This is a genomic window from Thalassospira sp. CA1 (assembly GCF_059052855.1).
Map to the genome: position 1 here is coordinate 55,378 of NZ_JBZCIA010000009.1, position 57,532 is coordinate 112,909.

51 protein-coding genes (1 of these 51 cut by a window edge) are annotated in these 57,532 nt (G+C 55.4%); 28 read left to right on the forward strand and 23 right to left on the reverse strand.

Annotated elements, in window-relative coordinates; genetic code table 11:
- From AC5Q5A_RS15025 to pcaQ, 5 genes are all read right to left on the reverse strand, one after another.
- Positions 1–59, reverse strand: partial view of a helix-turn-helix domain-containing protein gene (locus tag AC5Q5A_RS15025; RefSeq protein ID WP_493895777.1) — the beginning only. The gene continues 886 nt to the left of window position 1, outside the view; only the first 59 of its 945 coding nucleotides appear in the window; it begins with the start codon at positions 57–59; its stop codon lies off the left edge, out of view.
- Positions 60–183: 124 nt separating this feature from the next.
- Entirely contained in the window at positions 184–1,575 is a 1,392-nt protein-coding gene (locus tag AC5Q5A_RS15030; RefSeq protein WP_493895778.1) for a TRAP transporter large permease, read from the reverse strand.
- Complete coding sequence (locus AC5Q5A_RS15035) at positions 1,568–2,065, reverse strand: TRAP transporter small permease (RefSeq protein ID WP_493895779.1); 498 nt, start codon at positions 2,063–2,065, stop codon at positions 1,568–1,570. Before AC5Q5A_RS15035 ends, AC5Q5A_RS15030 begins: the two co-directional genes overlap by 8 nt.
- Positions 2,066–2,148: 83 nt before the next feature.
- Positions 2,149–3,180 carry a TRAP transporter substrate-binding protein gene (locus tag AC5Q5A_RS15040; protein ID WP_338188543.1) on the reverse strand — a complete coding sequence of 344 codons (1,032 nt, stop codon included), beginning with the start codon at positions 3,178–3,180 and terminating at the stop codon, positions 2,149–2,151.
- Positions 3,181–3,419: 239 nt separating this feature from the next.
- Entirely contained in the window at positions 3,420–4,361 is a 942-nt protein-coding gene (gene pcaQ, locus AC5Q5A_RS15045) for a pca operon transcription factor PcaQ (protein ID WP_008891899.1), read from the reverse strand.
- A 145-nt stretch (positions 4,362–4,506) separates the two neighbouring features.
- Between pcaQ and pcaD the strand changes: the two genes are divergently transcribed.
- The 8 genes from pcaD (at position 4,507) to pcaB (ending at position 11,493) form a co-directional block, all read left to right on the forward strand.
- Positions 4,507–5,307, forward strand: coding sequence for a 3-oxoadipate enol-lactonase (gene pcaD / locus AC5Q5A_RS15050; protein ID WP_493895780.1), 801 nt, complete (start codon positions 4,507–4,509; stop codon positions 5,305–5,307).
- Entirely contained in the window at positions 5,300–5,704 is a 405-nt protein-coding gene (pcaC, locus tag AC5Q5A_RS15055; protein ID WP_008891897.1) for a 4-carboxymuconolactone decarboxylase, read from the forward strand. Before pcaD ends, pcaC begins: the two co-directional genes overlap by 8 nt.
- Positions 5,705–5,709: 5 nt before the next feature.
- Entirely contained in the window at positions 5,710–6,411 is a 702-nt protein-coding gene (gene pcaH, locus AC5Q5A_RS15060; protein WP_008891896.1) for a protocatechuate 3,4-dioxygenase subunit beta, read from the forward strand.
- A gap of 3 nt (positions 6,412–6,414) precedes the next feature.
- Complete coding sequence (gene pcaG, locus AC5Q5A_RS15065) at positions 6,415–7,002, forward strand: protocatechuate 3,4-dioxygenase subunit alpha (protein ID WP_493895781.1); 588 nt, start codon at positions 6,415–6,417, stop codon at positions 7,000–7,002.
- A 137-nt stretch (positions 7,003–7,139) separates the two neighbouring features.
- Positions 7,140–7,994, forward strand: coding sequence for a CoA transferase subunit A (locus tag AC5Q5A_RS15070; protein WP_008891894.1), 855 nt, complete (start codon positions 7,140–7,142; stop codon positions 7,992–7,994).
- 14 nt (positions 7,995–8,008) lie between these two features.
- A complete protein-coding gene (locus AC5Q5A_RS15075) occupies positions 8,009–8,782 on the forward strand; it encodes a CoA-transferase subunit beta (protein ID WP_008891893.1) in 774 nt (257 codons plus the stop codon).
- A 23-nt stretch (positions 8,783–8,805) separates the two neighbouring features.
- Positions 8,806–10,011, forward strand: coding sequence for a 3-oxoadipyl-CoA thiolase (pcaF, locus tag AC5Q5A_RS15080; protein ID WP_287445072.1), 1,206 nt, complete (start codon positions 8,806–8,808; stop codon positions 10,009–10,011).
- A gap of 144 nt (positions 10,012–10,155) precedes the next feature.
- Complete coding sequence (gene pcaB / locus AC5Q5A_RS15085) at positions 10,156–11,493, forward strand: 3-carboxy-cis,cis-muconate cycloisomerase (RefSeq protein WP_493895782.1); 1,338 nt, start codon at positions 10,156–10,158, stop codon at positions 11,491–11,493.
- A gap of 53 nt (positions 11,494–11,546) precedes the next feature.
- Here pcaB and AC5Q5A_RS15090 read toward each other — a convergent pair whose 3' ends face one another.
- Both AC5Q5A_RS15090 and AC5Q5A_RS15095 read right to left on the reverse strand, forming a co-directional pair.
- Complete coding sequence (locus AC5Q5A_RS15090; RefSeq protein ID WP_493895783.1) at positions 11,547–12,029, reverse strand: GNAT family N-acetyltransferase; 483 nt, start codon at positions 12,027–12,029, stop codon at positions 11,547–11,549.
- Complete coding sequence (locus AC5Q5A_RS15095; protein WP_493895784.1) at positions 12,026–12,748, reverse strand: TenA family protein; 723 nt, start codon at positions 12,746–12,748, stop codon at positions 12,026–12,028. The genes AC5Q5A_RS15090 and AC5Q5A_RS15095 overlap by 4 nt, the downstream gene beginning before the upstream one ends.
- Positions 12,749–12,945: 197 nt before the next feature.
- Between AC5Q5A_RS15095 and AC5Q5A_RS15100 the strand changes: the two genes are divergently transcribed.
- The 3 genes from AC5Q5A_RS15100 (at position 12,946) to AC5Q5A_RS15110 (ending at position 15,294) form a co-directional block, all read left to right on the forward strand.
- Positions 12,946–13,170 carry a YgaP family membrane protein gene (locus AC5Q5A_RS15100; RefSeq protein ID WP_120225922.1) on the forward strand — a complete coding sequence of 75 codons (225 nt, stop codon included), beginning with the start codon at positions 12,946–12,948 and terminating at the stop codon, positions 13,168–13,170.
- Positions 13,171–13,591: 421 nt separating this feature from the next.
- The gene (locus AC5Q5A_RS15105) at positions 13,592–14,005 is read left to right on the forward strand and encodes a protein tyrosine phosphatase family protein (protein ID WP_493895785.1); all 414 of its coding nucleotides are present in this window, start codon (positions 13,592–13,594) and stop codon (positions 14,003–14,005) included.
- Positions 14,006–14,151: 146 nt separating this feature from the next.
- Positions 14,152–15,294 carry a peptidase C39 family protein gene (locus AC5Q5A_RS15110; RefSeq protein WP_493895786.1) on the forward strand — a complete coding sequence of 381 codons (1,143 nt, stop codon included), beginning with the start codon at positions 14,152–14,154 and terminating at the stop codon, positions 15,292–15,294.
- A gap of 40 nt (positions 15,295–15,334) precedes the next feature.
- On the opposite strand, the gene AC5Q5A_RS15115 is transcribed toward AC5Q5A_RS15110, so the two are convergent.
- Positions 15,335–17,305: a GNAT family N-acetyltransferase gene (locus tag AC5Q5A_RS15115; RefSeq protein WP_336232821.1), complete on the reverse strand. Its 1,971-nt coding sequence runs from the start codon at positions 17,303–17,305 to the stop codon at positions 15,335–15,337.
- A 367-nt stretch (positions 17,306–17,672) separates the two neighbouring features.
- Between AC5Q5A_RS15115 and AC5Q5A_RS15120 the strand changes: the two genes are divergently transcribed.
- Together AC5Q5A_RS15120 and AC5Q5A_RS15125 are read left to right on the forward strand one after the other, a co-directional pair.
- On the forward strand, positions 17,673–19,601 hold the full coding sequence (locus AC5Q5A_RS15120; protein WP_493895787.1) for an autotransporter assembly complex protein TamA: 1,929 nt from the start codon (positions 17,673–17,675) through the stop codon (positions 19,599–19,601).
- Positions 19,598–24,034 carry a translocation/assembly module TamB domain-containing protein gene (locus AC5Q5A_RS15125; protein ID WP_493895788.1) on the forward strand — a complete coding sequence of 1,479 codons (4,437 nt, stop codon included), beginning with the start codon at positions 19,598–19,600 and terminating at the stop codon, positions 24,032–24,034. Before AC5Q5A_RS15120 ends, AC5Q5A_RS15125 begins: the two co-directional genes overlap by 4 nt.
- A 13-nt stretch (positions 24,035–24,047) precedes the next feature.
- On the opposite strand, the gene AC5Q5A_RS15130 is transcribed toward AC5Q5A_RS15125, so the two are convergent.
- On the reverse strand, positions 24,048–24,932 hold the full coding sequence (locus AC5Q5A_RS15130; RefSeq protein WP_008891882.1) for a MurR/RpiR family transcriptional regulator: 885 nt from the start codon (positions 24,930–24,932) through the stop codon (positions 24,048–24,050).
- Positions 24,933–25,413: 481 nt separating this feature from the next.
- Here AC5Q5A_RS15130 and AC5Q5A_RS15135 point away from each other — a divergent pair, with 481 nt between their 5' ends.
- From AC5Q5A_RS15135 to AC5Q5A_RS15165, 7 genes are all read left to right on the forward strand, one after another.
- Positions 25,414–25,935, forward strand: a complete 522-nt coding sequence (locus tag AC5Q5A_RS15135) for a TRAP transporter small permease (RefSeq protein ID WP_008891881.1) — start codon at positions 25,414–25,416, stop codon at positions 25,933–25,935.
- Positions 25,932–27,212 (forward strand): TRAP transporter large permease, encoded by a 1,281-nt coding sequence (locus tag AC5Q5A_RS15140; RefSeq protein ID WP_008891880.1) that lies wholly within the window; start codon positions 25,932–25,934, stop codon positions 27,210–27,212. The genes AC5Q5A_RS15135 and AC5Q5A_RS15140 overlap by 4 nt, the downstream gene beginning before the upstream one ends.
- Positions 27,213–27,309: 97 nt before the next feature.
- Positions 27,310–28,365 carry a TRAP transporter substrate-binding protein gene (locus tag AC5Q5A_RS15145; RefSeq protein WP_063086912.1) on the forward strand — a complete coding sequence of 352 codons (1,056 nt, stop codon included), beginning with the start codon at positions 27,310–27,312 and terminating at the stop codon, positions 28,363–28,365.
- An 87-nt stretch (positions 28,366–28,452) separates the two neighbouring features.
- Positions 28,453–29,922 carry a M81 family metallopeptidase gene (locus tag AC5Q5A_RS15150; RefSeq protein WP_338188561.1) on the forward strand — a complete coding sequence of 490 codons (1,470 nt, stop codon included), beginning with the start codon at positions 28,453–28,455 and terminating at the stop codon, positions 29,920–29,922.
- A gap of 264 nt (positions 29,923–30,186) precedes the next feature.
- Positions 30,187–31,038, forward strand: coding sequence for an alpha/beta hydrolase (locus AC5Q5A_RS15155; protein ID WP_493895789.1), 852 nt, complete (start codon positions 30,187–30,189; stop codon positions 31,036–31,038).
- Between the two features lie 127 nt (positions 31,039–31,165).
- A complete protein-coding gene (gene lhpI, locus AC5Q5A_RS15160; protein WP_493895790.1) occupies positions 31,166–32,107 on the forward strand; it encodes a bifunctional Delta(1)-pyrroline-2-carboxylate/Delta(1)-piperideine-2-carboxylate reductase in 942 nt (313 codons plus the stop codon).
- Positions 32,104–32,601 (forward strand): thioesterase family protein, encoded by a 498-nt coding sequence (locus tag AC5Q5A_RS15165; protein WP_493895791.1) that lies wholly within the window; start codon positions 32,104–32,106, stop codon positions 32,599–32,601. Before lhpI ends, AC5Q5A_RS15165 begins: the two co-directional genes overlap by 4 nt.
- 57 nt (positions 32,602–32,658) lie before the next feature.
- Here the strand turns inward: AC5Q5A_RS15165 and AC5Q5A_RS15170 are convergent, their stop codons facing one another.
- Positions 32,659–33,168 carry a GNAT family N-acetyltransferase gene (locus AC5Q5A_RS15170; protein ID WP_493895792.1) on the reverse strand — a complete coding sequence of 170 codons (510 nt, stop codon included), beginning with the start codon at positions 33,166–33,168 and terminating at the stop codon, positions 32,659–32,661.
- Between the two features lie 100 nt (positions 33,169–33,268).
- On the opposite strand from AC5Q5A_RS15170, the gene AC5Q5A_RS15175 reads away from it, so the two are divergent.
- On the forward strand, positions 33,269–34,501 hold the full coding sequence (locus AC5Q5A_RS15175) for a bifunctional alpha/beta hydrolase/OsmC family protein (RefSeq protein WP_493895793.1): 1,233 nt from the start codon (positions 33,269–33,271) through the stop codon (positions 34,499–34,501).
- A gap of 79 nt (positions 34,502–34,580) precedes the next feature.
- On the opposite strand, the gene AC5Q5A_RS15180 is transcribed toward AC5Q5A_RS15175, so the two are convergent.
- From AC5Q5A_RS15180 to AC5Q5A_RS15225, 10 genes are all read right to left on the reverse strand, one after another.
- Positions 34,581–34,928: a RidA family protein gene (locus AC5Q5A_RS15180; RefSeq protein WP_008891872.1), complete on the reverse strand. Its 348-nt coding sequence runs from the start codon at positions 34,926–34,928 to the stop codon at positions 34,581–34,583.
- A gap of 46 nt (positions 34,929–34,974) precedes the next feature.
- Positions 34,975–36,261 (reverse strand): M20 family metallopeptidase, encoded by a 1,287-nt coding sequence (locus AC5Q5A_RS15185; RefSeq protein WP_493895794.1) that lies wholly within the window; start codon positions 36,259–36,261, stop codon positions 34,975–34,977.
- A 33-nt stretch (positions 36,262–36,294) separates the two neighbouring features.
- Positions 36,295–37,440 carry an NAD(P)/FAD-dependent oxidoreductase gene (locus AC5Q5A_RS15190; RefSeq protein ID WP_493895795.1) on the reverse strand — a complete coding sequence of 382 codons (1,146 nt, stop codon included), beginning with the start codon at positions 37,438–37,440 and terminating at the stop codon, positions 36,295–36,297.
- An 11-nt stretch (positions 37,441–37,451) separates the two neighbouring features.
- Complete coding sequence (locus tag AC5Q5A_RS15195) at positions 37,452–38,495, reverse strand: histone deacetylase family protein (protein ID WP_493895796.1); 1,044 nt, start codon at positions 38,493–38,495, stop codon at positions 37,452–37,454.
- 68 nt (positions 38,496–38,563) lie between these two features.
- Positions 38,564–39,493 (reverse strand): 3,5-dioxohexanoate:acetyl-CoA acetone transferase, encoded by a 930-nt coding sequence (gene kce / locus AC5Q5A_RS15200; protein ID WP_493895797.1) that lies wholly within the window; start codon positions 39,491–39,493, stop codon positions 38,564–38,566.
- Positions 39,490–40,866 (reverse strand): aminotransferase family protein, encoded by a 1,377-nt coding sequence (locus tag AC5Q5A_RS15205; protein WP_493895798.1) that lies wholly within the window; start codon positions 40,864–40,866, stop codon positions 39,490–39,492. The genes kce and AC5Q5A_RS15205 overlap by 4 nt, the downstream gene beginning before the upstream one ends.
- Positions 40,867–40,895: 29 nt before the next feature.
- Positions 40,896–41,993, reverse strand: a complete 1,098-nt coding sequence (locus AC5Q5A_RS15210) for an ABC transporter ATP-binding protein (RefSeq protein ID WP_493895799.1) — start codon at positions 41,991–41,993, stop codon at positions 40,896–40,898.
- 105 nt (positions 41,994–42,098) lie between these two features.
- Complete coding sequence (locus AC5Q5A_RS15215; RefSeq protein WP_493895800.1) at positions 42,099–43,253, reverse strand: extracellular solute-binding protein; 1,155 nt, start codon at positions 43,251–43,253, stop codon at positions 42,099–42,101.
- A 107-nt stretch (positions 43,254–43,360) separates the two neighbouring features.
- Entirely contained in the window at positions 43,361–44,161 is an 801-nt protein-coding gene (locus tag AC5Q5A_RS15220; protein WP_083952803.1) for an ABC transporter permease, read from the reverse strand.
- A gap of 11 nt (positions 44,162–44,172) precedes the next feature.
- Positions 44,173–45,045 carry an ABC transporter permease gene (locus tag AC5Q5A_RS15225; protein WP_008891863.1) on the reverse strand — a complete coding sequence of 291 codons (873 nt, stop codon included), beginning with the start codon at positions 45,043–45,045 and terminating at the stop codon, positions 44,173–44,175.
- 172 nt (positions 45,046–45,217) lie between these two features.
- On the opposite strand from AC5Q5A_RS15225, the gene AC5Q5A_RS15230 reads away from it, so the two are divergent.
- Together AC5Q5A_RS15230 and moaD are read left to right on the forward strand one after the other, a co-directional pair.
- A complete protein-coding gene (locus tag AC5Q5A_RS15230) occupies positions 45,218–46,162 on the forward strand; it encodes a LysR family transcriptional regulator (RefSeq protein WP_129542731.1) in 945 nt (314 codons plus the stop codon).
- 96 nt (positions 46,163–46,258) lie between these two features.
- Positions 46,259–46,510 carry a molybdopterin converting factor subunit 1 gene (moaD, locus tag AC5Q5A_RS15235; RefSeq protein ID WP_063086927.1) on the forward strand — a complete coding sequence of 84 codons (252 nt, stop codon included), beginning with the start codon at positions 46,259–46,261 and terminating at the stop codon, positions 46,508–46,510.
- A 69-nt stretch (positions 46,511–46,579) separates the two neighbouring features.
- On the opposite strand, the gene choV is transcribed toward moaD, so the two are convergent.
- The 3 genes from choV to AC5Q5A_RS15250 all read right to left on the reverse strand — a co-directional run bounded on the left by choV (position 46,580) and on the right by AC5Q5A_RS15250 (position 49,701).
- Positions 46,580–47,776, reverse strand: coding sequence for a choline ABC transporter ATP-binding protein (gene choV, locus AC5Q5A_RS15240; RefSeq protein ID WP_493895801.1), 1,197 nt, complete (start codon positions 47,774–47,776; stop codon positions 46,580–46,582).
- A gap of 2 nt (positions 47,777–47,778) precedes the next feature.
- Positions 47,779–48,627, reverse strand: coding sequence for a choline ABC transporter permease subunit (gene choW / locus AC5Q5A_RS15245; RefSeq protein ID WP_008891859.1), 849 nt, complete (start codon positions 48,625–48,627; stop codon positions 47,779–47,781).
- A 114-nt stretch (positions 48,628–48,741) separates the two neighbouring features.
- Positions 48,742–49,701 carry a choline ABC transporter substrate-binding protein gene (locus AC5Q5A_RS15250; RefSeq protein WP_493895802.1) on the reverse strand — a complete coding sequence of 320 codons (960 nt, stop codon included), beginning with the start codon at positions 49,699–49,701 and terminating at the stop codon, positions 48,742–48,744.
- 643 nt (positions 49,702–50,344) lie between these two features.
- Here AC5Q5A_RS15250 and betI point away from each other — a divergent pair.
- From betI to AC5Q5A_RS15275, 5 genes are all read left to right on the forward strand, one after another.
- Positions 50,345–50,953, forward strand: coding sequence for a choline-binding transcriptional repressor BetI (betI, locus tag AC5Q5A_RS15255; RefSeq protein ID WP_493895803.1), 609 nt, complete (start codon positions 50,345–50,347; stop codon positions 50,951–50,953).
- A gap of 60 nt (positions 50,954–51,013) precedes the next feature.
- Positions 51,014–52,471, forward strand: a complete 1,458-nt coding sequence (gene betB / locus AC5Q5A_RS15260) for a betaine-aldehyde dehydrogenase (RefSeq protein ID WP_336232796.1) — start codon at positions 51,014–51,016, stop codon at positions 52,469–52,471.
- 73 nt (positions 52,472–52,544) lie between these two features.
- Positions 52,545–54,230 (forward strand): choline dehydrogenase, encoded by a 1,686-nt coding sequence (betA, locus tag AC5Q5A_RS15265; protein ID WP_493895804.1) that lies wholly within the window; start codon positions 52,545–52,547, stop codon positions 54,228–54,230.
- Positions 54,231–54,391: 161 nt separating this feature from the next.
- Positions 54,392–55,984: an L-serine ammonia-lyase, iron-sulfur-dependent, subunit alpha gene (locus tag AC5Q5A_RS15270; protein ID WP_493895805.1), complete on the forward strand. Its 1,593-nt coding sequence runs from the start codon at positions 54,392–54,394 to the stop codon at positions 55,982–55,984.
- Between the two features lie 225 nt (positions 55,985–56,209).
- Entirely contained in the window at positions 56,210–57,526 is a 1,317-nt protein-coding gene (locus AC5Q5A_RS15275) for an NAD(P)/FAD-dependent oxidoreductase (RefSeq protein ID WP_493895806.1), read from the forward strand.
- The last annotated feature ends 6 nt before the right edge of the window (positions 57,527–57,532 follow it).

Sequence of the window (57,532 nt, forward strand, 5' to 3'; positions counted from 1 at the left end):
GGGCCGGTTGCCGCATCGCGTTCGCCGTAAAGCTTGTAGATCGGGATGGTGTTGCGCATGGATGCCTTGATCCTGGATCGCCAGATTGGTGTTGGTTGGTGTCAGTTTAGCGTGTTTTCGAACCGACCAAAAGAAAAGCCCGCCAATATGATGGGCGGGCTTTTCCGAGTTCTGTTAGCGTCGCTAATTGCCAAGCAGCGTTGGCACAAACAACGTTAATATCGGCGCAAAGATCAGAAGCAGAATTCGAATGATCTCAGCCCCGAAGAACGGCATCACACCGCGGAAGGTCTGGCTCATCGGGACCCCCTTGGCGAGTGCGTTGATGATAAACACGTTAAGCCCCACGGGTGGCGTAATCAGCCCCAATTCCACGACAATGAGTGCGAGGATCCCGAACCAGATCTTCAGATCCTCGGTCCCCATGCCATAGGCCGCGGTTGCCGCCGTCGCCCAGTCGCCGCCATTGATATCAACAAGGGCCGGCCAGAAGAACGGGATGACCACGACAATCATCGACAGGCTTTCCATGAAGCAGCCCAGAAGGATCAGGGCAAGCAGCATGAGGACCATCACAAGCCACGGATCAAAGCCGCTGGTGGCGGCGGCTTCGGCCATATAGGCCGGAAGGTTGGCACGGCTAAAGAAGCCCTTGAGGATTTCCGCACCCAGCAGAATGAAGAAAATCATCGAGGATGTGATGGCGGTGTCTTTAAGCGACTGGCGCAGACCTTTCCAAGTCAAACCGCCTTTACCGCGAATGCGCATATAGACGCCGTACACCAGAATGGCGAACACGCCCACGCCAGCCGCCGGTGTCGGGGTGAACAGACCGGCACCAAGCCCCAGAATGATCGAGCCAAAGATCAGCATTACCGGGATCAGGCGAAGCAGTGCTTCTTTGCGCTCAGCGGCCGGCATCGGTTCCGGTTTCGGGGCCAGTGACGGGTTCAGGCGCACCTGAATGGCAATCACCGCCATAAAGAACAGAACCGCAATCAGGCCCGGAATGATGGCCGCCTGAAACATCTGAATGATCGATGCTTCGACCGTGACCGCGTAAATCACAAGGGCGACGGACGGCGGGATCAGAATGCCAAGCGTACCACCCGCAGCCAGCGTACCGGTTGCCAGACGCGGCGAGTATTTCAGGCGGTCAAGCTCGGGCAGGGCGACCTTGCCCATGGTTGATGCAGTGGCAAGGGATGATCCACACACCGCGCCAAAACCGGCACAGGCCCCGATGGCAGCCATGGCAACGCCACCGCGGAAACGACCGAGGATGGCATTCACACCCTGAAACAGATCGCGTGACAGGTTGGCCTGACTTGCGAGATAGCCCATCAGAACAAACAGCGGCACGACCGACAGTTCGTAGTTCGACACAATCCCGTAAAGCAGGGATTTGAACTGCTGCAGATAGGGATCAAAGCGCAGGAACGGGAAAAACAGGCTGAGCACATAGTTGCCGCCAATGCCGACACCGACCATGGCAAGGCCGACGGGCACGCGCAGTGCCAGGATCACAAAGAGAAGGGCAAGGCCACCAAGGCCGATCAATTCACGTTCAGACATGGGCCTCTCTCTCGAAAATCTGGTTTCCGGCAATTGCCGCCCACAGGAACATCGCAATGATGCCCGGGACATAGAACGGCCAGATCGGCCAGCCCAAAATTGCCGAAAGGGTATTGTCGCTGCGCACTTCGATCAGGCCATTGACCATCATATACCCCAGGAACAGGGCGAGTGCGGTCATCAAAATGGCAGACAAGGTATCGACCACCCGCGCAAACCAGTCGGGAAACATCTTGATGAAAACGTCCACCGCGACATGGCCGCGATGTGCCTGACAATAAGGGAAAAACATCAACGCCGCCGAACTGACGATCATGCTGACAAAGTCCTCATAGCCGATAATGGCCGGGACGTTGGCATCAAAAAGCCGGGCGATCTTGTCGAGACCAAAGGCGGTCACGTTTATGATCGTAACAATCGAGATCAGCAGGGCAAGCATGCCACCGGCAACAGCAAGCCACGAAGCGGCCTTGTAGAGCACGTTTTTCATATCTCTAACATTCTTGCGGGAACAGAGGGTCACGTATCGACATGATACGTGACCCCACAAGATTTACCAGCAACGTCGGGATGTTACTTGGTGTGGCTCTGAACAGCGGCCTTGGCATCTTCGACAAGTTTCGCGCCATCGATGCCGTTGGATTTCGCTTCTTCGATCCAGCGATCAATGACCGATGCGGACGCATCGTCAAAGGTTGCCTTTTCAGCAGCGGTGATCTGAACGACCTGGCCTTTGCCTTCGTTGACCATGCGCTTGCCGACTTCTTCAACGCCGTTAAACACGTCACCGATTTCAGCAGCAAAATCACGGCCGGAGTTACGGTCGATGATTTCTTTCAGGTCATCTGGCAGGCTCTCATACCGGTCCTTGTTCATCGCAAACAGGAAGGTCGAGGTGCCAAAGCGTGAATTTACGCCTTCGCCTTCAACAGAATAGGAAATCAGTTCAGCCAATTTCAGCGGCGGCACAACTTCGAACGGCACCAGGCCGCCATCAACTACGCCAAGCGACATCGCCTGCGGCAGGGCCGGAACCGGCATGCCAACGGGTTCTGCGCCCCAGGATTCAATCACCCAGGAACCGGTACGGGTCGGGGTACGCAGCTTCAGGCCCTTGACGTCATCAACCGTGCGGACTTCCTTGCTGGTCAGGTGGATTGCCTGACCGGCATGCACGTGAACGGCAAGCGGGTGAATGTCGGTAAGGTCTTCGGCATATTCATCACGAAGATCCCACATCGCAAGGTTGGTTGCGCGTGCATCGCCAAGGTGAACACCCGGAAGTTCAAACACTTCAAGGCGCGGGAACACGCCCGGGGTGTAACCCGGAAGGGTCCAGACGATGTCGGCAACGCCGTCACGGACCTGACGATACAGTTCCGGCGGATTGCCGCCCAGCGACATGGACGGGAAGATTTCAAACTTGATACGGCCGTTTGATTCTTCTTCGATTTTCTTGGCCCACGGTTCAATCATTTTCGACTGGGCCGGTGCTTTCGGACCCAGGAAATGGTGGACGGTCAGGGTGACTTCCTGTGCGTGTGCGCCGAACGACACCATCGTCGCGACAGCTGCACCGGCAAGCAATTTGGTGATCTGTTTCATTCTCTTCCTCCTTTGAACGTCTTGTCGCGTTCATTGCGCTGACAAACGTTCAGCCACGATGCGCATCTAGCGTGCGAAGTTTTCCAAGAGTTCTTTTTGTTATTGTTTTTGTTCTTCTTCTTCTTTTTATCACATGACTTGCGTTTGGCGCATTTCAGCCATGTCGAATTAAAGGCAATCTAATCGGTACGTGATGGTTATGTATAATGATATGTAAGCACATATCCATAACCAAATGATTATCCTTTCGCCCCTGCCTGTGCGCTGTGATGACGTTGTGCTTCTTCGCGCACAGCATTGATTAGCATTTCAACCGGCGGCGAAATTGGCGAATCAATTCTGGTCGTCAACCCAACGGGACCAAAGGTATCGCTGGTATCGATCGGCAGTTCGACCAGATGCCCTTCGGCAATGTCGGATGCCACAGCCCCGTTCGAAATGATCCAGATCGCATCGGTTTCACGCGTAAAAGCACGCCCGAAAGATGTCGAAACGGTTTCGATACGGTCGGGGATCGCACCAATGCCATGCGCAATCAGCATCTTGTCCACCGTGGGGTGAATGATCGCGTGTTTCGGCGGCACCAGAACGGTGAATTCGCGAATGCGGGTAATGTCCGGGTTCTTGTCGGCCAGCAATGGATGGCCGGGTCTGGCGACCAGCGAAATGTGCTCGGAATATAAATGTATGAACGACAATCCCGACATCTGATCGGGTTCGGCCAGTCGTCCAACGACAAGATCAAGTTCACCCACGCGCAATTGCCCCATCAACATCACATTCGGACCGGCCACGACCTTGACCGTGGTATCGGGGCTCAGCGTTTTGAAATGCCGGATGGCATTGGGCATCACACTGGCGGCAACTGTTGGCAGAACCCCAAGATTGATCGAAAGCCCGCCTTGCATGCGCACCTGGCTGATGCTGTCAACACCCTGACGCAGGGCCGTAACACTTGCCCCGGCATAGCGCAGGAAAACCTTGCCGAAATCGGTCAGGGTGACACCGCGCTTTGATCGGTCAAATAGCCGCGCATCAAGATGTTCTTCAAGCTCGCGAATGGTTTTGGAAACAGCGGGTTGGGTAATCGAAAGCGTATCGGCGGCCTTGACGACACTGCGTTGGCGCGCGACCTCAAGAAAGCAGGTCAGATGGCGGAATTTAATGCGTTGATCAAGCATGGGTGCCCTATACATCAACAGTTTAGAATGTTCTTATGGCTGGTTCATGCATAATTATATAGTTATGCAAATTACGCAATTCCTCATTTTACATAACCAAAACCATCTGCGAATGTGATGACAAACAAGCAGGGTGGAAACGATAATGAGTCTGCAAGTCGCCCCGGTCAACGGGACACACATTCATTACAGCCAGTCAGGCCCGAAAAACGGCCCGGCACTGGTCTTTGCAAATTCTCTGGGGACGGATCTTCGCATCTGGGATGATGTCGTTGATGCGCTTTCATCAAAGTTCAACATCATTACCTATGACAAACGCGGGCATGGCCTGTCGGGGATTGGTGATGCGCCCTATGACGTCGCGCTGCATGCCAATGATCTGATCGGGTTACTTGATTACCTTGGCCTTGATCAGGTGATCATTTGCGGTCTGTCTGTTGGTGGCCTGATCGCCCAGAAAGTGACCGAACTGGTGCCAAACCGTGTGCGGGGTCTGATCCTGTGTGATACCGCCGCCAAGCTTGGCGATTATGACAGCTGGAACACCCGGATCGAGGCCATCAAGGCGGACGGGATTGCATCCATGGGCGATGCGATCATGGAACGCTGGCTGTCGCCAACCTTCCGCAAGGAACGGGTTCTCGAAACCGCGATGTATCGTGACATGCTGGTGCGCACGACGATTGAGGGTTACGTCGGGACCTGTATTGCGCTGCGCGATGGTGATCTGCGCGATGCGGCGGGAAAAATTGCTGTGCCGACATTATGTATCTGTGGATCGGAAGATCTGGCAACGCCGCCCGATGTGGTGCGCGCCATGGCATCAATGATTCCCAATGCCGAATTCGAATTGATTGACGGGGTCGGGCATCTGCCATGCATCGAAACCCCGGAATTGCTGACCCGGTTGATCGACCGATTTACCAAGGAGAAGAACCTTGTCTGAGAGCCGGTATGACGTTGGCATGAAAACCCGCCGTTCCGTCCTGGGCGATGCACATGTGGATCGCGCCACCCAAAAAATTACGGAAATCGACGAAGGTTTTCAGCGCTATATCACCGAGAATGTCTGGAATGGTGTCTGGACAAGCGACGCCTTCACCAAGCGTGAACGCTCCATCGTGACCATCGCTCTGCTTGCGGGGCTTGGCCACGAAGAAGAACTTGCGATGCATATTCGCGCCACACTCAACACCGGGGCAACGCGCGACGATATCCGTGAAACCCTGATGCATGTTGCGGTTTATGCCGGCGTTCCCGCCGCCAATACGGCCTTCCGCATTGCCAAACAAACCTATGCCGAGATCGACGCGGCATCAGACGCGTCACCCAAGGGAGAGTAAGCCTCATGTCCACCTTTAAACCGCGTGACTGGGGCTCCCACGCCCCCTATATCGCACCCGGTTACAAATCGACCCTTTTGCGTGGTCCGACCCAGGCACCGCTTGCCATCAAGTCGGGACTGACCGAGGGCACCGGCCCGCGCTTTGCTCCCGCATCTGTGCGTGAGCTTGATTTCGATCTGACCAAAAACGGTGTCGTCAATGGCGAGCCGCTTGGCGAACGCATTGTTGTGCATGGTCGGGTGATGGATACCGATGGTCGTCCGCAGCCCAATATCCTGGTCGAGGTCTGGCAGGCGAACGCAGCAGGTCGCTATGTGCACAAGGTCGATCAGCATGATGCGCCGCTGGACCCGAACTTCCGCGGGTCGGGGCGTTGCTTTACCGATGATCAGGGCAACTACAAATTCTATACCATCAAGCCGGGCGCCTATCCGTGGGGCAACCACTTCAATGCCTGGCGTCCGAACCATATCCACCTGTCGTTGTTTGGTCCGGGTTTTGCCACCCGTCTTGTGACCCAGATGTATTTCCCGGGTGATCCACTGCTTGATCTTGATCCGATTTTCCTTGGCACCGAGGACGCAGCGGCCCGTGAACGCCTGATTGCCAAATTCTCGATCGACAAGACCGAGGAAGGCTTTGCCCTTGGTTATCAGTTCGACATTGTCCTGCGTGGACGCAACGGCACCCCGATGGAGAATTAAGTCATGGCTTATGGTGAAACCCCCTCACAGACGGTTGGTCCGTATTTCGCCTATGGCTTGACCGCAGGCCAGTACGCATACGACTTTACCGACATTGCTGATCCGACCGTTGCCGGCCCGGATACCAAGGGTGAACATATCCGCATCACCGGCACCGTCTTTGATGGCGACGGCAACCCGGTCAACGATGCGATGATCGAAATCTGGCAGGCCGATGCCGACGGTCATTACAACGAAAAGCCGATTGATGTAGCTGATACCGGTTTCCGCGGGCTTGGCCGTTGCGGCACCGGCACCGATGCCAAGCTGCGTTTCTGGTTTGATACGGTAAAGCCGGGTGTTGTTGCCGACGCCGAGGCGCCGTTTGTCAACGTCATCGTTTTCATGCGTGGCATGCTGGTTCACGCCTTTACCCGTTTTTACTTCGATGACGAGGCAGATCTGAATGCCAAGGACCCTGTTTTGCAGTCGGTGCCAGCGGATCGTCGCGACACCCTGATTGCCAAACGTGTCGAAACCCCGACGGGGATTGAATACCGGATCGATATTCACATGCAGGGGAATGCTGAAACCGTGTTCTTCGACGTGTAAGTCGATCTGGTCCGATGGCTGCGTCCGCTGCTTTGGGGAAAGCCGGCGGTCGCAGCCATCGACCTGAATTTCCTGCACTACCGGGGCAGTTGCCCCGCGTTTCTAATGTTTTGGATTGATGCCACAGGAGTTTTGCCGTGGTTGCACGTTTCATGTCGCTTAAAGAAGCAGTCGCATCCTGCGTTAAGGATGGCGACACCATCTCGATGGAAGGCTTTACCCATCTGATCCCGCACGCCGCAGGGCACGAGATTATCCGTCAGGGCATCAAGAACCTGACCTTGGTCCGCATGACGCCTGATGTGATTTATGATCAGTTGATCGGGGCCGGTTGTGCCAAGAAACTGATCTTTTCCTGGGGCGGGAACCCCGGTGTTGGCTCGTTGCACCGTCTGCGCGATGCCTATGAAAAAAGCTGGCCGACCAAGCTTGAGATCGAAGAACACAGCCACGCGGCGATGGCCAATGCCTATGACGCCGGTGCGGCTGGCCTGCCTTGCGCAGTATTCAAGGGCTATCGCGGGGCGGAACTGCCGCGCGTAAACCCGAACATCAAATTCATCGAGTGCCCGTTCACTGGCGAAAGCCTGGCGGCTGTTCCGGCGATCCGCCCGGATGTCACCGTCGTGCATGCCCAGAAAGCCAACAAAAAGGGCGACGTCCTGTTTGAAGGCATTGTCGGTGTGCAGAAAGAAGCCGTTCTGGCCGCGAAGAAATCCATCATCACCGTCGAAGAGATCGTTGATGATTTCGGCGATATTTCGCCAAATGCCGTCATGCTGCCGAACTGGGCGGTGACCGCGATTGTTGAAGTGCCGGGTGGGGCGCATCCGTCTTACGCCCAAGGATATTATAAGCGCGACAACGCGTTCTATAAGGCATGGGATCCGATTGCACGTGATCGCGAAACGTTCCAGGCCTGGCTCGAAGAGCATGTCATTAATGGCGGTCCCGAAGATTTCGCGGCCAAGCGTGAAGCGAACAAAGGCTAAGCGGAGGAAAAATCATGGTTGAATATACCCCGACTGAAATGATGACGGTATCCGCTGCACGCGCGCTTAAAAACGACGATGTGTGCTTTGTTGGCATCGGGATGCCGTCGGCTGCGTGTAACTTGGCACGCCTGACCCATGCGCCCGACATCACCCTGATTTATGAAAGTGGCACGATTGGCACCAAGCCCGATGTCCTGCCGCTGTCGATCGGTGATGGCGAGCTGTGCGAAACCGCTGTGAACACCGTCGCCGTGCCTGAAATGTTCCGTTACTGGTTGCAGGGCGGCAAGATTTCGGTTGGCTTCCTTGGTGCGGCCCAGCTTGACAAGTATGGCAACATCAACACCACCGTGATCGGCGATTACGACAACCCCAAAGTCCGCCTGCCGGGCGGCGGTGGTGCGCCGGAAATCGCGACCAGCTGTGGCGAAGTCTTTTTGGTCATGAAGCAAAGCAAGCGTGGCTTTGTCGAAAAGATCGATTTCGTGACATCGCTTGGTCACGGCAAGGGTGGCAATGATCGTGCATCTTACGGTGTTGATACCAAGGGTCCTTCGCGTCTGATCACGGATCTTTGCATCATGGAACCGCATCCGGTGGGCAAGCAATTCGTTGTGACCTCGATCCATCCGGGCGTAACCCGCGAAGAAATCATCGAAAATACCGGTTGGGATGTTGAGTTTGCCGACGAAGTCGCCGAAACTGCGATCCCGTCCGAGAAAGAATTGCAGGTTCTGCGTGAACTGCATGCTCGTACCGCCAAGGCCCACGGGGACCAGCAGTAAGAGCAATAATAAGGATCTTAGAAATGGCTGACGCATATATTTGCGATTATATCCGCACCCCGATTGGCCGCTTTGGCGGCAGCCTGTCGCAGGTGCGCGCCGACGATCTTGGCGCTGTTCCGCTTAAGGCGCTGATCGACCGTAATCCGGATCTGGATTTTGCCGCTGTTGATGATGTCATCTTTGGCTGTGCCAACCAGGCTGGTGAAGACAACCGCAACGTTGCGCGTATGTCGTCGCTTTTGGCAGGGCTGCCGGAAACAGTGACCGGAACCACGGTCAACCGTCTGTGCGGTTCGGGCATGGATGCAATCATTATGGCCGCCCGTGCCATCAAATCGGGCGAAGCCGATCTGATGATTGCCGGCGGCGTTGAAAGCATGTCGCGTGCGCCGTTTGTCATGCCAAAAGCAACGTCGGCATTTTCGCGCAATGCAGAGATTTATGACACCACCATCGGCTGGCGGTTCGTAAACCCGGTGATGAAGAAACAGTACGGCGTGGATTCCATGCCCGAAACCGGCGAAAACGTTGCCGAGGACTTCAAGATTTCCCGCGAAGATCAGGATACCTTTGCCGCCCGTTCGCAGGACAAGGCGGTTGCCGCACAGGAAAATGGTAATCTGGGCGAGGAAATCACCCCGGTCACCATTCCGCAGCGCAAAGGCGATGCCATTGTCGTGGACAAGGATGAACATCCGCGTCCGGGCACCACGGCCGAAAAGCTTGCCAAACTGCCGACCCCGTTCCGCGAAGGCGGCTCGGTTACGGCCGGCAACGCATCGGGTGTTAATGACGGGGCTGCTGCCCTGATCATCGCATCCGAGGCAGCGGTCAAAAAATACGGCCTGACCCCGATTGCACGGGTTGTTGGTGGCGCGACTGCGGGTGTTGCACCGCGCATCATGGGCTTTGGCCCGGCACCGGCATCGAAAAAACTTCTCGCACGTCTTGGCTGGTCGACAGAGCAGCTTGACGTGATCGAACTCAACGAAGCCTTTGCTTCACAGGGGCTTGCAACGCTTCGTGATCTTGGCATTGCTGATGACGATGTGCGTGTGAACCCGAATGGTGGTGCGATTGCCCTTGGTCATCCGCTGGGTATGTCGGGTGCGCGTATCACCGGCACGGCTGCGCTTCAGATGAAACGTGCTGGTGGCAAACGTGCACTGGCGACCATGTGCATTGGTGTCGGTCAGGGGATCGCGATTGCGCTTGAAGCTGTTTAAGGCTGATGGCTGACTGATCTTGAAAAAGGTGCCCCTGTGCCGGTTGTCGGGCAGGGGCTTCTTTTTGCGTTATTGACCAATATGGTTGCTGGCGCGACACTATCGACTTGATTTCACACCTGTTTGAACGGTGGATGAACCCTGATGAGCGTTTCGCCCTTTGACTCTGCCCTGCTTGGAAATCTGTTCTCCGATCCGGAGATCGCGGCCCTGTTTGATGACCGGGCACAGATTGCATCCATGCTGCTTTTTGAATCGGCCCTTGCCGCGGCCGAGGCGCGCGCAGGTGTGATCCCCGAAAAAAGTGCCACCCGCATTGCCGAAGTCTGCCGTGATTTTACGCCCGATCCGGCAAGCCTTGCGGCGGGAACTGCGAGTGCCGGTGTGCCAGTGCCGGCCCTTGTTAAGGCGCTCAAGGCGGAAATTGGCGGTGACGACGCACGCTATGTCCATTTTGGCGCCACCAGCCAGGATGTGGTTGATAGTGCACTTGTCCTGCAGCTGCGTGATGCGGTTGCGATTATCCGTCGCCGCATTCGCAAAGTGGCCAAGGCGCTGTCAGCCCATGCTGATACCCATCGCACAACGGTGATGATCGGGCGGACGCGTTCCCAACAGGCTGTCCCGACGACCTTTGGCCTCAAGGCTGCCGGATGGCTCGCACCGCTTGTGCGGATTGATCACCGGATTGATAGCTTGTCATCGGATTTGTTGCGGATTTCGTTTGGCGGGGCTGCGGGTACATTGGCCTCGATCGGGGTGAAGGCCGCAGACGTCGAAAGCAATCTTTCCGAAGAACTTGATCTTCCGCTTGCCGATATGCCCTGGCATGCGCAGCGTGACGTCCTTGTTGATTTCGCAAGCCAGTTAACGGCGTTAACCGGCGCGCTTGGCAAGATGGGGCAGGACTTGGTTCTGCTGGCACAGTCCGAAATTGCCGAGGTTCAACCGGGCAAGGGTGGCGGGTCATCGACCATGCCGCATAAATCCAATCCGGTGCAGGCTGAAATGCTGGTGACACTGGCACGTTTCAATGCCGGGCTACTAGGTACCTTTGCCCAGGCGCAATTGCACGATCATGAACGAAGCGGGGTAAGCTGGCTTCTGGAATGGTTGACCTTGCCACAGATCATTACCGCAACCGGTGCGGCACTTGCGCAGGCGGTTGATATGGTGCCGGATCTTAAAATCAATGCAGACCGGATGGCCGAAAACCTTGAACTGTCGCGCGGGGCGATGCTGGCAGAGGCCGCAACATTTGCGCTTGCCGATCACCTTGGCCGCGATGCTGCGGACAAACTGGTCAAAGATGCCATCGCCAAGTCGGCAGAAAACGCATCGAACCTGTTTGATGAATTGCCAAAACTGACCGACGCCCCGGTGGATTGGAATCATGTCCGTAACCCGGCAAACTATGTCGGGCAGTCGGATGTGTTTATCGATCGTGTTTTGGGGGCCGCCAAGCGTGGCTTGCGCGACTAGAGAAAAAGGCTGCCGGATGGCAGCCTTTTTTGTGTGTGGTGCGGTGATTTGGTTCAGCGTGGTGCCCGCAGGCGCTTTTCAACCGCGTAATTGTGGATGGGTACGCCGGCGACTTCGAAATCGCGGCGTTCCACAACGCTAAAGCCCTGTTTAAGCAGAAAGGATTTGGCAAATTCACTGGCCTCGGAATAAAGCTTGCCGATATCCTGTTTGCGCGCGTGCGCTTCAAGCGCGTCGTAAAGCTTTGTCACAATGCCTTTGCCCGCAAAGTCGGGCAGGGCATACAGAAACCCGATATGGCCATCGGCCTCGACATCGCCAAATGCGACAACCTGATCATTGCCATCAACCGCGACAAGACTGAACCGTCCATCTGTCATGATTTCGATAAACCGTTCCGGTGTCGGCAGCAGCTTTGCCCACACAGCAACCTGTTCGGGATTATAGGCGTTGGGGCCGATTTCCGTAACGGAGTGGCGATAAATCTCGACCAAGGCCTTGGCATCACTGTTCGCAAACGGACGAATTGTGATCATTCTTGTGGTCCCCATGCCGTATCAAAGAACTGACATTCAAGATCAGTTGCACGTTTGAAATAGGACAGGCATTCGGCGCGGTCTTTATCTGAAAGTGACGGTCCAACCTGATCCAGTTGGGTATTCAGATAGGCAACCACACTTTCAAAATACACCCCGACATGCAGATCAATCCATTCGGCGTACCAGAAATCATCGGGGCGTTTGGCGATGGCCTTGTTAACCCGATCCGCCCAGCCAAGATAGGTGCCCTCGGCAACGGCCAGAACGGCCAGCATATTGGCGTAACTGTTACTGTCTGTGGCGTCTTTCATAAGTTGCTTGAATGCCGCTGTTGCCGGCCAGTCCGGCATGTTTTCACGTGCATCATCAGATACGCCAAGGGCGGCAAAGGATCGTTCGAAATAGGTGTTTTCTTCGCCCGTGACCAGGGCAAGGAACTGACACCCCGGAATGCGATCCTTCAGGCTTGGTGCACGCGAAACAGCCGCGGCCAGCAGGGCAACAAACCGATCAATAAACCGGTGATCCTGAATAAGGTAGTTTTCAAGATTGGCCTTGGGAAGCGCGGCATCACCCCAGGCATCGGTAAAGACATGGTGGGTTACCGCACGCCATTGATCCGCACAGGATGCCTTCAGCCAATCTGAAAACAAACCGTTCGGATTGGTTTGACGCCATGACGGAAAATTCGGAACGGCCTTTGCGGTGTTACTCATATGTGCGCGTTTCCTGAGGAGCTTGATATCATTTGGGTTTTGAACTTTTGGCATGGTCGCAACCATTGGGCAAGCCACGAAATAGGGCATCCGCCAAAGTACCGATCCGCATGGAGGCGATTGATAAGTATCAAAGTAATCGATTGGATTATAATGTTATAAATCACGCCATCAGAGCTTTTCCCAAGGAGGAAGTTATGGCGAATGTTGGAACCCTGGACCGTGTTGTCCGTGCGATTGCCGGTGTTGTTTTGCTGGCCATTCCGTTTGTTTCGGCCGCGCCCGAAGGTGGCGGCATGGCATATGGCGTTTATGGCTGGGTGATGATTGCTGCCGGTGTTGTCATGTTGGCGACTGCGGCACTGCGTTTCTGCCCGCTTTACATGCTGTTTGGCCTGCGGACCTGTCCGCTTTCCAAATAAGGTAATAGACGGCGTTTGAAACCGGAATATTCCGTTCGATCTGTTGTTGTTTGAACGTTATGCTGGCGTCCGTAGATCTCTGCGGTATGTTCAGGGTCAGGGCTTGTTGATTTTGTTGCAATGGTCTCTCGGGTTTGCGCGGATACGCGAAGCAGAACTGTAGGAAGATTTTTATCTTTCAAAGTTTTGCGACAAAGTAGCCCGTGCAAACCCGAGTGATCCGAAGGACAACCGTTAAGCTTGTGCTACCCAGCGTCAAATCCCTTGCCCGGGGTGCCGCCCCGCGCTTCGGGTTTTTCCTTGTGTTTCACAAGCTTAACGGTTGCCATTACAGTAAAATCAACAAGCCCTGCCCCTGGAACGTGCTGTTGATGCCCGACGTGTGGGCACGGCGACCAGCAACGACGAACGGAATATAAAAATGAAACGCCTGAGTGATGAACTGACTGTATCCCCGCAAATGCCGCTTGCTGCGATTGACGAAATTGCTGCTGCCGGTTTCAAGACCATCATTTGCAACCGCCCGGATGGCGAAGATCCCGCGCAGCCGTCATTTTCCGAAGTCGCCGCCAAGGCCGAGGCTGCCGGTATGAAGGCGATCTTCCAGCCCGTCGCAAGCGGCAATGTGTCGGACGCGGATGCAGATGCTTTTGCAGCCAATTTGGCGGCCGCCGAAAAGCCCATCTTTGCCTATTGCCGCAGTGGTACACGTTGCACCATCCTGTGGTCGCTGGCCAATGCCGGGCAGATGCAGGTCGGCGATATCGTTAAGGTCGCGGCTGAGGCCGGATATGATATGGCGCCGCTGGCACCGCGGATTGCAGCACGCGGCTAAGCCATTTGAATGTGCAGGTTATGCGGTGCGTTGCTGTGCAAAAAACGCAGTGAGCATCGCATAAATTGCACTATTCCTTTTGTGCGTTTCATGACGATATGTCCGCGCATGCTGTATCTGGCATGGTTTTATCAAGTGGCACCGGTATGACGTCAAACGCAGACCAACTTTCCAACATCAGATTTCGACTGGCCAGGAACGAAGATCTCGACGCCCTGTGCGAGATTGAAAACCGGTCCTTTGAAGTCGACCGACTGACCCGGCGTGCCTTCAAACGTTTCGTCGGCAGTGAAACCGCGCGTTTGACCGTGGCGGAAACCACCAAGGACGGGGGCGTTGTTGTTGGCTACGCGCTGGTGATTTTTCGCAGCAACGTCGCACTTGCGCGCCTGTATTCGATGGCGGTGTCACCTGATCAGCGCGGGCAGGGGATTGGCCATGCCCTGATTGAACGGGCCGAAGAACTCAGCCTTGATTTTGGCACACCGATCCTGCGCCTTGAAGTCAGCCAGAAAAACAAGGATGCGATCCGGCTTTTCAAGGCAGTCGGATATCGCGAATTTGCACTTTATCCGGATTATTATCCCGATCATTCGAATGCGCTTCGCATGGAAAAGGTATTGGTCCCCAATGCCATGCATTTGCCATCGCCAATCCATTTCTATCACCAGACCCTGCCATTTACCTGTGGTCCGGCGGCCTTGATGATGGCGATGAATGCGCTGGATCAGGATATCGAACTTGATCGTAATCTTGAGATCGCATTGTGGCGCGAAGCCACCACGATTTTCATGACGTCCGGGCATGGCGGTTGTGGCCCGCTGGGTTTGGCGTTGGCGGCGCACAAGCGCGGCTTTGATGTCGAAGTGCTGAGCAGCCGGGACGGGCCGTTATTTGTTGATACGGTGCGAAAGCCGAAAAACCGCGAAGTGGTCGAACTGGTCCATTACGACTTTGCCCGTCAGGCACTTGATGCCGGTATTTCGGTCACGACCGGCCCGTTTGGCATTGCCGAGATCGAAGAACGCACCAAACAGGGCAAAATGGCCCTGGTCCTGATCAGCCAATACCGCATTTATGGCGATAAAATCCCGCATTGGGTGGTGGTTTCGGGCTTTGATGACCGGTTTGTCTATGTCAGCGATCCCGACATTGGCGAAGACCATGAACCCTATACCGGCAGTGACTGTCTGTCCGTGCCGATCCTGCGTCACGAGTTTGATCTGATGGCACGCTATGGCCGCGATAAACTGCAAGCCGCTGTCTTCATTGACAAAAAGGCCGGGTAAAAACCCGGCCTTTTGCTTTGGTGGAATGCTGCAGAGGCCCTTATGGGCGTGCGATCTTGCCCAGCAAGTGCGCAATGATCCGGCGATACAAATCCATGCCCAGAACCACGTCCTCAACCCCGGCATCGATATTCGGGTTGTCATTGACCTCGATCACCATCGGGCCATGCGGCGTTTCCTTGACATCGACACCATAAAGGCCATCGCCCATCAAACGCGCAGAGGCAAGGGCCGTGGCAACGATGTCCGCAGGGGCGTCTTCGACCGCAAGGGTTTCAAACCCGCCTTCCTCATAGCTTTTGCCATCATCTTCGTGTTTGACGATCTGCCAGTGGCCCGGCGCCATGAAATAGCGGCTGGCAAAGATGGCCTCGCCACCCAGAACGCCAATACGCCAGTCAAAGGTGGTTTCGACATATTCCTGAATGACCAGAAGTTCGGAGTTTTTGAACATTTCGGTCGCGACTTCGTTCAGGTGTTCTGGTGATTTTACCTTGCGCACCCCGCGCGAGAAGCAGCCATCCGGCACCTTCAAAACCGACGGGAAGCTGAATTGCTTTGCGATGTCGGGAATGCGGCGCTTATCGAAAATCGCACTTTTGGGTGCCGGGATACGGTGTGTGCGCAGCAACTCGGCCAAATAGACCTTGTTGGTACAACGCAGCATCGAGTCCGGATCATCAATCACCGGAATGCCTTCCTTTACCGCCCGCTTGGCAAAGCGATAGGTATGGTGATCAAGCGCCGTGGTCTCGCGGATCAAAAGGGCATCAAATTCCGAAAGATGATGGAAATCCTTGGCCGTAATCAGTTCGGCCTTGGCCCCCAGATCGGATGCGGCCTGCACGAAATTGGCAAGGGCCTCCTTGTCTGACGGGGGCAGGACTTCATCCGGGTCATGCAGGATGGCGACAAGGGCGGTCGGCGGGGTGACGTTGCCCTGTTTGCGCACACGCCCGCGCAAATAGGCGCGCAATGCTGCCTCGAACTCGACAAGTTTGTCGTCATCAAGCTGGCTGATCGACGGGGCTTCGATTTCGCGCAAAATTCTACGGTCTTGCTTGTTCAGATGCAGGCGCAGGATCGGGCAGCGGAACTGATCAAAGGCGCGTTCACCAATCTGACGAAACTTCTTGTTGGCGGTCCGCCCGAAATAGACATCGATATGATCCGGCGCCTGATCAGGTGTCTGGCCGGATTTTTCCAGTGCCTCGATGATTTGCGGGCTGAGTTCTGCACGTGCGGTTTTCTGAAGGCGCTTCCAGTTCAGATCCAAAAGAACATCGGCCTCGGGAATGACGCGCTCTGCGCGGGCTGCCGCCAGAAGGCTGCAATAATAACCGCGCGACAGATATTCATAGGACTGGCACAGGTTGATCACACGCCGGTTGCGCACACCGTGATCAAGTGCGAGATAATCGCGCACGCGCATCACGCGTGCCCCCGATACGGCAAAGCGTTGATCCGACAGACGGTCGACCAAAATCAGCGGCGCACCGGTGGCAACAGCCGGGCTGACAGCACTTTCGCCATCATAAAGCGCGTGTTCAAGGCGGATGCCATCACTGCCATCCTCGTAATATCCCGGAAGGTCGGCAATCCGGACATAGCCATGGCGTTCATAAAGGTTGCGTGCGGTTTCGTTGGTGACGCGCACTTCAAGGCGCATGCGCGTGCATCCAGCATCCATCGCCAGATTTTCAAGGCCAGCCAAAAGCTGTGTGCCTAAACCCTTACCGCGCCAGTCTTTTGCAATCGCCAGCGAGTAAATCCGCGCTGTAACCGTATTGGCGCGCAGCAACAACAAGCCATACCCGACAATTTCAGGATGATCGGCATCACCAGCGTCGGCGACAAGAAGGCGCGCGCTGGCCTGACGCAGGAACCGCGAAAAAGAAGCCCGCGAAATCAGGTCGCTTTCGAAATTGCCGCTTTCAAGCGCGCAAAGACCATCAAGGTCGTCGCGCACGGCTGCACGGATGATGACAGTATTGGTCTGGGGCAAAGTCACTGTGCAGCTCTCCTACGATGAGGGTAAATATGTTGCGCTCAACTTCCGGTACGCCCAAAGATCGTTCGTCGCAAGCGCATTTATTGTTCATAGCCATGCCTTTTTTTCATGGATCATGGCACAGGTCACACTCGACCAGCAGGTCCAATAAAAATAAGGTGTTTTCATTGGGCCTGCTGTGAAACATTTAATCATCCTGATCGTTTGCACTTATATAAACAAGAGATCAGAAACAAACAGGTTGGCGTACGTTGCACTGCGTCCGCAAAGCTTTCAAGGGCAAGATGGTTTGAATAAACGCATCCTAGACACATCTCCGATCCTCAGGCGCAGGTTTGCAATCGTTCCGCTTTTACTGGCAGGCTCGATGCTTTCGGCGTGCACCTCGGACGAGGGGCTAAGTGGTGTGCTCGGATTTGGCGACGGTACTGACAGCGAGATTGCGCAAAATGATCTGCAACAAACCATCCCCTATGAAGTCGAAATTGCCGGCATCGATCCCCAGGAAGAAAATCTGATTTCTGCGTTGGATGGGGTCAGTACGGCGCGCCGTTTGCAGTCGCGCCCGACCGCTTCGCGCGCGGGTCTGCAACGCCGTGCCGAAGACGACGTCGAACGGTTTCAGGCTGTTCTGCGATCCAAGGGATTTTACGACGGGCAGATCACATTTGAGATTAATGAAAAGGCCGCCGCAGATACATCTAGCGCGCCAGCCCAAGACGCACCTGAAGCTGGTTCTGAACAAGACCCGGCGGATGGCCAGTCCGGGGATGATGCATTGGCATCAACATCCGAACAGCCGAAACCACTGGTTCTGACCTATAATATCGATGTCGGCACACCCTATCTGATTTCGGCGGTGAACCTTGTGATCACATACCCCGATCGTGTGGTGGAACGCCATGCGACGGATAAGGAACTTGAAAAGACCCGCCTTGAGATCGGGCAGCGCGCGACCGCGGAGCCGATCATTCTGGGCGAACAATACGGTGTCGATATCCTGCGCGAACAGGGTTACCCGCTTGTGGAGGCTGGCAAGCGAACCGTATTGGCCGACACCGCGCAAAAAACCATTACGATCAATTATGCCTTTGAAACCGGGCCGCAGGCCGATTTTGGCAAGATCACCGTCAATGGTGCAGAGGATGTCGATGCCGACTTCATCGCAGGATACCGCAGCTGGCGGTTGGGCGAACAATATCATCCCGATCAGGTGCGCACCACGCGCCGCGATCTGGCGCAAACCAACCTGTTTGACAGTGTGATCGTCAAGGTTGCCGGTCCGGTAAATGACAATGGCGAAATCCCGGTTGAGATCGAAGTGGTTGAACGCAAAATGCGTTCGATCGGCGGTGGGGTGAATTTCTCGACCGCCGATGGTCCGGGTGCCAACGCGTTCTGGGAACATCGCAATCTGTTTGGTGCTGGTGAACGTCTCCGGCTGGGGATTGATGTTTCAAGCCTTGAACAGGGTTTGTCGGCAGAATTCAAAAAGCCGCAGTTTCTTGAACGTCGTCAGTCCTTTGTGGCCGAGGCCAACGCCAAAAACAACGATACTGACGCCTACAAGGGCTCAACCTTGGATAGCTTTGCCGGTATCGAACGGCCGCTTTGGGAAAACTGGACAACCACATTTGGTGTCACTGCGGAATATTCCGACCTGACTGGATCAGACTCCCCGAACGAGGAATTCTATCTTGCCGGGTTGCGGGGCATCTTGCGCCATGACAACACCGACAACCCCCTTGATCCGAGCCGCGGGAACCGTTTTGAAATCAACGTATCGCCCTATATGGGTCTGACCGACAAGGATACCGGTTTCACCACCGTATCGGTCGTCGGGTCGCAATACCTGTCGATTGACGACGAGGGCGACTATGTTCTGGCGGCCCGTGCACGCACCGGTACCATTATCGGCGAGGATCGCGGCAATCTGCCGTCGAACAAACGCTATTATTCCGGTGGTGGTGGCTCCATCCGGGGCTACGAATACCAGAAAGTCGGTCCTCTTGATGCCGATAATGATCCGCTCGGTGGGCGTTCCGTACTGGAAGTCGGCGCCGAATTCCGCGCCCGTGTGACCGAGAGCTTTGGCATCGTGCCATTCATCGAAGGTGGTAACGTGTATGCCAGATCCGAACCCGAAGACATCAGTCTTCTATGGGCTGCCGGTCTTGGCTTCCGTTATTACACCGCGGTCGGGCCGCTGCGTTTTGATGTCGCAGTACCACTTGATAAGCGCGACAACGTTGATGACGATTTTCAATTCTATATCAGTCTGGGGCAGGCATTTTGACCGGGTCTGACACGTCACCACCGAATAATCCCAAACGTTCCGCATCGCGCCGTTCTTCGACAAAGTGGCTGCGCTATGGTGCCTATGGTCTGGGCGGGACAGTGCTTGGACTTGCCGGCCTGATTGCCGTTGCCGGGACCGGTCCGGTATTGCGGATGGCGACCCCGATGATCAACGAGGCCGTATCCGCCGCAACCGACAGCGAATTTGCGCTTGGCCGGATCGAAGGCAGTTTGTGGACTGAATTGACCCTTGATCAGGTGACGATGGATCGCGCCACAGATGGGTTGCATCTTGATATCAATGATATCGAATTTGATTGGTCGCCGATGGCACTTTTGGCTGGTCTGTTGCACATCAATCAGATCAGTCTGGCAACGACCAATGTCATTTTGCCCGACGGCACCTCACCGGAAACGGTCGAGGAAGAGGACCAAGACGGCAGTGGCTTTGCCATGCCGCTGGCGGTTTCGCTTGACGCGCTTGAGCTTGGCGAAATTGCCATTGTTGATCAACTCACCGGTAACAGTTTCCTCTATAGCCTGAATGGGCGGGCAAATGTTGGCACAAACCTGTCTGCGACAGCCTTTCTGGATTTGCAGCCGCGTGATGGCGGTACCGACCGGATAAAACTTGATCTGGATTTTGACGGCCCTGGGCAACAGCTGGCAGCCGAGGTTGATGGGTTGTTGGGGCGCGAAGGGCTTGTCATGACCCTGGCTGGCGTTGATCCGGCCAGCGCAACCGATATCAAGATTGCGCTTAATGGCGATGGTCCGGCCAATGACTGGAAAGGCAAGATTGATCTGTCGGCGGCGGGGTATGCGTCGCTTGTAAGCGACATTGGCGTTCAACTGTCGTCGGATGTTGTTGCCTTTACGCTCGACGGTGCGCTTTCACCGCAAGAACGCATAACCGAACAATTGCCGGCAAGCATGGACAAAGAAGTCGCACTGGGCGTTGGCGGGGCATTTGATCAATCAGAACAGATCCTTTCGTTTGATCGCATTTCGATTGCGATGGCAGATGTGCTGGCGCTGTCTGGCACAACGGAACTTGACCTTGAAGACAACCTGATTGCGGCCGATTTGACGGCCGATATTGATCCTGCAATGTCGGCACTGCTTGACGGTGTCGTTTCATGGGCGGAACTTGGGCTTTCCGTTCAGGCCAATGGTAATCTTTCGATGCCTGGTGTGGCGCTGCGGGTAAATGGCCGTGATGTGAAAACGCCTGTGTCGCGTATCGGCGACATCGCCTTGCAGGCCGATATGGCAGCCCCCGATGACGCGGATGAGCCACTTGACGCAACGGTCGCATTTTCTGCGACCGGCACGGATTGGGATGACCCGGATCTCGGGGCGTTTCTGGGCGCGGCGCAGGACCTGTCATTTGATGCGCGGATGTCGCCGGACTTTGCCGATATTTCGATCCGCAATCTGGCGTTGAACACGCCTGATATGACGCTCCGCGGGCAGGCGGACGTTAACGAAGATTTGGTCGTCACGACATCAAACATCGTGGCCGATGTCCGTGATCTCGCGATTTTTGCGCCGATTTCGGGGCTTGAATTGCGCGGGCAGGGGCAGGTTGCCTTGCCCGGTCTGACCTGGTCAGAGGCCCGTGGTCTGGAAACCGGGATCGAGGTTTCAGCCAGTCAGGCCGGTTTCGGGATTGCCGATCTTGATCGTATCGTCGGGCCCGAGCCGCGTATCACGGGCGATGTGACACTTGCGCCTGATCTTGATCTTAGCGTTGATGTCCGCGCACTTGATACCGCAATGATCGACGGTCCGCTGATGCTTCGTATTACAGAAGCATTCGAGAAGCTGTCGCTTGAAAGCACGCTTGATATTGCATCTGGTGCCGTGCCGCCGGATCTGGGCATCGAAATGGCCCCGGCAAAGCTGATAGCCAGCCTCGAAGGTGACTTGGCGGCACCCCCGGGGACGTTTGAATTAAGTGTTCCAAGTCTTGCTGCTTCGGGTCAGGAATTCTCAGATATCGTGCTGACCAGCCGCATGACGTGGTCAGAACAGGCTGTTTTGTCGCTTGCCAATAAGGGCAACTTCACCTTTGCCAACCGACCATACGAAGTGGCTGCAAATCTTGTTCTGCCTGAAGATGCGCTCCGTGTTGAGCAGATATCTCTCAAAGGGGAACATGTCGCGTTAAGTGGCGATATCGTCTTACCCGACTACAGCATTCCAATGCGCGGTGATGTTGCGCTGTCAAATCTCGATGCCGAATTTCTCGATCAGTTTGGCGTCAGTCTGGTGAACGGAACCCTGACGGCCGATATTGCCCTTCGTCCGGATGGCCAACGCCAAAGCATTACGGCAAACGCATCGGCCAAGGGCCTGCGCATGGCAAGCACAGATGGCACCAATCCGACAATGATCGAGGATGTTGAACTGACCGCGACGATCGGTAATGCGTTTGACGTGCCGGAAATTTCAGCGGAGCTGGATGGCCGTGACATTATTGCCGGATCAATTGCGGTTGACGAGCTTGCCCTTGATCTTGACGGCGGCATGGATGCCCTTGCCATCACGCTGACGAGTTCGGGTCTTTATCAGGGCAATGTTCCGATTTCGACCGACTTGGCCGCTGATCTTTCGCTTGGCAATGATATCGCTGTGAGGGCCAATCGGCTTGAAGCGATCATTGGCGATCAGACGATTGAGCTTCGAAAACCACTGGAACTTGTTTTGCGTGAAAACGGTCGGCAGCAACTCGACGCCGACCTGACCGTTGGCACCGGCCATCTTGTCGCAAGCCTTGATCAGGAAGCCGGGCAAAAATCCATCTCGGGTGAGCTCCACCTTAATGATTTTGATCTTGGTCCGTGGGGGCGTATTTCCGGCTTTGACGGACTGAGCGGCACCGCAAATCTTGATGCGTCCTTGCGTGAAACACGCGGGAAATTGCCAAGTGCACAGGTCAATGGCCGCATTTCCGGCATCACGGCAAAGGCAGTCGCGGGGCTGAAGCCCTTTGAAATGCGGCTTGATATCACGCTTGAGGACGGAAAACTTGCAGGGCAGGCGTCGCTTGGTAATGGCGATGTCGAAGCACTGACAGCCGAAGGCAATGTTCCGCTTGCCATTTCCGTGCTTGAACAGGAATTCAGCCCGGATCTTGCCGCGCCCGTTTCTGCCCGCGTGCGTGTGAACGGACAAATTGCCGAATTCTGGCCTTATGTCCCGGCACCCGATCATCAGATGTCGGGCAAGATCAAACTTGCGCTTGATGTCGCTGGGACGCTTGATGATATCCGTTGGAAAGGGGATGTCGCGCTTGCCAATGGACGATATGAAAACCTTGAGTACGGCACACTCCTTGATCAGATAACGCTTGAGGGCACCTTTGATCAGGCGGGTCTTTCCATTCCGTCCATTACGGCCACGGATGGCGGCAAAGGCACTGTTGATGCATCGGTTGATCTTGATCTGCTAGACGGTGGCGAGATGCGCTATGACGTTTCGGCTGATCTGCGCAATGTTGCCGTATCGCGTAAGGATGAACTGCAATTCTGGGCGGATGTAAAAGCCAGCGTAACCGGATCCCAGTCGGAGGCCGATATCCAAAGCACGGTGTCGGTCCTGCGTGGGGAGGTCGATCTGACCCTGGCCTTGCCGGAATCAGTTCCGACCATCGAGATTGAAAATCTGCCGGACGCTTCGCAGGTCGAAAAGACTGAGGATACACAGGAAGCTGACGACGCCTTTACCGGTAATCTTGATGTCACCGTTGATATCCCTGGGCGCCTGTTTGTGCGCGGTAAGGGACTTGATTCCGAATGGGGTGGTCGCCTTGAGATTTCCGGCACCACCGATGATCCACGCATCACCGGGCAGTTATCGGCCCTGCGCGGGCAGCTTGATGTCATCGGCAAAACATTTGTGATCCGGGATTCTCAGATTACCTTTGCCGGCGCGTCGCCCCCTGATCCGATGCTTGATATCGAAGGCGTCTATACCACCGAAGACCTCGTCGTGACCGCAGGCTTCCAGGGGCCGTCAAGCGATCCGGAACTGGTGTTGTCGTCCAATCCTTCCCTGCCAGAAGACGAAATCCTGTCTCAGGTCCTGTTTGGCAAATCCCAAGGCAGCCTGTCGGCAGTCGAGGCCGTGCAACTGGCAAGTGCCCTCAACGAACTTTCTGGCGGTGGTAGTGGCCTTGATGTGGTTGGCAGCATCCGGCGCTTTATCGGTGCAGATGTTCTGCGCGTCGGTGGCGGCGAAGACGGGCCGGAGGTCAAGGTCGGCAAATACCTGACAGAGGGGGTCTATGTCGGCACCAAGGCCGGGTCAACGCCGGGGTCAAGCGGCGTCGAAGTCGAAATCGAAGTCACGCCAAATATCAGTGTCACCAGCGAAAGCACAGAAATAGATAGCAAGGCTGGCGTTCAGTTCAGGCTTGATTACTAAGGCCATAGAAAGCTTAGTCGCCGATGGGTTGGTGCCCGGTTGGGGGATTGACCGTCAGCAGCGACGAGCGAATGCGTCGCAGCTTTTCCTTGGCCTGATCGGGCATGCGTCGTGCCACAGCCGTCGCAATCACATCAATTGTCGCCAGAAATGCATGGCGTGTGGCGGTTGGTTTATAAATGTCGGGGTTTTCCGGCATATTGATTGATATGACCAGATCACTTTCCGCGGCAAGCGGGCTGTCAGGGTTGGTCAAAGAGATGACCTTGGCGCCATATTGGCGGGCAATGGCAGCGGAATGGATGATTTCCGTCGGGCGACCACTGGTGGAGATCGCGAATATCACGTCCTCTGCGCCAAAGGTCGAGGCCAACATGCGCTGCAAATAGCCGTCACTTTGCGATTGCGCCGGAATTCCCAGCCGGAAAAAGCGGTTTGCCGCATCAAACGCCACAGTGGTCGATCCACCCCCAACCCCGAAAAACGCCACCTGACGTGCCTTGACCAGAATGTCGGCCGCCTGGTCAATTTGATCAGACGATAACTGATCGCGCAGCAGACGCAGGTTATCAATGATTACGCCCAGCACATGGTTTGACAGAACATCTGCGGCGGTTGTGTCGTCTGAAATGTCTTCGGATGTCAGATACTGAATGCTGACCGCAAGGTTTTGCGCCAATCGGATTTTAAAATCGCGAAATCCGTCACACCCCAGTGTGCGGCAAAAACGAATGACGGTGGGTTCGCTGACGCCGACATTTTTCGCCAAATCGGACAGGGCGATGGTTGTGACATCTTCCAGATGTGCGCTGACATAGTCCGCGACCAGTTGTTCGCGGTTCGGGAATTTGCCCGACTGGCTGCGCAGCAGGCTGATGATGTCGGCGGTTTGTTGCATGGAATCGACCTGATCCGTCTATCTGGTTTGGTGTGTCAAAACCGACACCTTATTGGGAACTAACATTATTTCCGTTTGCAGGCGATAGCCACAATTTCAATTTAAGCGTCATGTCAGTACCCCGCACACGTGTTTTCTCACATCAAATATCATCGTTTTGCCCGACATTAACCCGGTCGAAATCGACCATGTAGTTATTCAATGCACGAGACGGCGAAGTTGCGGTTTCGGGCTTTGGGGCGTTGGGATACTGGGTGCCTTAATCCTTGATCCAATTGGCGAATTTCCTGCCTGCAAGTCTGATCAAAACTGCGTCACTGCGAAACCTCATAATGTAGTTAAGCTACTTATAACAGTTTAAAAGTCAGTTTAAGAGTAAAAATATGAAACTTCGGAGATAAATAATGTAGACAAACTACAAAATGGACCTCAGTATGTAGAAAAATTACATAACATTTGATCAGTGGAGAGTTTGGCGGAGATGGCTTTACGCCGTATTGAAACCACAGCTGCAACCGCAAGCCGGTGCCTGAATTGGGTGGTTGAACGCATCATAGCGGTTTTGATGCTTGTTCTTGTTCTGGACGTCTGGCTGGGTGTCGTTGACCGATACTTATTCCATTGGCAACTGCCGTGGCCGGAAGAACTGGCGCGTTATCTGATGATCTGGGCAGCACTTCTGGCGATCTCGGCCGGGATTGCGCGGCGCGAACATATCGGGATTGGCATGTTTGTTCTCAGCTTGCCGATGCCGATCCAGCGCACAATCCTGTTTCTGGTGGATTTGATTGCGCTCGCAGCCTTCCTGTATCTTGCGATTTATGGATTTGATTTTGCCCAGGGCGGTATGCGCCGTCAGGCAATGATTTTCGGCATGTCACTGGCACTGCCTTATGCCGCCGTGCCAGTTTCAGCGTTGCTTGCCGCCATTCAGCTCCTCCTCGTTGCCTTGCGTGATCAGGGCCGTTTTGTCCCGGTTGATCTTGCGGAGGGCGCAGAATGATTGTCGCCATTATCTTTGTCGTTCTGATGGTTCTGGGCATGCCGATTGGCTTTGCCCTGGGTGTAGCCGGCGTTGTTGGCCTGTTTGACATGGGCGGGGGGATGTTCTTGTCCCAGGGTCCAAGCAAGGTCTTTAACGGGCTGAATGTCTTCCCGTTCCTTGCCATGCCGTTCTTCATTCTGGCTGGCGAAATCATGAACCATATCGGCATTACCAGCCGATTGGTTAAATTCGCCCAAGCACTCGTCGGGCATATGCGCGGCGGGCTGGCCCACACCAACATGCTGGCATCGGTTTTCTTTGCCGGTCTAACCGGTGCCGCAACCGCCGATGCCGCAGCCTTTGGCAAGACGTTGGTGCCGGCCATGGTCGAACGCGGATATCGCCGGGATTATGCCTGCGCGGTGACTGCCGCCGGATCGATCATTGGCCCGACCATTCCGCCATCGGGTTTGATGGTTGTTTATGGATCGCTCATGGGCGTTTCAATCGGTGGTCTTTTTGCCGCCGGTATCCTGCCCGGACTTATGATCTGTCTGATCTGCATGACGGTGATTGCGGTGACTGCACGATCCAAGAACCTGCCGAAAAATGAACGCCGCGCGTCGCTTTTGGAAGTCTGGAAGATTTTCAAATCATCGATCACCGCACTGATCATGCCACTGATCATTCTGGGCGGTATTCTTGGCGGGATCGTCACCCCGACAGAGGCCGCGTCGGTTGCGGTGGCCTATGCCCTGTTCATTGGTGTGTTTGTTTACCGTGCGCTTAGTTTTGCTGATTTCTTCAGGATGCTGGTGCGTACCGCACGTGTGACCGGGGTGATCTTTGTGATCATTGCCTTTGCGTCGATCCTTGGCTGGTGGCTGAGCTTCAACCGCATCCCGCAAGAAGTCGCCAGCATGGTTCTGGGTGTTTCAGAAAATCCCTACATCGTGATTTTCATGATTGTCGGTCTGCTTTTGATGATCGGTATGGTGATGGATATCAACGCCATCCTGATCATTCTGGCCCCGGTTCTGGTGCCGCTGACCGTTCAGATCGGCATGGATCCGATCCATGCCGGGATCATCTTTATCCTGGCGCTTAACATCTCGCTGATGACGCCGCCTGTCGGGGCCTGTCTGTTCGTTCTGTCATCCGTCACTGGTGAAAAGCTTGAAAAGATTGCCGCACAACTTTGGCCGTTCCTTTTGGCCGAGCTGGGCGTGCTGTTCCTGTTTGCCTTCTGGTCGGACCTTGCCCTCGTGATACCGCGATTGCTGGGCTTCCGCTAGGTCATCGGGATGAATATAGCCCCGGTCAGGTCCGGGCCGGGGCGCACACCACAATAACGCCGGACACATAAAGTCGTTAAATCAAGGAGAGGTAGAAATGAAAACCGTAAAGCGTTTGGGCGCAGCCGCCCTTGCAACCGCGATGCTGATGGGCAGCACCTCGATGGCATTCGCCGAGCCGAAGGTTCTCAAATTCGCGCACGACAACAAGACCGACCCGTTTGAAAACCCGGCACATGCCTGCACGGCTGTTTTCGCCAACATCGTCGAAGCCGACACCAACGGTGAAATCGAAGTCGAAGTTTATCCGTCCAACCAGCTTGGTTCGGCTGCCGAACATGTTCAGATGGTCCGTGATGGCCTGATCCAGGGCACGCTGACCTCGACCGGCGCGCTGGCGTCTTACTATCCGCGTATTGATGTTCTGAACCTTGCCTTTGCGTTTGATAGCAACGCATCGACCTATGACGTGTTTGATGGCCCGTTTGGCGAGACGCTTGCAAGCGACATCGAAGGCGAACTGGGTGATGTGAAGGTTCTTGGCTTCCCGGATACCGGCGGGTTCTTTGCTGTGACCAACTCGCAGCATTCGATTGCAACACTTGAAGATTTCAAGGGTATCCGCATTCGTACCATGTCGCTGCCGTCCCACCAGAAAATCATGCAGGCCCTTGGTGCCGAAGCATATCCGATGGCATGGGGCGAAGTTTATGCCGGTCTTCAGACCGGTGTGATCGATGGTCAGATGAACCCGGTTCCGACCGTGACCTTTGCCAAGTTCAACGAAGTTCAGGGCTATCTGACCCTGACCAACCACCTGTTCTCGCCCTACACCATGATGCTTTCGAAGGCATTCTGGGATGACCTGACCGCCGATCAGCAGAAAATCATCCGTTACGCTGCACAGTCTTGCGTTGTTGCAAGCCGTGGCGTGTCGCGTGTGATCGAGGCATCTGATCGTGGTCTTGCCGGCCTTAAGGACAAAATGGAAATCACCGCGCTGTCGGCTGAAGACCGTGAAAAGTTCAAAGAGGCAACCCAGCCGGTCGTGGTCAAACACGTTCAGGAAAGCCTTGGCGATGAAGGTGTCAAACTTCTGAACCTGTTCAAGGAAGAAGTCGAGAAGGCCAACGCCAACCGCTACATGGAATAAGCCATTCCAATTGCCGAAGGGGCGGGGTTCTCGCCCCTTCGGAATTCTTTAGCTGATATCAAAAGACCAATAACAAAGGCACGGGCCATGCGGATTTTTTGCGCCTCGATTGCAACCGAGACCAATACATTTTCACCTTTGCGCACTGATTTTTCCGATTTTCAGGAAAGCTTTTATGCCCCGCCGGGCCAGCATCCGGTCACTCCGACACTGTGCAGTGCCGTCTTCACCGAAGGCCGCCTGCGTGCCGCCAAGGAAGGCTGGGATCTGATCGAAGGCACCGCCACCTGGGCCGAACCGGGCGGGTTGGTCAACCGTCAAACCTATGAGCAGTTGCGCGACGAGGTGCTTGGCCAATTGCGTGCGGCCATGCCGGTCGATGGCGTGATCCTTGGTCTGCATGGGGCGATGGTGGCCCAGGATTATCTTGATTGCGAAGGTGATCTGATTGCGCGCATTCGTGCACTGGTCGGCCCTGATGTTGTGATCGGCACAAGCTTTGATCCGCACAGTCATTTGACCGCGAAACGCATTGATAACGCTGACATTATTGTCGCGTTCAAGGAATTCCCCCATACCGATTTTGTCGAAACCGGGCGGGCTGTGGTTGATCTTGTCTTGCGCACATTGCGCGGCGAAATCAAACCGACCAAGGAAGTTTTTGACTGCCATATGATCGAGGTCCTGCCGACCTCGCGCGAACCGATGCGATCGTTCATTGACCGGGCAAAGGCAATGGAGGGAACAGGCAATATTCTGTCGGTTTCCTTCATTCACGGATTTATGGCCGGTGACGTGCCCGACCTTGGGGCCAAGGTCATTGTCACCACCAACGATAACCCTGCGGAAGCCAGGCAGATAGCACGAAACCTGGGGGTTGAGTTGTTTGGTTTCCGTGGGGCCACCCGGCCTGATTTTGCCAAACCCGAAGATGCCCTTGATCAGGCGCTGGCATCCGATGCCAAACCGATTGTCCTGACCGATGTCTGGGATAATCCGGGCGGTGGCGTTCCGGGCGATAGCACCATTTTGCTGCGTGCCGTGATCGAACGCGGGCTTAACGATTATGCCTTTGGCACCCTGTGGGATCCGATGGCGGTGCGGACCTGTTTTTCGGCGGGCGAGGGTGCGGTTTTACCCCTTCGTTTTGGCGGGAAAACCGGTGCCCATGCCGGTGCACCGATTGATGCCGAGGTCCGGGTCAAAACCTTGAAACGCGATGCCTGGCAGTATTTCGGTGAAAGCATCGTTCCGCTTGGCGATTGCGCCGTGATCATCCTGCCCGACGGGGGGGAGGTGATCCTCAATACCAACCGGTCGCAAAGCTTTGATCCCAGCCTGTTTTCCAACATGGGTATCGATCCGGTATCGAAGAAATACCTGTTTATCAAATCGACGAACCATTTTTATGACTCGTTTGCCAAGATCGCGGGCGAGATCATTTATGTCGATGTGCACGGACCATACCCGTCCGACCCGAAAACGAACGGGTATCGCCATTTGACCCGCGCCCTGTGGCCGATTGTCGAAGATCCGTTCGAAAAGAAGGCCGGTTAGAAAGTTTACCTTGTGCCAGTCGCAAGCGGTTCAAAAGCCACACATTCGAGCCGTTAAAAGTCTCCCTGCAAGGGACTGGTCAAGGATTGGGGCCATGATTGGGTTAACGCCTGGTCATGGCTCTTTTTTTGCGGCAGTGATCAGTACGCGTTGGTGAGTTCGGTTAAAAGCACCATCTATTTTGCGAAGTGTTTGCAAACAATCCGAAATTAAAGAAAGATTGAACCGGGCGAGATCGTTTTCACCGATAATAATGAGGTTCAGATGGCTTGGGGCGGTTTCACAGCAGCAGAGCTTGAATGGCAATATAATCCGCGGGAAACCGTGCCGGACTTCATGACCCATTTTGAACGGTTCGTGAAACTGTCCGACGAAACCCGTGCCCAGCTTGGCGGCAAGATTGATGTGCGCTTTGGCGACGGGCCGAAGGAAACCATGGACATCTTCATGGCATCCGATCCGGGCGCACCGGTGCATGTGTTTTTCCATGGTGGTTATTGGCGCAGTCAGGACAAAAAGGATTATGCCTTTGTCGCGCGTGATCTGGTGGCCGCCGGGTTTACGGTCATCTGCCCGAATTATGACCTGTGCCCGGATGTAACCGTGGCCGACATTACCGAAGAAGCCGTGCGCGCGATTGCCTATATCTATCAGCATATCGAAGAATTTAACGGCGACCGTGACCGGATTTCGATTTCGGGCCATTCCGCTGGTGGGCAGATCGTGGCCCGCCTGGCCACCCATGATTGGGCCGAAACGCTTGGCGATGCGATGCCGTTTGAGGCCATTGTGCCAATTTCCGGTGTTTTTGATCTTGAACCGGTGCGCCATACGACGCTCAATGAGGATATCCGCCTGGATGAAGCATCGGCTGCAGACAATTCACCGATGCTTGATGCTGTGCCGCTCGATGCCCGTTTGATGGTCGTGGTGGGCGGCAACGAAAGCCCCGAATTTGTGCGCCAAAGCGATGCTTATGGTGCCTATTGCGGCAGTGCCGGGCTTAAGGTTTCGGTCTACAAGGCGTGGGGTGCGAACCACTTTACTGTGCTTGAAGAACTGTTTCTCGGCACCGGATCGCTGTTTGGCACGCTCAAACGGTTTTTACTGCCGTAAATTGCGCTGATTTCCCTTCAAAACAGCATAAAAATCTACTGGTCTTCCTGTGACGTGCGGGCTGCGACGTGGTATAAAACATGCCTGCTACCGCACTGAAATGAAAAACAGTTCTACAGGAAGGCCCATGCGTTTCATTACTGCCGACGATATCGAAAAATTTGTCTCGCCCCGCGATCTGGTCGAAGCCCTTCGTGACGGGTTTGAACAAGGCTGTGAAGCACCGCTGCGCAGCCATTTCAACATGGAACGCAGCAACGAGGATGACGCAACCTTCCTGATTATGCCGGCCTGGCAAAAGGATGGCGCAGCAGGCGTTAAAATCGCCGCTGTCGTGCCGGGTAACTCGGCGCGCAATCTGCCGGCCGTTTCCGGGACCTATGTGTTGCTTGATGCCGTCACCGGGCAACCATCCGCTGTAATCGATGGCACCAAGCTGACCACCCGTCGTACCGCAGCCGCATCGGCACTGGCATGTGATTATCTGGCGCGCAAGGATGCCAGCGACATGGTGATGGTCGGATCAGGCGCAATGGCGCCGCAATTGATCAAGGCCCATGCATCGGTCCGACCGATCAAAAATGTCACCATCTGGAACCGCAATGCCGACAAGGCATCCAAACTCGCTGCTGAAATTGCCGAGCTTGGCTTTAACGCCACGGGCACGGATGATCTTGAAGGGGCATGCAAATCCGCTGATCTGATTTCCTGCGCAACCCTTTCGACCGAACCGCTGGTGCGGGGCGATTGGCTGCGCGAAGGTACGCATGTTGATCTGGTTGGCGCGTTCAAGCCGACCATGCGTGAAACCGATGATGCGGTCATGGCCAAATGCCGCATCTATGTCGACAGCTTCGAAGGGGCCAGTGCAGAAGGCGGCGACGTTGTGCAGGCCATCGACAGCGGCGCGATTTCGAAATCCGATATCATTGGAGATCTGTTTGGCCTGACGCGTGGGCAGGTCAAGGGGCGCGAAACTGACACGGAATGCACCGTCTTCAAATCGGTTGGACATTCGCTCGAAGATTTCGTTGCCGCTGTCGCCGTGGTAAAGGCCGTCGAAAAATGATCAGCACCGATCTGTTTGCGCCAGAACCGCTAGAAGCCTTTCGCGGGCATATCAAACCCGAATGGATTGATTTCAACGGCCATATGAATGTCGGCTATTACGTGGTCGCGTTCGATCTGGGGTCGATGGCGTTCCTTGATGCAGTTGGGATGGGATATACCTATCCCGAACGGCGCGGCGGATCGACTTTCGGGCTTGAAATGCATGTGACCTATGATCGCGAAATCCATCAGGGTGATCCGTTTGTGATCCATACCCGGGTGCTGGATTGCGATCAGAAACGCATTCACATGTATCATGAAATGCGCCACGGCATTGAAGGCTGGCTGGCCGCGACCAATGAAATCATCACCATGCATATCAACATGAAGGAGCGGCGTTCGGCCCCGTTCCCCGATGACATCATGGAAACACTGAACAAGATCAAGGACGCGCATGCCAATTTACCCATCCCGTCCGGGGTTGGTCGCAAGATCGGCATTCGTCGCAAATAATCAAAAAACCCCGCATCATCAGATCGCGGGGTTTTGTTTTGGTCTTTGCGATGCGTCTTAGGGGCGGGTTGCCATATAAAGCCTGCACATTTCGCCCGACTGATTGACATCCTGATCGCGCAGATAAGTCAGGCCGAGCTTTTCAAGCATCCGAACGGACGCGACATTGTCAGGCAGGCAATAGCCATAAATCTTGTCAAACCCGTAGTGATGCCAACCATGATTAATCAGTGCCGAACTGACTTCATAGGCATAACCCTTGCCCTGATGGGCCTCGGTCACGGCATAGCCGATATCAGGGGCATCAAGCGTGTCACGCTTAACAAAGCCGATCAGGCCAATCGGGCTTTGGCCTTGTTTTTCCAGTGCAACGCACATCCCAAAGCCAAGCTTGTCATAGTTTTCGCGAAAACGCAGATCGATATAGTCCCGCGCCGCCTGAAGGTCATGAATGTTGCGATCACCAATAAACCGAAGCCATCCGGGCTCATTTAGCAGCTGAAGAATGAACGGGGCGTCGTCATGTGTGGCTTCTCGCAAAATTGTGCGTTCGGTTTGAACGATCATCACTGAACTGTCCGTGTTACGGTGGCATCAAGAAGGATATTATCGGCACTTACCTGAAATAGCAGTATGATCTCACCCCTCAAAGGTCAGGAGAATGACAATGCCCGGAAAACCGATCAAGGTGACATTTGAAGGGGCCCATGGTGCCGAACTGGCCGCACGGCTGGACCTGCCGACTGGCCCGGTCAAGGCCTATGCGCTGTTTGCCCATTGTTTTACCTGTACCAAGGATCTTATTGCGGCCCGCAAAATTGCCGAGGCGCTGACGATTGAGGGGATCGGTGTCCTGCGGTTTGACTTTACCGGGCTGGGTGGATCAGGCGGTGATTTTGCCTCGACCAACTTTACATCCAACCTTGATGATCTTGAACGTGCGGCCGATTTCCTGCGTGACGCGTTCGAGGCCCCCAAACTTCTGATCGGACATTCACTGGGTGGGGCGGCGGTTCTGGCGGTGGCCGATCGCATCAAGGAGGCAACGGCGGTTGCAACCATCGGCGCACCGGCAGATGTTCATCATGTGACGCATAATTTTGCCGACCATCTTGATGAAATCCGCGAAAAGGGCGAGGCCGAAGTTTGCCTTGGCGGGCGGCGGTTTGTCATTCGCAAGCAATTTGTCGATGACCTTGGCGGATATGATCTGCCAACGCAGGTGGCAAAGATGAAAAAGGCGCTTCTGGTCTTGCATGCGCCGCTTGATCAGACTGTCGGAATTGAAAATGCCGGCAAGATTTTTGACGCAGCCAAGCATCCCAAAAGCTTTGTCTCGCTTGATCAGGCTGACCATTTGCTGAGCGATCCTGATGATGCGCAGTACGCTGCGTCCGTGATTGCCGCATGGGCAAAACGATATCTGCCGGCAGGCAAATCGGCAAAACCGGATATCGGCGAAGGTGTGATTGTCCGTGAAACCGGTCTTGGCAAGTTCCAGTCGATGGTCATGGCGGGCAAGCACCGCCTGCTGGCCGATGAACCGGAAAAGGTCGGCGGGCTCGATAGTGGGCCGTCGCCTTATGATTATCTGTCAACCGCCCTTGGCAGTTGCACGGTGATGACGATCCGGATGTATGCCGATCATAAGGGGATCCCGATTGATTCCATCCGTGCTGAAGTCCTGCATCAAAAAGTCCATGCCGATGATTGTGCGGAATGCGGCGAACAGCATTCGGCAAAAGGCGGGAAGATCGACCGGTTCGAACGCGTCATCCGGTTCACCGGCGATCTGGATGATGCCACCCGGAAACGTTTGATCGAGATTGCCGATAAATGCCCGGTGCACAGAACGCTTGAGGCGACATCATTGATCGTCACGCGAGAAGATCGGGTGTAGCCCGCCAGATTTTTGCTCAAACAAAAAACGCCTGACCGGTTTCCCGTGTCAGGCGTTTTTTAATTGGTGCCAAAGTGACTTACGGCTTGGCCGCAATCACGATGAACTCAACCAGATAGTCCGGGGTGGCAAGCTTTGCTTCGCCGCAGGCACGACCCGGGGTGTGACCCTGCGGGACCCATGCATCCCAAACGGCGTTCATTGCCGCAAAGTCTTTCATGTCGGCAAGCCAGACGGTGGTCGACAGGATGTTTTCTTTGCTCGAACCGCATTCGGCCAAAAGCGCATCAACCTTTTCAAGGCATTCCTTGGTCTGGTTGGTGATGTCGCTATCGGGGTTACCAACCTGACCGGCCAGATAGATGGTGTTGCCATGGACAACGGCCTGGCTCATACGCGGGCCGGTGTGAAGACGCTGGATGCTCATGAAACGCTCCTTGTTAAAGCATTGGATATATTATTCGAATTGAGATTTAGGTATCACGCTTTTGTACGCCGCACCAGTCGGCAATGAACAGGGCAAGAACCTCGGTGACTTCCATCATCGACGCAATCGAAACCCGTTCGTCAATCCCGTGAATACGTTCGGCCTTCGGGCCATAACAGGTGGCCGGTATATTGCCATAAATCTGGAAAAAGCGCGCATCGGTCGTCGCGGTCGAGGCAAGGTTTCTGATCTCCTTGCCGGTGACTTCCTGATGAATGTCGCCAATCATCGACATCATCGGATGATTGATGTCCATCTCGCAACCTTCGGCCTGAAAACCGCGATAGGTGATCTCGATCTTGGCCCCTTTGCAGGAAGGGTGGTTATCAAGCGCGCTTTGTTTGACCGCCTCGATGGTTTCTCGCACCTTTTCAAGCTCCATACCCGGATAGAACCCGACGCGGATATCAGCGGTGCACACCGGTGGCACGGTCGATGCCCATTCGCCGCCTTCAATCTTGCCCAGATTGAAGTTTACCGGATGGACATGCGCGCCAAAGGCCGCATGACGATGGGTCGGGTGGTTCCAGATTTCCTCGACTTCCTTCAGCGTCTCAAAGAAACCAAAGGCCGCTTCAATCGCGTTGCTGCCAGCAGAGGTATCGAGAACATGTGCCGGGCTGCCCGATACATGGATCTGAAACCACATGACACCAAGCTGGGCGGTCATCAGGGTCTGGTTGAACGGTTCGGGAATGATGGCGCAATCGGCCTTGTACCCGGCATGCAGGCACGCCAGCGCCCCGTTGCCGGTGCATTCTTCTTCGATCACCGATTGCAGGGTAACCGGGGCGGCCGGTTCAAGACCGATATCGTGCAGGGCCTGAAGCGCCTGGCAATAGGCAATAATCCCGGCCTTCATATCGCCCGCACCACGCCCGTAAATCCAGTCATCCTCGACATGCGGGGTAAAGGGGCCAAACCGCCATTGTTCGGCCGGTCCGGTCGGCACGATATCCATATGACCATTGAGGATCAGACTGCGCCCCGTCGGGTTTTGCGGGCGATGCAGGCCAACAACGTTTTCGCGCCCGTCATAGCCGTCAATCACCGGCGGCGAAAAGCCCGGCTGATCGCGTAAGGCATTGATGTCAATCTTGACCCGTTCAACACCCAGCCCCATCGCAGCAAACTTCTCAGAAACCCAACCTTGCGCGGATGCTTCGTTGCCAAGCAGGCTGTCATGACGCACCAGCGCGCACAAATCATCAATCGCACCTTGGGTGCGCTTTGAAACAGCTTCGCGAAGGGCCGCGCGATCAAAGTCTGTCATTGGTGGTTCTCCAAAACGGCCGGTTCTGATGATTTATTTGCCGCTGACAAGGGTGGGGCGGGTGGCAGACAGTGCATCGGTGGTAATGCCAAGCTTTTCCATCTGCGGCGGAACGCCCTTGCCGGTGATGATGCTTGCGGCATATTCACCCATCGCCGGTGCGGTCTGAATACCGTAACCACCTTGACCCGCCAACCAATAGAAACTGTCATCAGCCGGATCAAAGCTTGATACCGGATCACCATCGGCAAAGAAGCTGCGCAATCCGGCCCAGCTTTCACCCGGACGGCGGACCTCGATGCTGGTGGCCGTCATCAGGCGATCAATGGTAATCGCGATATCAAGTTCTTCGGGCTGCACATCATGCGGCTCGGTCGGTGTGGTGTCTGCCGGGGAAACCAGCAAACGACCGGCATCTTCCTTGAAATAAAGCGTCTCATCAAGGCATGCGACCAGCGGCCAGCCATGTGGTTTGACGTCTGCTGGCACATCCACCATCACTGCCGTGCGGCGTTTGGGCACGATGCCAAGCGGCTTGATACCAGCCTTGGTGGCGATCTCGTCGGCCCATGCCCCCGCCGCATTGACCACGATATCACCGGTATAAACATCACCCTTGGCCAGTGTGACCTGCCATTTGCCGTCTGCTTTGCCAATCGCGCTGACATCGGCCTTGGTGATAACCAAACCGCCCAGCGCCTTGAACTGGCGAATAAAGCCCCAGTGAAGCGCATGCACGTCAATATCCATGGCATCCGGCTCATAGGCGGCCTTGGCCACCCGGTCGGTATGAATGACTGGCACAATTTCCTTCAGCTCATCGGGCGTCAGTTCAACAAAGTTCGCGCCATTCGCGCGCCCCTCGGTCAGGATGGCATCAAGTTCGGCTTCTTCGCCGGGGGCAGCGGTCATGATGATGCCGCGCGGGGTCAGGATCGGGTTTTCGGTAAACCCGTCTGGCGGGGTGATGAAGAAAGCCCGGCTGGCGGTCGACATCTTGCGGATGATCTTCGGGCCATAGGTCTCGCTGTATAGGGCTGCTGACCGACCCGTGCTGTGATAGCCCGGCTGGTCTTCACGTTCGAGAACCGTGACGGATTTTCCCGCCTTGGCCAAAAAGAATGCAGCTGACATTCCGGCAATGCCGCCGCCGATGATCAGGATGTCCGAATGTGTCATGTGGGGCCTTCTTAAATCGGGTTTGTTTTGGTGGTCGCGCCAAAGCCGCTGATAAATTGATAAAGGTTTTCTGCAAGTGTTTCACTAACATAACCACCTTCCTGCACCAGAACGGTCGGGCAGGAAAGGGTGCCAATTTTTTCGCCGATCCGGGCAAAACCATCCGGGCTGACCGTCAATCCGCCAAACGGATCATCGCGTGATGCATCAAGGCCAAGCGCGATGACAACTGCATCCGCACCGAAATCGTCGATCTTTGCCAATGCCCGGTCAAGCGCATCAAGAAACACCGCATCACCGCTGCCAAGGGGAAGGGGTTGATTATGATTAAAGCCAAGCCCGTCCTGTGCGCCAGCTTCCTCGGCATGGCCCCAGTAAAACGGATAAAAATCCAGCGGATCTGCATGGATCGACAGGGTCATGACATCAGACCGGTCATAGAAAATATGCTGGGTGCCGTTGCCATGATGCAGATCGACATCAAGGATCGCGACCCGGTCATATTTACGGCGGAGCTCCTCGGCGGCAATCGCACTGTTGTTCAGGTAACAAAAGCCGCCAGCAATATTGCCACTTGCGTGATGGCCGGGCGGACGGCACAGGGCATAGGCGGTGTCGGCCCCCTGATCACGCACATGGCGGGCAGCGGCAATTGCGGTTTGTGCGCTGGCATAGGCCGAATGCCATGTGGTGATTGAGACCGGGCAGGACGTATCGCCAAGATGAAAGCCCGCCTTGCCCGCCGGATGACGCGGGTAGGGGCCGTTGCGATCAAACGGGTGGATGTTTGGAATGACTTGCGCAGCCCCGCCGAAATCCTGCCATTCATCGTGAATGGTCTGCAGGAAGTTCAGATATTGCGCATCGTGAATGGCGGCAATCGGGGCAAGCCCGGCGTCACTGGGGGCATGAAGATCAAGCCCCAGACGCCCGACCGCACCGCGCAGGATTTCTGCGCGTTCGGGGACTTCGGGGATCGGCTTTTTCTCGCCTGCGACAATGAATGTCTTGCCATGATGGCGCAGCTGATCGTCTGAGAAATAGGCATGCATCATCTCTGCCGCCTTTCACATGATGTGGTCAAACGGTGGTGGCTTTGGTGGTGGCTTCATCCGGCCTGCGGTCAAAAGGCGACCTTGTCTCCGCCTTTCAGACCCAGGATCGCGCGCGCCTCGTCCGGGGTTGCGATTTCAAGCGACAACCCGTCAAGCACTTCGCGGATTTTGCGCACTTGCGATGCGTTGTCCGGCGCAAGTTCGCCCTTCTTGATGTAAAGGTTGTCTTCAAGCCCGACCCGCACATTGCCGCCCATCGCGGCCGACATGCTGCCAAGTGGCATCTGATGGCGACCAGCCCCCAGAACAGAAAACTGATATTGATCACCAAACAGCTTGTCAGCGGTGCGTTTCAGATGCGCCAGGTTGTCGGGATCGGCGCCAATGCCACCCAGAACGCCCAGCACGAACTGGATGAAAATCGGCCCCTTGATCAGGCCGCGATCAACGAAATGCGCCAGGGTATAAAGATGGCCGACGTCATAGCATTCAAACTCGAACCGGGTGCCATTGGCCTCACCCAGTTCGGCCAGAATGGTTTCGATGTCTGAAAACGTATTCTTGAAAACAAAATCACGGCTGCTTTCAAGAAATTCCGGTTCCCAGTCATGTTTCCATTCACTGCGTCCGGCAAGGGCCGGGAACAGGCCGAAATTCATCGTGCCCATGTTCAGCGATGCCATTTCCGGTGCGGCTTCGCGTGCGGCCCGGATGCGGTCACGGACATTCATGTTCATGCCGCCACCGGTCGAAATATTGATCACCGCATTGGTCGCCGCCTTGATCTTTGGCAGGAACTGCATGAACACGTCCGGATCCGGGCTTGGATACCCCGTTTTGGGATCACGCGCATGCAGATGCAGGATCGATGCCCCGGCATTGGCGGCATCAATCGCCTGCCTTGCGATTTCATCGGGTGTGACCGGCAAATGCGGGCTCATGGACGGGGTATGCACCGAGCCGGTAATCGCACAGGTGATAATAACTTTGCGGCTCATGCGAAGGCTCCTACGACTTCGAGTTCGTCTTGCAGTTCACTCAATGCCTTGCGCAGCGGCACAAGGATATCAGCAAACTGTTCCTTGGTAATCGTCATTGGCGGGCAGACCATGACATGATCGCCGCGATAACCCCCACGCGTGCGGCGCCAGTAAATGATCAGGCCCATGTCATAGGCGATATCAACCAGTCTCGCTGCCGCCATGTGTTTGGGATCAATCGGTTCCATGCTGTCGCGGTCCTTGACCAGTTCGATCGCCAGCAACAAACCCTTGCCACGCACATCGCCGATCATCGCGAAATCATCAGCAAGCTTGGTCAATTCATCCTTGAGTGCCGCGCCATTGGTCGCAGCATTTTCAAGCAGATTGTCTTCTTCAATCACATCAAGGACGCCATTGCCCGCCGCGCACGCCAACGGGTTCCCAGCATAGGTATAACCATGAATAAACCCGCCATGATCAAGAACCGGACCGACAATGCGGTCGGGTGCGATCATCGCACCAAGCGGCGCATAACCGGCGGCCAATCCCTTGGATACGGCAAGGATATCGGGCACGATACCCCAATGTTCGGCGGCGAAATACTTGCCGGTACGACCGGCCCCCGTCATGACCTCGTCATAGATCAGAAGAATGCCGAATTGATCGCAAATCTCGCGAATGCGGCCGTAATAGCTATCGGGGGCGACAAGCGCGCCGGTGGCGGCCCCGCCGACTGGTTCCATGATGAAACCAAGAACGGTTTCCGGGCCCTGTTTGATGATTTCGGCTTCAAGCATGTTGGCATATTTGAGGCCGCGGTCATGATCGCTCAGATCATCACGATCCAGATAGCATGTCGGGGCGGGAATTTTCGGCTGATCAACCATCATGGGGGCAAAGGGCGCGTGCATCGGCGTATAGCCGGTAATGGCAAGCGCACCCAGTGTGGCACCATGATAGCTCGGAAAACGTGAAATGATTTTTGTGCGCTGTGCCTGCCCCTTTGCCAGTGCATATTGTCGGGCAAGCTTGATGCAGCTTTCAACCGCCTCCGACCCGCCAGAAACAAAGAATACGCGTTCAAGATCGCCCGGTGCGCGGTCGGCAAGGCGGATCGCAAGGTCTTCTGCCGCGTCATTTTCGAAATGCAGGCGATAGGCGAAGCTGGCCTTTTCAAGCTGCTTGGTCATGGCGGCGATTACGCGCGGGTCGCTATGGCCGATATTGCTGACCATGGCACCGCTGGACGCATCGATATAACGTTTGCCATCGACATCCCACATATAAACGCCTTCTGATCGTTCGATCAGCGGGCGACGGGACCGGCTTTGATAAAACAGACGGGATTCCCGGTTATGTCCGACGGGGCTTTTGGGATCATGCGTCATTCTGGTGGCTCTCCTGAACCGGCGGAGGATTAATCCTGATGGCCGGGTAACAACACACAATTACGGGCAGCGATATGCATGAAGATATCGGCCCCTTCCTTATGGGGGTGGGCATCAATCGGGTTGATGACCTGCCAGTCGCGGCCATTGGCCTCGACAAAGTAACGGGCCTGTTGGCCCAGATAGTCAACGGTTTTGACCTTGCCGGGGATGGAAATTACGCCATCGGTGGCGCGGTTTTCTTCAAACAGATCAATTTTCTCGGCCCGGATCACGGCGCGAACGTCTTTGGAATTCTTGGCCTTGGCGGTCTGTTCGTCCGTGGTCAGCAATGTCTCGCCGCTTTCAAGTGCCACTTGGGTAAAGGCGGCATCGGGGCTTCCAAGGTTGGCTTGGATAATATTGGAATGACCAAGGAAGTCGGCAACAAAGGCCGATGCCGGATTGTTGTAAACCTCTTCGGGCGCGCCTTCCTGTTCGACAAAACCATTGTTCATGACAACCAGTTTGTCGGACATGGCAAGGGCCTCGGACTGGTCATGGGTGACGAACACTGTGGCGACGCCAAGCTCGCGCTGGATGCGTTTGAGCTCCACCCGCATTTCTTCGCGCAGGTTTGCATCAAGGGCTGAAAGCGGTTCATCAAGCAGCAACACATCCGGCTCAATCACAATCGCACGCGCCAGCGCAATACGCTGCTGCTGGCCACCGGAAAGCTGATTGGGATAACGGTCGGCGACATGCGGCAGTTGCACAAGATCAAGCGCCTTGTTGACCTTCTCGGCAATGTCGGCCTTTGAAACCTTGCGGTATTTCAGGCCAAAGGCGATGTTGTCAAAGATCGTCTTGTGCGGGAACAGGGCATAGTTCTGAAACACAAGGCCAAGATTGCGCTTGTGGATCGGCAGGCTGTTGACCCGTTTACCGCGGATCAGAAGATCCCCTTCTGTAATATCGGTCAGACCCGCAATCATGCGCAGCGTCGTTGTCTTGCCACAGCCCGACGGACCGAGGAAAGTTACAAAGCTGTTGTCCGGGACGGTCAAGTCAATGCGTTTTACGGCAGTGAATTCACCAAACCGTTTGACGACATTGTGCAGTTCAACAGCGTTTTGTCTGTCTGCCATTGTTAAATACCCTGTCTGAATTGCGCCGCACCCGACATAAGGCGGCAAGTCTGTCCTGGCCGGTTGTGCGCGGCCAGGACACAGTTTCAGGCAAGCAGGCGGGGCTTAGTAGCCGCGCTGCACACGCGAGAACGTTTTCGACCAGTCGGCTTCGTTTTCGTTCCAGTATGCCGGATCAAAGAAGCTAAGCGACGACAGTGTTCCACTCGGATCAAATGCCGGAAGGGTCGGGATGACCTCGCCCAGTTCGATCTTCTGCGGATCAAGGGCCGGCGGATAGCTCTGACCTTCGGCAACGGCAATTGCCACTTCCGGCTCCAGCATAAAGTTCAGAAGTTCTTCACAGGCCGCCATCGGGCTGCCACGCAGCACAAACAGGCATTCCTGCCAGCCAAGACCACCGGCCGGATCAAGATAGCCAATGTCATGGCCCTGATCCTGCAGCGCCTTGATGCGGCCAGACCAGCCTTCGGTGACATAGATTTCTTCTTCGGCCAGAAGGCTCATCAGTTCGGCCCCCGAAGACCAGTATTTCAGCGCGAGGTCACGGTGCGCACGGACCATGTCCCAAACGGCTTCGATATCCTGAATGTTGTTCGGGTCCTGATCGGACTGCATTGCGCCGTACCAGATACGGGTTTTCCATTCGCCCCAGCCGCCGATTTTGCCTTTATAGGCTTCATCGACCATCAGCTTGGCACCCTTGGCCTTGGCTTCGTCGTCGCTGATATATTTGCGGTTATAGGCAATGCCGGTGGTGCCGTAATCATACGGAACGGCTGAAATCGTGCCGCCGGTGATCTTGCGCAGCGGCTCGACCAAGGTCGGAATGACGTTTTTCAGGTTCGGAATGTTGTCTTCATTGAGTTCGGACGTCAGTTCCAGACCATGATACCGCGCATAGTCAAACACACCCGACAGGTGGGCGAGGTTGAATTCGCCCGGCTGGCTGGCCTTCACACGGGCAATATATTCGTCCGCACCGCCAAAGGTGCCCGATACGACTTCGATGCCGGTTTTCTTGGTATAGGGCGCGAAGGCATATTTTTCGAATGCCTCGGAAACAACGCCGCCCCAACCGTCAAAGCGGACCTGTTCCGGGGTTGCAGCCATCGCCTTGCGGGCCAGTATGCCCATCGGGCCGCCGGTGACCCCGGCAACAACGCCGGCCGCACCCAGTGCGGTCAGGAAAGTACGGCGGTTGATATCGCCGTCGCGATAGCGATTAAGTAGGCGTTCATAACGTTTGGTATCGTCCATTTAAGGCCTCCTGATAAAACGATATATCCGTTGATCGGTCTTGTTGTTGGTCGTTGTATTTTTGGTGTTGTTCTTGGTTTTGGCGGTTGTCCGCATTGTGCAAAAAGTTATTTCGATGCGCCCACCTTGCGCATGGCCATGACCCGCGCAATCGATGCCGCCACCAGCGGCAGGGCAATGGTGAAGATCACCATCACAGCCCCAAGCGCGTTGATTTCCGGGCTGATCGAGTTGCGCAGCATGGCAAATATCTGGGTCGGGACGGTTTCAACACCGCCCGGCTTCCAGAACAGGGTGCCGGTGATGTCATCAAATGAAATGGTAAAGGCAAACAGCATCCCGGCCATGACGGCAGGCAACATCAAGGGCAGGGTCACTTCAAAGAAGGTCTGCACAGGTGTCGCGCCAAGGCTCATGGCGGCTTCTTCAACGTCGCGGCGAATGGAAACCAGACGCGCCTGAACCACCAGCACCACAAAGGGCAGGGTAAAGACCACATGCCCCATCAACAGAAGCCCAAAGCTTTTTGGCATCGACAGGAACTGCAGGAATAGCAGGAGCGCCACAGCCAGAACGACTTCCGGGATCAGGATTGGGGCAACCAGAAGGGTCGAAATAGTCCGCTTCCCGGGGAAATCGTATCTGACCATGGCAAGGGCGGCGAGGGTGCCAAGCGTTGTTGAAATGGCGGCCGTCAGCACACCAAGCAGAAGCGACGTCTTGAACGCCCGCACAATCGCATCATTGTTCCAAAGCGCTTCAAACCAGCGGAGGGAAAAGCCCTCAATCGGGAAGCTGCCGAACTGGTTGGCGTTGAACGCCAGCAGAATCACAACCGCCACCGGCGCAAACAGGAACAGATAGACAAGGATCGTGGCAATTCGGATTACTGACCAACCGGACATCATTTGCTGCTCCCTTACTTGAAACTCTTGGCGATCTGATCGATGCCGAGATAGCGGGTGTAAATGACGACCAGTGCGCCCAAAAGGGCCAGCAGCACGAGCGAAAGTGCCGAGCCAAGCGGCCAGTTGAGCTGTGTCACGATGGCTTCGAATACAAGGTTGGCAAACATCGCATCACGCGGCCCGCCAAGAACGATCGGGGTGATATAGGTGCCTGCCGCCAGAACGAAACACAGCAACGATCCCGCCGCCAAACCGGGCATCGACAGTGGCAATGTCACTTCGCGGAAGGCCTGGAAACCTGTGCAGCCAAGGCTTTGGGCGGCTTCGGTCAGGTTCTTGTCGATGCCATCAAGGCTGACATAGACATTGAGGATCATGAAGGGCAGCAGATAATGCACAAGGCCCAGAACGACAGTTTGCTGGTTATACAGCATCTGGATCGGGTCATCGATGATGCCGATTGATATCAAAAGGGTATTAAGCGCGCCGGATGTGCCAAGGATATTGATCCACGACATCGTTCTGATGATGTAACTGATCCAGAATGGCAGCATCAGCAACAGCAACAAGAACGCCTTGGATTTCATCCGCGTATTGGCAACGAAATAGGCCGGGATATAACCGACAAACGCGCAAATAACCGTGGTGTAAAAGGCAATCAAAAGGGTCTGGAACAGGATGTCGCGATAAAACCGGTCGCCCAGAACTTCAATCCAGTTATCGAGATAAAAGCCGACCTGATCCGCACCGGTCGCGGTGCGCAACCAGAATGAATAAACGACAATGAACAGCATTGGCACAATCAGCAGCAGGCTGATGGTTGCCAGTGATGGTGATAGCAGTACCCACGGAGTCCTGCGGGCTCCGGCGACATCTGCGGCCATTTGTGCCTCCCGTTATTGTCTGCGGTCAGTGCCGCACCCGGCTATTTGGCCGTGAAGAAATTTGTTGGAGGCATTCCAACCCAGACTTGCACATAGCGCAAATAGATAAGTAGAATAGATCCCATAGCCATTGTCTATGTGTGGTGCTGGAAATGTCGGAAAGGTCAGCAGAATGAACGAGTTAATGCGTCGGCAGTTCGACTGGAACCTGCTGCACACCTTTACCGTTATTGTCGAGGAACGCTCGATCACCGGGGCGGCCAACCGGTTATTGCTGCGCCAGCCCAGTGTCAGTAACGCGCTCAAACGGCTTGAAGATCAGATTGGTGCGCGCCTGATTGACCGCGAACGCGGCCGGTTTGAAGTCACCGAACAGGGATTGGCGCTTTATCACGAATGCCGCGAAATTTGCGGTGCCATCGGGCGACTGTCGGATGTGATGTCTGATAGCGGCAATCAGCTGACCGGGCATTTGCATATGTGGCTGGCCAGTCATGTGGTGTTTCCACCCCTTGATGATGCCCTGTTTGAATTCAATCGAGCCCATCCCGAAGTCACCTATGAAATCGATGTTGCGACCTCGGTCAATGTCGTCGATCAGGTGCTGTCACAGCAGGCCAGCTTTGGCATCTGTCTGGTCAAGGAACGCCATCCCAGACTGGAATATCGCCGTTTGTATCGCGAACATTTCGGCTTTTTCTGTGGCCCGACCCATCATCTGTTCGGTCAAAAGGACCTGACCCTGGCTGATCTGCGCCGCGAGGCATTCGTATCATTCGCGACCGACCAGCTCAGCGATGCACTGGCCCCGGTCGCGGTCCTGCGCGCACAGGAAGGCATGAAGGGCAAGGTCGTCGCCGTCAGCCCGCACCTTGAAGAAGTCCGTCGCCTGATCAATGCCGGGCTTGGCATCGGGCCGTTGCCGATCCACGTTGTGCAAAGCGCGACCGACCGCGGGCAGCTTTGGCGCTTGCCGCCCTATATCGACCCGCCGGCGATTGATATTTATCTGGTGACCAACCCGCGCATGTCGCTTAGCCGGGCGGAACGGTTCTTTATCGAAAACCTGACCGCGCGACTGGATGCGGCACCGGACGGCTATTTTGTTTACCCATAAACAGTAAATTCGTCAGATCACGCCATTGGGACTTGCCACCGGGCAGGGACTTGCGCAAGCATGCGGGCAAATTGAAGTTTGTTGTCAGGATTAAAGATGAAGCTGATCTATTTTTCATGGGTCAAGGACCGCATCGGCATGGCGGAAGAGGCCATTGACCTTCCAGATACCGTCAAAACGGTTGCCGACCTGCTGGCGTGGTTGCCCGGTCGCGGAGAAAACTTTGCCAATGCCCTGGCTGATCCCGCGATCATTCGTGTTGCGGTCGATCAGGAATATGCCACGCCTGATACCGACGTCACAAAGGCCACCGAAATCGCACTGTTCCCGCCGGTGACAGGCGGCTAATTCATTCCTCATAGAAAAGGGCGCCTTGTTTCCAGGGCGCCCTTTTAATCATCAGACTATTTGATCAGCTTAATCCGCAACCGATGCCGTTTGCGTCAAACTGTCAAAGAACTCCTTGCGGCCCAGCGTGCCGGTCACCTTGCCATCGCGGGTCAGGATGACCGGGTTCTGGGTGACGGATCGCATCTCAATCAGATCCTTCAGCAGCACATCCTCCTGCGCGACAAAGACAATAGAGTTGTCGGTCGCGTCCAGTTCATCGGGCAGGGTGCCGTCATAATTGATCAGCTTAAGCTCGCCGCGTTCGCCATTGTTGGCCGAGCGGACAACGCCATCCTGAAGGGTGACGCGGATATTGGCGTCTTCGAGCAGGAACTCGGTATTGCCGGATTTCTGATCGCTATCAAGGCGATGCATGATCGCCCGTCCACGCAGGATATTGACCGGGTTCATATGCGCCACAAAGTCCGCAACATATTCGTTGGCGGGGCGAAGGGCGATGTCTTCTGGCGTGCCGTGTTGCACGACATAACCACCTTCCATGATGGCAATCGAATTGCCGAGCTTCATGGCTTCGTCAAGGTCGTGGCTGACAAACAGGATGGTTTTGTTCAGCTTCTCCTGCAAATCCAGCAACTCGTCCTGCAGACGGTTACGGATCAACGGATCAAGGGCCGAGAACGGTTCATCCATCAGAAGGATCGGCGCATCGGTGGCAAAGGCACGCGCCAGGCCAACACGCTGCTGCATACCGCCAGACAGTTCATGGGCATATTTGTTTGCCCATTTATCCAGTCCAACAAGGGCCAGTTTTTCACGCACGATCTCGCGGCGTTCGGCCGGACCCATGCCGCCCAGTTCAAGGCCAAAGCCGACATTGTCTTCAACCGTTCGCCACGGGAACAGGGCGAATTGCTGGAAGACCATGGCGACATTTTTACGACGCAGGTTCCGTAACGTTGTGGGATTGCAGCTCGTAACATCGACCATGTCATCGCCCGCCCGTACACGAAGCGATCCGCGTGACACGGCGTTAAGGCCATTCACACAGCGCAGAAGCGATGATTTGCCAGATCCCGAAAGTCCCATCAGGACACAAATCTCGCCCTCGGGAACGTCAAAGCTGACATCGGCGACACCAAGAACATTGTTGGTGGCAGCCGCAATTTCTTCGCGGGTTTTGCCCTGATCAAGCAGTTCAAGTGATTCCGCCTGACGGTTGCCAAAGATCACATCAATCTTATCGAATTCAACAGCATTGCTCATGATCACTGCCCCGACTTTTCTTTGTGGTCACGACGGCAGATGCGGTCCAGCACGATGGCCAGAATCACAATTGCCAGACCGGCTTCAAAGCCTTGCGCGATATTCACCGTGTTAAGCGCACGCACAACCGGCTTGCCAAGGCCGTCTGCCCCAACAAGGGCTGCAATCACCACCATCGAAAGCGACAGCATGATGCACTGGGTCAGGCCCGCCATGATCGATGGCATGGCCGATGGCAGTTCAACCTTGAACAGCAACTGGCGCGGCGTGCAGCCAAAGCTTTCCCCGGCTTCCAGAAGGGATTTCGGCGTGTTGGAAATGCCAAGATGGGTCAGGCGGATCGGGGCGGCAATCGCAAAGATCACGGTCGAAATAAGACCGGGAACGACACCAAGACCAAACAGGATCAGGGTCGGGATCAGATACACGAATGTCGGGATCGTTTGCATCAGATCAAGGACCGGGCGCATCGCCTGATGCAGCCACGGGCGGTGGGCGGATGCCACGCCAAGCGGCACACCGATCAACATGCAAAACAGCGTCGCATAGATCACCAGCGCCAGCGTTTCCATGGTTTCTTCCCAATAGCCAAGATTGACCACCAGCAACAGGGACAGAACCGTAAACGCCGTCAGTTTCCATGATTTGTGCAAGACAGCGGCAAGCGCCCCAAAGACCGCAATGATCAAAAGGGCCGGCAGCCACACCAGAAAATCGATGGTGTTTTCAATAATGAATTCGAGAACATCCGAAACGGTATAGAAAACGAAATCGGCATGTTCGTTCAGCGCATCCATCAGGGACGATATCCACTGTCCCAGCGGAATCTTCGTTTCCGTGAGCCATTCCATGCGAAAAAATCCGTTCAATGAGAATTAAGAAAAATACATCCGATGCGCCCGCATCGGCCGGAAGCCACAAATGGAAACCAGCGGCGGGCGCATCGGTAAAATCAATCGCGGTGCTTAAAGACCAAGACCGGATTTGAGCGCTGCTTTGGCATCGCCACCGTCAAAGGTGGTTACACCATCAAGCCATGCATAAGCTGCATCCGGGTTGGCTTTAAGCCATGCGGTTGCGGCTTCTGCCGGGTCGGTACCATCGTTGAGGATCGCGTCCATGATTTCGTTTTCCATGGCGAGGCTGAATTTCAGGTTGGTCACGAATTTACCCGCATTCGGGCATTCGTCGGTGTAACCGGCACGCAGGTTGGTGTGAACAGTTGCACCGCCAAAGTTCGGGCCAAAGACGTCATCGCCACCATCAAGATAGGCCATTTCGTATTTCGCATTCATCGGATGCGGTTCCCATCCGAGGAAGACGATGAACTGATCGCGCGATGATTTGCGGCTTACCTCGGCCAGCATGCCCTGTTCGGAGGACTCAACAAGTTCGAACTCACCCAGACCGAACTGGTTGCTGTCGATCATGTCCTGGATAAGACGGTTACCGTCATTGCCCGGCTCGATGCCATAAATCTCGCCATCAAGCTGATCCTTGAACTTGGCAATGTCTGCAAAGTCCTTAAGACCCGCATCAAAGGCGTTCTGGCTCACAGCAAGGGTGTATTTCGCACCTTCAAGGTTTGCACCGGTCGACACAACAGTGCCTTTATCAAGGTAGGGCTGAATATCGGCTGCCATGGTTGGCATCCAGTTGCCGAGGAAGACGTCAACGTCGCCATTGGCAAGGCTCGTGTAGGTGACCGGTACCGACAGCAATTCGGTTTCCGCGGTATAGCCAAGTGATTCAAGGATCACGGATGCGGTCGCCGTGGTTGCGGTGATGTCGGTCCAGCCCACATCAGAGAAAGTCACGGTTTTGCAGGCATCGCTATCGGCTGCTTTGGCAGCAGTGGCACCCAAAAGGGTGGTCGCAATAATGGTGCTGCCAAGAAGGCGGCCGAACGTGGAAAGATTGGTCATGCTTCTGGTTCTCCCTTGTATAAACCTGATGTTGCTGATGACCGGATTTGGCCGGTCATCAGAAGACGCTCGGTTCCGGAGGCCAGACGAACATCAACGCAACAAACATGTCGCCAACACTCGCCCAGAGCCATCAACCACATTCCCCTGAATGGGTGTGATGGGCCGGAATAATCACAAAAACAGCCGCATAGCCGCGCAGCAAAGGCCAAAAGCCCTGAGAAACGCGCCGCATATGTCGGCGTGTTTTTATTGATTGATTGTTCAATTAAATTACAGCATATTCACGAGACGTCAATTGCGAAGGATTAAAAACTGCGTCTTATGCTGTTGCACCGGCGGTAGAGCGCGTCGCATTTAATCTGCATCATTTTGTTTGTTTTTGGCGTGTCGTTTGGCAAGGCACAGCGTGCAGAGCGATGCGGCGCATCGTTCAAACGGTGTAACGTCGCGAAACGCCGCCAAAATCAAACCCTTCGGGCCGGAACAGCCTTCCGCCCCACAGCGTCAAGATCATTGACCGTAGCCCCGCTACGCTCTGCTGATCTTTCCTTGTGCGACAGAAGGCTGCCTCCGGCAAAATGGTACAGATTAAATGCGACGCGCTCTGAACCCCTCGCAACGCAGAGGATTGGATGAATTAATGCCCAAAGTTGGTATGCAGCCTGTACGCCGCAGGCAGTTGATCGACGCAACGATTGAAACCATTCACCAGCACGGATTCGCCGACACCACGATTGCGCGGATCTCTAAGGCTGCCGGTATGTCGTCCGGGATTATTTCGCACTATTTTGGCGGCAAGAACGCCCTGTTGCAGGAAACCATGCGCTCCCTGATGAAGGATTTGCGAAATGACTACATGGTGCGACTGGCAACGGCCAAAACGCCGATGGACCGTCTCGAAGCGATCATCAATACCAACTTCAACGAAGAACAGTTCACCCCGCAGGTGACGGTGGCGTGGTTGTCCTTCTGGGCGCAGGTTCCATTTTCCGATCAGTTGCGACGTCTGAACAATATCTATTTTCAGCGCCTTGCATCCAATCTGCGGCACGAGTTGCGTCAATTGACCACCGAAGAATGCGCAGATGAAATCTCGTCTGCAATTGCCGCCATGGTTGACGGCATCTGGGTGCGAACCGGTTTGTCACGCGGACAGGCCGACATTGCCGGGGCGCGCAAGATGGTGCTGGGCACCTTGCGCATGTATCTGGCGAATTCGCCGAGCCCAAAGAAGCACGTAAAGAAGTAATCGAACCAAACACAAAGACCACGGCTGCCGGTTGCCCCGGTGGCCTGCAGGAGTTTCAAGATGAGCCTTTATCAAATCCAGAATTTCATCAATGGCAAGAAGACCCAAGGTTCGGGCGCAGAAATGGTTACCCTTAACCCTGCGACCAACACGGTTCTGGCCAAGGGCCACGAAAGCACCGCTTCTGATGTTGATGCCGCGGTCAAGGCCGCACGCGCAGGGTTCGAAATTTGGAAAAACACACCGGCTGCCGAACGGGCACGTGTCCTTTTCAAGGCCGCCCAGATCCTTCGGGATCGCAATGATGAACTGGCACTGGTTGAAACCCGTGATACCGGGCGTGCCATTCAGGAAACCGAAATTGTCGATGTGATTTCAGGTGTTGAATGCCTTGAATATTTTGCCGGTGTGGCTGGCAGCCTTGCGGGCGAACATATCGACCTTGCGGGCAACTTTGCCTATACCCGCCGCGAACCGGTTGGGGTTTGTGGTGCCATCGGTGCCTGGAACTATCCGATCCAGATCGCTTGCTGGAAGGCGGCCCCGGCATTGGCATGCGGCAACGCGGTTGTTTACAAGCCGTCCGAAACCACGCCGCTTTCGGCTATTGCGGTCGCCGAGGCCCTTAAAGAAGCCGGTCTTCCCGATGGCGTTTACAACGTTGTGCAGGGCGCGCGCGAAAGCGGTGCCGCGCTGGTGGAACATCCGGGCGTTGACAAGATTTCCCTGACCGGATCGGCCGCAACCGGTGCCAAGGTGGCCTCTGTTGCCGCAGGTGGCATGAAAGCCGTCACCATGGAACTGGGTGGCAAGTCGCCAATGATCGTGTTCGAAGATGCCGATCTGGACAACGCTGTTTCCGGCGCACAAATGGCGAACTTCTATTCATCAGGTCAGATTTGCTCGAACGGGACGCGTGTGTTTGTCCATGAAAGCGTTGCCGATGCCTTCATCGAAAAACTGATCGCACGTTCCAAGGATCTTGTTCTCGGCGATCCGGAAAAGCCTGAAACCCAGGTCGGCCCGATTGTCACCAAGGCCCAGTATGAACAGGTCATGTCCTATATCGAAAAGGGCAAGGCAGAAGGTGCCAAATGCGTTCTTGGTGGCCATGCTGTCACTGAGGGCATGCCCGAAGGCGGACTTTTTGTCGCACCGACCGTGTTTGCCGGTTGCACCGATGACATGACCATCGTGCGCGAGGAAATCTTTGGCCCGGTAATGTCTGTCCTGACCTTCAGCGACGAAGACGAAGTGATCAAGCGCGCCAATGACACCGAATACGGTCTGGCCGCAGGCGTGTTCACCAAGGATCTGTCGCGTGGTCATCGCGTGGTCGCAAGGCTTGAGGCCGGCACCTGCTGGATCAACACCTATAACATCACGCCGATCGAAATGCCGTTTGGCGGTGTCAAGAAATCGGGCGTTGGCCGCGAAAACGGCCGTGCGGCGATTGAATATTACACCCGCATCAAATCCGTTTATGTCGAAACCGGCGACGTTGAGGCCCCTTACTAAGGGGCTTTGACCAACCAACGTCGCCAACCACTCACCGGCTGCCCACACAGCACGACCAAACAAGGGATCAGAAATGACGACCCCAACGACCACTGAAAAATATGATTATGTGATTGTCGGTTCAGGTTCGGCAGGGGCTGTGCTTGCCAACCGACTGACCGAAGATGCCGAGGTTAAGGTTCTGGTGATTGAAGCCGGACCAAAGGATCACTGGTGGGACTGGCGCATTCATATGCCGACCGCGCTGTCCTATCCGATGCAGTCGGAAACCTATAACTGGGCCTATTGGACAACGCCGCAGCCGAACCTCAATAACCGCCGCATGGAAACGCCGCGCGGACGTGTGTATGGCGGTTCCAGTTCGGTGAATGGCATGGCTTATGTGCGCGGTCACGCCCTTGATTACAATCGCTGGGCCGAAGAAGACGCAAGCCTCAAGGAATGGGATTATGCGCGCTGCCTGCCATATTTCCGCAAGGCCGATACGCGCAACGAAGACACCGAAGGCGATGAATATCACGGCGGTGATGGTCCGCTGCATGTGACGACCGGTGCCTGTCAGAACGACCTGCACAAGGCCTGGATCAAGGCCGGTCAGCAGGCCGGTTATGAATTCACCCCGGATCAGAACGGCTACCGCCAGGAAGGTCTCGGGACCATGGATATGACGGTCTATAAGGGCCGTCGCTGGTCAACCGCGCGCGCCTATCTGCATCCGGCGATGAAGCGCCCGAACCTGACCGTTTATCACAAGGCCTTTGCGCAAAATGTTGTTTTCGAAGGAAAACTGGCCATCGGCCTCGACTTTTTCCATGACGGCGAAAACAAGCGCGCCCTTGTTGATCGCGAAGTCATCATTTCGGCCGGTTCGATCAACTCGCCAAAGCTTCTGATGCTTTCGGGCGTGGGTCCGGCGGCGCATCTGCGCGAACATGGCATTGATGTTGTTCATGATCTGCCCGGTGTCGGTGAAAACCTTCAGGACCATCTTGAACTGTATGTTCAGATGGAATGCACCAAACCCATCAGCCTGAACAGCAAACTCGATTGGTGGAACAAGCTTAAGATCGGGGCGGAATGGTATCTGTTCAAAACCGGTCTTGGCGCCAGCAACCATTTCGAGGCGGGCGGCTTTATCCGCTCCAAGGCTGGCGTGCAGCACCCAGACATTCAGTATCACTTCCTGCCAGCCGCGATTAACTATAACGGCTCCAAGGCGGCCGAAGGCGATGGTTTCCAGGCCCATGTCGGTCCGATGCGTTCCAAATCGCGTGGGACGGTTCGTCTGGCATCCGCCAACCCCAAGGATCGCCCGATCATTGATCCGAACTATATGAGCCACCCGGATGACTGGGAAGAAATGCGCGCATCGGTGCGCCTGACCCGCGAAATCTTTGCCCAGGAAGCCTTTGCCGATCTGCGCGGGGCGGAAATTGCACCGGGCAAGGACATCCAGACCGATGAAGAGATCGACGCCTTTGTCGCCGATCACGCCGAAAGTGCTTATCACCCGTCCTGTTCGTGCAAGATGGGCAGTGATGAGATGTCCGTGGTCGACGAGAAAACCCGTGTTCATGGCGTCGAAGGCCTTCGCGTGGTCGACAGCTCGATCATGCCGACCATCGCATCGGGCAACCTCAATGCCCCGACCATCATGATCGGTGAAAAGGCCGCCGACATCATCCGCGGTCGCACGCCGCTGGCACCATCGAATGCACCGTATTTCGTGCATCCGGAATGGGAAACCAAACAGCGCTAAATTTGCGGACTTTAAATAGTCTGATGATTATCCCCGGTTCATTTTTAGATGGATCGGGGATTTTTATTTCCGGTGATTGCAATCGGTTCCGCATCGGAGGATGATCATGGCATATTGTATGCAAATCCCGCGACATACAGCGCCAACGAAGAAGTGCCGCCATGCAAGAAATCAGCCTGCTTAATTCCGTTATCGGTCCCGTTATGCGTGGGCCATCCAGTTCCCATTGTGCGGCACCCTATATGATGGCCAAGCTGGTGCGCGAACTTTCCTGTGCCAACGGTGAAACGCTTAGGCGTGCCGTGATCCGCTTCGACCCGCGTGGGTCCTTTGCGCCATGTTACAAGGCACAAAGCTCGGACGAAAACTTTGCCGCCGGGCTTGCCGGGGCCAAGCTGACCGATCCGGATTATCGCGAAATTCTTGGCCGGGTAGAGCAGGGCGAAGGCTTCCATTTCTCGATCGAAGTCACCGAGCTTGCAAACAACAACCACCCAAACCGTGTTGATCTCGAACTGAGTGTCACGACCCCGGATGGCGAGGAACGTTCAGACCTCTATAACGGCGCATCCGTCGGCGGGGGCATGTATTACATAGACGGCCGCAATGGCGAACACCTGTTCATCACCGGCAAAACGGCAACCGTCTTTGTCTGGGGCGCCGAAGCGGTGGCACAAGCCGACGCGCTGGCAAACGAGCTGGCAGCAGGGGAAAACAGCCTGCTGGGTGTTTCGGTTGAACCCGATCATGAACGGGTTGAAATCGCGCTTCAGGCCTTGCCGAATGCCGATCTCCTGACGGCCATTCGAAGCCGCGAAGGCATTGCCGATGTACGCTTTGCCGATGCATCGCAATATCCGGTGTGCGCCACCGATGATCTGTTTTCCGAAAGTGCCGCCGTGATTGCGGTGGCCGACGATCAGGAAGATGGCTCCATCGCCGATGCCGCCCTGGTGCTGGAGGCAAAACGACTTGGGCTATCGCGCGAAGCCACCCGTGCGCTGTTTCGTGAACGGTGCGAACTGATGCTGCGTGTCGTGGCAGAGGGCTTTGATGCCAAGCCAGAAGACAACGTCATGCGGTTTTTGACACTGCGGGCCCGCACGGTCCGTGATGCCAACCTGCCCGCGGGGCTCGGTGGCCCAGTCTTGCAGGATGCCATGGCCGGTGCGCTTTCGGCGATGGAACGTGACAGCAACCGGGGGCTTGTTTGTGCCGCACCAACAGCGGGCAGTGCCGGTGTGGTGCCGGGCACGCTTTATGGCCTGATCCGCCATGGAATTGATCTTGATGGTGCAACCGATGCCTTGCAAACCATGGCATTGATCGGGGCGGTGTTTGCCGCGCGTGGGACCTTTGCCGCCGAATGCGGTGGCTGTTCAGTTGAAACCGGGGCGTCGGCGGCGATGGCGGCTGCCGGGGTCACGCAGGCCTATGGCGGCACGCCAAAACAATGCTTTGATGCCGCCAGCATGTGTTTGATGAATACGCTTGGCCTTGTCTGTGATCCGGTGGGCGGGGACGTTGAAATCCCGTGTCATGCCCGAAATGTCGCCGGTGTATCACATGCCTTTTCATCGGCGATGGCGGTTCTGGCCGGGTTTGATGCGGTGCTGGCATATGATGAACTGGTCGATCAGACCGTGAAGATCGGCAATATGATGCATCCTGATTTGCGCTGCACAGCGCGCGGTGGCTGTGCCGCCACCAAAACCGCCCTTCGCATGGTCGAGGCAGTTAGCCAAAAAACTTAAAACGCTGATTCTCAAAGGCCTGTTGCGTACCAACAGCAAAAATCAGTGCCGCAGGTATCACGCTTTGTTGGCTGCTTTGCGCAATCGTTCTGCTTTGACTTGGCCGGTTTTGGCATAATCGGCGAAAAGCGGGTTTAAGGCCGGAAAAAGGGCAGTTTTTCCTTGATAGGTCGGCCGGATTGGGCAGGATAAGCCCACATCCATTTACAAATATGAGGGTTCCTCATGTTCACCCCGAACTTGCTGACCGCCAATGACAGGCCGGGTCAATATCCTGATTCCTATTATGCCGCGACGGCGAATGCGACCGCACCCTTTGCCAAGCTTGAAGGGGATCAGACCTGCGACATTGTCATCATTGGTGGCGGCTTTACCGGGCTGTCATCGGCATTGCATCTGGCAGAGCGTGGCTATGACGTGATCCTGCTTGAAGCGCACCGGGTCGGCTGGGGCGCGTCTGGGCGTAATGGCGGGCAGGTCGGATCCGGCCAGCGGCGTGAACAGGATGAACTTGAACAGATGGTCGGGCGCGATGATGCGCATAAGCTTTGGGGTATCGCCGAAGAGTCAAAGGACGTCGTCAAGGCCTTGATCGCCAAGCATAATATCCAGTGCGACTGGAAGCCGGGCATTTTGCATGCTGATCACCGCGCACGCTTTGTCGAACATTCCCGCGCCTATGCTGAAAAGCTTCAGACTGAATATGGCTATGAGGATATCCGTTTTGTCGACCACGATGAAATGCGCGCGATGCTTGGCACCGAATTTTATCATGGCGGATCGCTTGATACGGGGGCGGGGCATTTGCATCCGCTGAATTTCGCCCTCGGTCTGGCCGATGCCGCGCGCCAGGCCGGCGCACGTATTTTCGAAGGCGCGGTTGTCACGTCATATGAAAATCAGGCTGGCAAGGTTACGGTGAAAACCAGGGATGGCAGCGTTGTTAGCGCTAACAAGCTGATCCTTGGCTGCAACGGGTACCTTGATGCATTGGATGATCGGGTGGCAAAACGTGTGATGCCGATCAACAATTTCGTCATTGCCACCGAGCCGCTTGGCAATGATCTGGCGCGTGAACTGATCCGTGATGATGTCGCGGTCGCGGACTCAAAATTCGTGATCAATTACTACCGGCTGAGTGCGGATAAACGCATGCTGTTTGGTGGCGGGGAAACCTATGGCTATAATTTCCCGCGTGACATCAAGGCGTTCGTGTCGCCGCATATGTTGGAAGTCTATCCGCAGCTGAAAGACATCAAGATTGATTATGGCTGGGGCGGGACGCTGGCGATCACGATGAACCGCATGCCGTTCTTTGAAAAGATCGAAGATAATATCTTCACCGCGTCGGGCTATTCCGGGCACGGGGTTGCGATGGCAACCCTTGCCGGGCAGATCATGGCCGATGCCGTTTCCGGCACCATGGAACGGTTTGACGTCATGGCCAACATCAAAACCCCGGTGTTCCCGGGCGGGAAGATGTTGCGCTTCCCGATGCTGGTGGCCGCAATGCTGTGGTATTCGATCCGCGACAAGATTTGATCTGAT

What these genes read in the sequence shown, in the direction of transcription:
- AC5Q5A_RS15170 (WP_493895792.1), bottom strand. Translation starts at nt 33,168, where the DNA reads ATGATCGTTCAAACCGAACGCACAATTTTGCGAGAAGCCACACATGAC.
- AC5Q5A_RS15075 (WP_008891893.1), top strand. Translation starts at nt 8,009, where the DNA reads ATGGTTGAATATACCCCGACTGAAATGATGACGGTATCCGCTGCACGC.
- moaD (WP_063086927.1), top strand. Translation starts at nt 46,259, where the DNA reads ATGAAGCTGATCTATTTTTCATGGGTCAAGGACCGCATCGGCATGGCG.
- pcaD (WP_493895780.1), top strand. Translation starts at nt 4,507, where the DNA reads ATGAGTCTGCAAGTCGCCCCGGTCAACGGGACACACATTCATTACAGC.
- AC5Q5A_RS15105 (WP_493895785.1), top strand. Translation starts at nt 13,592, where the DNA reads ATGAAACGCCTGAGTGATGAACTGACTGTATCCCCGCAAATGCCGCTT.
- betA (WP_493895804.1), top strand. Translation starts at nt 52,545, where the DNA reads ATGACGACCCCAACGACCACTGAAAAATATGATTATGTGATTGTCGGT.
- AC5Q5A_RS15185 (WP_493895794.1), bottom strand. Translation starts at nt 36,261, where the DNA reads ATGACAGACTTTGATCGCGCGGCCCTTCGCGAAGCTGTTTCAAAGCGC.
- AC5Q5A_RS15135 (WP_008891881.1), top strand. Translation starts at nt 25,414, where the DNA reads ATGGCTTTACGCCGTATTGAAACCACAGCTGCAACCGCAAGCCGGTGC.
- AC5Q5A_RS15180 (WP_008891872.1), bottom strand. Translation starts at nt 34,928, where the DNA reads ATGAGCATCCAGCGTCTTCACACCGGCCCGCGTATGAGCCAGGCCGTT.
- AC5Q5A_RS15035 (WP_493895779.1), bottom strand. Translation starts at nt 2,065, where the DNA reads ATGAAAAACGTGCTCTACAAGGCCGCTTCGTGGCTTGCTGTTGCCGGT.
- AC5Q5A_RS15190 (WP_493895795.1), bottom strand. Translation starts at nt 37,440, where the DNA reads ATGACACATTCGGACATCCTGATCATCGGCGGCGGCATTGCCGGAATG.
- AC5Q5A_RS15205 (WP_493895798.1), bottom strand. Translation starts at nt 40,866, where the DNA reads ATGACGCATGATCCCAAAAGCCCCGTCGGACATAACCGGGAATCCCGT.
- AC5Q5A_RS15155 (WP_493895789.1), top strand. Translation starts at nt 30,187, where the DNA reads ATGGCTTGGGGCGGTTTCACAGCAGCAGAGCTTGAATGGCAATATAAT.
- AC5Q5A_RS15150 (WP_338188561.1), top strand. Translation starts at nt 28,453, where the DNA reads ATGCGGATTTTTTGCGCCTCGATTGCAACCGAGACCAATACATTTTCA.
- pcaF (WP_287445072.1), top strand. Translation starts at nt 8,806, where the DNA reads ATGGCTGACGCATATATTTGCGATTATATCCGCACCCCGATTGGCCGC.
- pcaQ (WP_008891899.1), bottom strand. Translation starts at nt 4,361, where the DNA reads ATGCTTGATCAACGCATTAAATTCCGCCATCTGACCTGCTTTCTTGAG.
- lhpI (WP_493895790.1), top strand. Translation starts at nt 31,166, where the DNA reads ATGCGTTTCATTACTGCCGACGATATCGAAAAATTTGTCTCGCCCCGC.
- AC5Q5A_RS15215 (WP_493895800.1), bottom strand. Translation starts at nt 43,253, where the DNA reads ATGGACGATACCAAACGTTATGAACGCCTACTTAATCGCTATCGCGAC.
- AC5Q5A_RS15270 (WP_493895805.1), top strand. Translation starts at nt 54,392, where the DNA reads ATGCAAGAAATCAGCCTGCTTAATTCCGTTATCGGTCCCGTTATGCGT.
- choV (WP_493895801.1), bottom strand. Translation starts at nt 47,776, where the DNA reads ATGAGCAATGCTGTTGAATTCGATAAGATTGATGTGATCTTTGGCAAC.
- AC5Q5A_RS15100 (WP_120225922.1), top strand. Translation starts at nt 12,946, where the DNA reads ATGGCGAATGTTGGAACCCTGGACCGTGTTGTCCGTGCGATTGCCGGT.
- AC5Q5A_RS15230 (WP_129542731.1), top strand. Translation starts at nt 45,218, where the DNA reads ATGAACGAGTTAATGCGTCGGCAGTTCGACTGGAACCTGCTGCACACC.
- AC5Q5A_RS15145 (WP_063086912.1), top strand. Translation starts at nt 27,310, where the DNA reads ATGAAAACCGTAAAGCGTTTGGGCGCAGCCGCCCTTGCAACCGCGATG.
- AC5Q5A_RS15095 (WP_493895784.1), bottom strand. Translation starts at nt 12,748, where the DNA reads ATGAGTAACACCGCAAAGGCCGTTCCGAATTTTCCGTCATGGCGTCAA.
- pcaH (WP_008891896.1), top strand. Translation starts at nt 5,710, where the DNA reads ATGTCCACCTTTAAACCGCGTGACTGGGGCTCCCACGCCCCCTATATC.
- AC5Q5A_RS15110 (WP_493895786.1), top strand. Translation starts at nt 14,152, where the DNA reads ATGACGTCAAACGCAGACCAACTTTCCAACATCAGATTTCGACTGGCC.
- AC5Q5A_RS15165 (WP_493895791.1), top strand. Translation starts at nt 32,104, where the DNA reads ATGATCAGCACCGATCTGTTTGCGCCAGAACCGCTAGAAGCCTTTCGC.
- AC5Q5A_RS15225 (WP_008891863.1), bottom strand. Translation starts at nt 45,045, where the DNA reads ATGGCCGCAGATGTCGCCGGAGCCCGCAGGACTCCGTGGGTACTGCTA.
- AC5Q5A_RS15130 (WP_008891882.1), bottom strand. Translation starts at nt 24,932, where the DNA reads ATGCAACAAACCGCCGACATCATCAGCCTGCTGCGCAGCCAGTCGGGC.
- betI (WP_493895803.1), top strand. Translation starts at nt 50,345, where the DNA reads ATGCCCAAAGTTGGTATGCAGCCTGTACGCCGCAGGCAGTTGATCGAC.
- AC5Q5A_RS15040 (WP_338188543.1), bottom strand. Translation starts at nt 3,180, where the DNA reads ATGAAACAGATCACCAAATTGCTTGCCGGTGCAGCTGTCGCGACGATG.
- AC5Q5A_RS15140 (WP_008891880.1), top strand. Translation starts at nt 25,932, where the DNA reads ATGATTGTCGCCATTATCTTTGTCGTTCTGATGGTTCTGGGCATGCCG.
- AC5Q5A_RS15195 (WP_493895796.1), bottom strand. Translation starts at nt 38,495, where the DNA reads ATGATGCATGCCTATTTCTCAGACGATCAGCTGCGCCATCATGGCAAG.
- betB (WP_336232796.1), top strand. Translation starts at nt 51,014, where the DNA reads ATGAGCCTTTATCAAATCCAGAATTTCATCAATGGCAAGAAGACCCAA.
- pcaB (WP_493895782.1), top strand. Translation starts at nt 10,156, where the DNA reads ATGAGCGTTTCGCCCTTTGACTCTGCCCTGCTTGGAAATCTGTTCTCC.
- AC5Q5A_RS15175 (WP_493895793.1), top strand. Translation starts at nt 33,269, where the DNA reads ATGCCCGGAAAACCGATCAAGGTGACATTTGAAGGGGCCCATGGTGCC.
- AC5Q5A_RS15250 (WP_493895802.1), bottom strand. Translation starts at nt 49,701, where the DNA reads ATGACCAATCTTTCCACGTTCGGCCGCCTTCTTGGCAGCACCATTATT.
- AC5Q5A_RS15275 (WP_493895806.1), top strand. Translation starts at nt 56,210, where the DNA reads ATGTTCACCCCGAACTTGCTGACCGCCAATGACAGGCCGGGTCAATAT.
- AC5Q5A_RS15210 (WP_493895799.1), bottom strand. Translation starts at nt 41,993, where the DNA reads ATGGCAGACAGACAAAACGCTGTTGAACTGCACAATGTCGTCAAACGG.
- AC5Q5A_RS15090 (WP_493895783.1), bottom strand. Translation starts at nt 12,029, where the DNA reads ATGATCACAATTCGTCCGTTTGCGAACAGTGATGCCAAGGCCTTGGTC.
- AC5Q5A_RS15120 (WP_493895787.1), top strand. Translation starts at nt 17,673, where the DNA reads ATGCTTTCGGCGTGCACCTCGGACGAGGGGCTAAGTGGTGTGCTCGGA.
- choW (WP_008891859.1), bottom strand. Translation starts at nt 48,627, where the DNA reads ATGGAATGGCTCACGGAAACGAAGATTCCGCTGGGACAGTGGATATCG.
- AC5Q5A_RS15220 (WP_083952803.1), bottom strand. Translation starts at nt 44,161, where the DNA reads ATGATGTCCGGTTGGTCAGTAATCCGAATTGCCACGATCCTTGTCTAT.
- kce (WP_493895797.1), bottom strand. Translation starts at nt 39,493, where the DNA reads ATGAGCCGCAAAGTTATTATCACCTGTGCGATTACCGGCTCGGTGCAT.
- AC5Q5A_RS15030 (WP_493895778.1), bottom strand. Translation starts at nt 1,575, where the DNA reads ATGTCTGAACGTGAATTGATCGGCCTTGGTGGCCTTGCCCTTCTCTTT.
- pcaG (WP_493895781.1), top strand. Translation starts at nt 6,415, where the DNA reads ATGGCTTATGGTGAAACCCCCTCACAGACGGTTGGTCCGTATTTCGCC.